47 protein-coding genes (1 of these 47 running past the window's edge) are annotated in these 57,671 nt (G+C 52.2%); 27 read left to right on the top strand and 20 right to left on the bottom strand.

Annotation, left to right across the window (positions count from 1 at the left end):
* Positions 1-245 carry the start of a WS/DGAT/MGAT family O-acyltransferase gene (locus ABNH18_RS15595; RefSeq protein WP_349383715.1) on the bottom strand. It extends 1,111 nt beyond the left edge of the window, so 245 of the gene's 1,356 nt are visible here — the first part of the coding sequence; it begins with the start codon at positions 243-245; its stop codon lies beyond the left edge, outside the window.
* A 490-nt stretch (positions 246-735) separates the two neighbouring features.
* Here ABNH18_RS15595 and ABNH18_RS15590 point away from each other — a divergent pair, with 490 nt between their 5' ends.
* Positions 736-1,935 (top strand): amidohydrolase family protein, encoded by a 1,200-nt coding sequence (locus tag ABNH18_RS15590; RefSeq protein ID WP_349383714.1) that lies wholly within the window; start codon positions 736-738, stop codon positions 1,933-1,935.
* A 204-nt stretch (positions 1,936-2,139) separates the two neighbouring features.
* Entirely contained in the window at positions 2,140-3,396 is a 1,257-nt protein-coding gene (locus ABNH18_RS15585; protein ID WP_349383713.1) for an amidohydrolase family protein, read from the top strand.
* A gap of 61 nt (positions 3,397-3,457) precedes the next feature.
* Here the strand turns inward: ABNH18_RS15585 and ABNH18_RS15580 are convergent, their stop codons facing one another.
* The 4 genes from ABNH18_RS15580 to ABNH18_RS15565 form a co-directional block, all read right to left on the bottom strand.
* Complete coding sequence (locus tag ABNH18_RS15580) at positions 3,458-4,072, bottom strand: TetR/AcrR family transcriptional regulator (protein WP_349383712.1); 615 nt, start codon at positions 4,070-4,072, stop codon at positions 3,458-3,460.
* Positions 4,073-4,284: 212 nt separating this feature from the next.
* The gene (locus ABNH18_RS15575; RefSeq protein ID WP_349383711.1) at positions 4,285-4,977 is read right to left on the bottom strand and encodes a TetR/AcrR family transcriptional regulator; all 693 of its coding nucleotides are present in this window, start codon (positions 4,975-4,977) and stop codon (positions 4,285-4,287) included.
* Positions 4,974-5,816: an SDR family oxidoreductase gene (locus ABNH18_RS15570; protein WP_349383710.1), complete on the bottom strand. Its 843-nt coding sequence runs from the start codon at positions 5,814-5,816 to the stop codon at positions 4,974-4,976. Before ABNH18_RS15570 ends, ABNH18_RS15575 begins: the two co-directional genes overlap by 4 nt.
* Complete coding sequence (locus ABNH18_RS15565; RefSeq protein ID WP_349383709.1) at positions 5,813-6,691, bottom strand: lysophospholipid acyltransferase family protein; 879 nt, start codon at positions 6,689-6,691, stop codon at positions 5,813-5,815. The genes ABNH18_RS15570 and ABNH18_RS15565 overlap by 4 nt, the downstream gene beginning before the upstream one ends.
* 93 nt (positions 6,692-6,784) lie before the next feature.
* Between ABNH18_RS15565 and ABNH18_RS15560 the strand changes: the two genes are divergently transcribed.
* From ABNH18_RS15560 to ABNH18_RS15530, 7 genes are read left to right on the top strand one after another with little or no spacing between them, the layout of a single operon-like run.
* Positions 6,785-7,654 (top strand): alpha/beta fold hydrolase, encoded by an 870-nt coding sequence (locus ABNH18_RS15560; RefSeq protein ID WP_349383708.1) that lies wholly within the window; start codon positions 6,785-6,787, stop codon positions 7,652-7,654.
* A 40-nt stretch (positions 7,655-7,694) separates the two neighbouring features.
* Positions 7,695-8,687: a VOC family protein gene (locus ABNH18_RS15555; RefSeq protein ID WP_349383707.1), complete on the top strand. Its 993-nt coding sequence runs from the start codon at positions 7,695-7,697 to the stop codon at positions 8,685-8,687.
* Between the two features lie 18 nt (positions 8,688-8,705).
* Positions 8,706-10,457 (top strand): bifunctional 3-(3-hydroxy-phenyl)propionate/3-hydroxycinnamic acid hydroxylase MhpA, encoded by a 1,752-nt coding sequence (gene mhpA, locus ABNH18_RS15550; protein ID WP_349383706.1) that lies wholly within the window; start codon positions 8,706-8,708, stop codon positions 10,455-10,457.
* Between the two features lie 27 nt (positions 10,458-10,484).
* Positions 10,485-11,264, top strand: coding sequence for a 2-keto-4-pentenoate hydratase (locus tag ABNH18_RS15545; protein ID WP_349383705.1), 780 nt, complete (start codon positions 10,485-10,487; stop codon positions 11,262-11,264).
* A gap of 11 nt (positions 11,265-11,275) precedes the next feature.
* Entirely contained in the window at positions 11,276-12,229 is a 954-nt protein-coding gene (locus ABNH18_RS15540; protein ID WP_349383704.1) for an acetaldehyde dehydrogenase (acetylating), read from the top strand.
* A 10-nt stretch (positions 12,230-12,239) separates the two neighbouring features.
* On the top strand, positions 12,240-13,259 hold the full coding sequence (gene dmpG / locus ABNH18_RS15535) for a 4-hydroxy-2-oxovalerate aldolase (protein ID WP_349383703.1): 1,020 nt from the start codon (positions 12,240-12,242) through the stop codon (positions 13,257-13,259).
* Positions 13,260-13,305: 46 nt separating this feature from the next.
* Complete coding sequence (locus tag ABNH18_RS15530; RefSeq protein WP_349383702.1) at positions 13,306-14,316, top strand: MBL fold metallo-hydrolase; 1,011 nt, start codon at positions 13,306-13,308, stop codon at positions 14,314-14,316.
* An 830-nt stretch (positions 14,317-15,146) separates the two neighbouring features.
* Here the strand turns inward: ABNH18_RS15530 and ABNH18_RS15525 are convergent.
* The gene (locus ABNH18_RS15525) at positions 15,147-15,809 is read right to left on the bottom strand and encodes a TetR/AcrR family transcriptional regulator (RefSeq protein WP_349383701.1); all 663 of its coding nucleotides are present in this window, start codon (positions 15,807-15,809) and stop codon (positions 15,147-15,149) included.
* Between the two features lie 57 nt (positions 15,810-15,866).
* Positions 15,867-17,459, bottom strand: a complete 1,593-nt coding sequence (locus ABNH18_RS15520) for a bifunctional 3-(3-hydroxy-phenyl)propionate/3-hydroxycinnamic acid hydroxylase (protein ID WP_349383700.1) — start codon at positions 17,457-17,459, stop codon at positions 15,867-15,869.
* Between the two features lie 246 nt (positions 17,460-17,705).
* Between ABNH18_RS15520 and ABNH18_RS15515 the strand changes: the two genes are divergently transcribed.
* Genes ABNH18_RS15515 through ABNH18_RS15495 form a run of 5 tightly spaced genes read left to right on the top strand, consistent with a single transcriptional unit; the run spans position 17,706 to position 22,750 of the window.
* Complete coding sequence (locus ABNH18_RS15515) at positions 17,706-18,782, top strand: VOC family protein (RefSeq protein ID WP_349383699.1); 1,077 nt, start codon at positions 17,706-17,708, stop codon at positions 18,780-18,782.
* A 12-nt stretch (positions 18,783-18,794) separates the two neighbouring features.
* Positions 18,795-19,754 carry a fumarylacetoacetate hydrolase family protein gene (locus tag ABNH18_RS15510; protein WP_349383698.1) on the top strand — a complete coding sequence of 320 codons (960 nt, stop codon included), beginning with the start codon at positions 18,795-18,797 and terminating at the stop codon, positions 19,752-19,754.
* Positions 19,751-20,239 (top strand): AMP-binding protein, encoded by a 489-nt coding sequence (locus ABNH18_RS15505; protein WP_349383697.1) that lies wholly within the window; start codon positions 19,751-19,753, stop codon positions 20,237-20,239. Before ABNH18_RS15510 ends, ABNH18_RS15505 begins: the two co-directional genes overlap by 4 nt.
* Complete coding sequence (locus tag ABNH18_RS15500) at positions 20,188-21,696, top strand: acyl-CoA synthetase (protein WP_349383696.1); 1,509 nt, start codon at positions 20,188-20,190, stop codon at positions 21,694-21,696. The genes ABNH18_RS15505 and ABNH18_RS15500 overlap by 52 nt, the downstream gene beginning before the upstream one ends.
* Positions 21,697-21,712: 16 nt before the next feature.
* Positions 21,713-22,750, top strand: a complete 1,038-nt coding sequence (locus ABNH18_RS15495) for an alcohol dehydrogenase catalytic domain-containing protein (protein ID WP_349383695.1) — start codon at positions 21,713-21,715, stop codon at positions 22,748-22,750.
* Between the two features lie 557 nt (positions 22,751-23,307).
* On the opposite strand, the gene ABNH18_RS15490 is transcribed toward ABNH18_RS15495, so the two are convergent.
* The 4 genes from ABNH18_RS15490 to ABNH18_RS15475 all read right to left on the bottom strand — a co-directional run bounded on the left by ABNH18_RS15490 (position 23,308) and on the right by ABNH18_RS15475 (position 28,045).
* Positions 23,308-24,540, bottom strand: coding sequence for an NAD(P)/FAD-dependent oxidoreductase (locus tag ABNH18_RS15490; RefSeq protein WP_007149013.1), 1,233 nt, complete (start codon positions 24,538-24,540; stop codon positions 23,308-23,310).
* 102 nt (positions 24,541-24,642) lie between these two features.
* Positions 24,643-26,298: a GMC family oxidoreductase gene (locus ABNH18_RS15485; RefSeq protein ID WP_007149730.1), complete on the bottom strand. Its 1,656-nt coding sequence runs from the start codon at positions 26,296-26,298 to the stop codon at positions 24,643-24,645.
* Positions 26,298-27,710, bottom strand: a complete 1,413-nt coding sequence (locus ABNH18_RS15480) for a cytochrome P450 (RefSeq protein WP_290492293.1) — start codon at positions 27,708-27,710, stop codon at positions 26,298-26,300. Before ABNH18_RS15480 ends, ABNH18_RS15485 begins: the two co-directional genes overlap by 1 nt.
* A 14-nt stretch (positions 27,711-27,724) precedes the next feature.
* On the bottom strand, positions 27,725-28,045 hold the full coding sequence (locus ABNH18_RS15475) for a 2Fe-2S iron-sulfur cluster-binding protein (RefSeq protein ID WP_007151505.1): 321 nt from the start codon (positions 28,043-28,045) through the stop codon (positions 27,725-27,727).
* A 122-nt stretch (positions 28,046-28,167) separates the two neighbouring features.
* Between ABNH18_RS15475 and cypR the strand changes: the two genes are divergently transcribed.
* On the top strand, positions 28,168-29,211 hold the full coding sequence (gene cypR, locus ABNH18_RS15470; RefSeq protein ID WP_007150482.1) for a transcriptional regulator CypR: 1,044 nt from the start codon (positions 28,168-28,170) through the stop codon (positions 29,209-29,211).
* Between the two features lie 69 nt (positions 29,212-29,280).
* On the opposite strand, the gene ABNH18_RS15465 is transcribed toward cypR, so the two are convergent.
* Complete coding sequence (locus tag ABNH18_RS15465; RefSeq protein ID WP_007151233.1) at positions 29,281-29,886, bottom strand: TetR/AcrR family transcriptional regulator; 606 nt, start codon at positions 29,884-29,886, stop codon at positions 29,281-29,283.
* 181 nt (positions 29,887-30,067) lie between these two features.
* On the opposite strand from ABNH18_RS15465, the gene ABNH18_RS15460 reads away from it, so the two are divergent.
* From ABNH18_RS15460 to ABNH18_RS15415, 10 genes are all read left to right on the top strand, one after another.
* Positions 30,068-31,012 (top strand): metal-dependent hydrolase, encoded by a 945-nt coding sequence (locus ABNH18_RS15460; RefSeq protein ID WP_323775311.1) that lies wholly within the window; start codon positions 30,068-30,070, stop codon positions 31,010-31,012.
* Positions 31,009-31,836: an SDR family NAD(P)-dependent oxidoreductase gene (locus ABNH18_RS15455; RefSeq protein ID WP_299127763.1), complete on the top strand. Its 828-nt coding sequence runs from the start codon at positions 31,009-31,011 to the stop codon at positions 31,834-31,836. The genes ABNH18_RS15460 and ABNH18_RS15455 overlap by 4 nt, the downstream gene beginning before the upstream one ends.
* Positions 31,837-31,874: 38 nt before the next feature.
* Positions 31,875-32,834 carry an alpha/beta hydrolase gene (locus tag ABNH18_RS15450; RefSeq protein ID WP_299127762.1) on the top strand — a complete coding sequence of 320 codons (960 nt, stop codon included), beginning with the start codon at positions 31,875-31,877 and terminating at the stop codon, positions 32,832-32,834.
* Positions 32,831-34,426 carry a flavin-containing monooxygenase gene (locus ABNH18_RS15445; RefSeq protein ID WP_349383694.1) on the top strand — a complete coding sequence of 532 codons (1,596 nt, stop codon included), beginning with the start codon at positions 32,831-32,833 and terminating at the stop codon, positions 34,424-34,426. The genes ABNH18_RS15450 and ABNH18_RS15445 overlap by 4 nt, the downstream gene beginning before the upstream one ends.
* A gap of 255 nt (positions 34,427-34,681) precedes the next feature.
* A complete protein-coding gene (locus tag ABNH18_RS15440) occupies positions 34,682-36,040 on the top strand; it encodes an OmpP1/FadL family transporter (RefSeq protein ID WP_299126958.1) in 1,359 nt (452 codons plus the stop codon).
* A gap of 34 nt (positions 36,041-36,074) precedes the next feature.
* Positions 36,075-39,155 carry an Ig-like domain-containing domain gene (locus ABNH18_RS15435; protein ID WP_052042939.1) on the top strand — a complete coding sequence of 1,027 codons (3,081 nt, stop codon included), beginning with the start codon at positions 36,075-36,077 and terminating at the stop codon, positions 39,153-39,155.
* 161 nt (positions 39,156-39,316) lie between these two features.
* The gene (locus ABNH18_RS15430; RefSeq protein ID WP_349383693.1) at positions 39,317-40,285 is read left to right on the top strand and encodes an alpha/beta fold hydrolase; all 969 of its coding nucleotides are present in this window, start codon (positions 39,317-39,319) and stop codon (positions 40,283-40,285) included.
* On the top strand, positions 40,282-41,805 hold the full coding sequence (locus tag ABNH18_RS15425; RefSeq protein ID WP_349383692.1) for a flavin-containing monooxygenase: 1,524 nt from the start codon (positions 40,282-40,284) through the stop codon (positions 41,803-41,805). Before ABNH18_RS15430 ends, ABNH18_RS15425 begins: the two co-directional genes overlap by 4 nt.
* Positions 41,802-42,668: an SDR family NAD(P)-dependent oxidoreductase gene (locus ABNH18_RS15420; RefSeq protein ID WP_299126510.1), complete on the top strand. Its 867-nt coding sequence runs from the start codon at positions 41,802-41,804 to the stop codon at positions 42,666-42,668. Before ABNH18_RS15425 ends, ABNH18_RS15420 begins: the two co-directional genes overlap by 4 nt.
* Before the next feature lie 41 nt (positions 42,669-42,709).
* Complete coding sequence (locus ABNH18_RS15415; RefSeq protein ID WP_323775316.1) at positions 42,710-43,594, top strand: metal-dependent hydrolase; 885 nt, start codon at positions 42,710-42,712, stop codon at positions 43,592-43,594.
* Positions 43,595-43,773: 179 nt separating this feature from the next.
* Here ABNH18_RS15415 and ABNH18_RS15410 read toward each other — a convergent pair whose 3' ends face one another.
* Genes ABNH18_RS15410 through ABNH18_RS15380 form a run of 7 tightly spaced genes read right to left on the bottom strand, consistent with a single transcriptional unit; the run spans position 43,774 to position 52,130 of the window.
* Positions 43,774-45,387 carry a GMC family oxidoreductase gene (locus ABNH18_RS15410; protein ID WP_323775317.1) on the bottom strand — a complete coding sequence of 538 codons (1,614 nt, stop codon included), beginning with the start codon at positions 45,385-45,387 and terminating at the stop codon, positions 43,774-43,776.
* Positions 45,374-46,489 (bottom strand): acyl-CoA dehydrogenase family protein, encoded by a 1,116-nt coding sequence (locus ABNH18_RS15405; RefSeq protein ID WP_299126729.1) that lies wholly within the window; start codon positions 46,487-46,489, stop codon positions 45,374-45,376. The genes ABNH18_RS15410 and ABNH18_RS15405 overlap by 14 nt, the downstream gene beginning before the upstream one ends.
* Positions 46,490-46,497: 8 nt before the next feature.
* A complete protein-coding gene (locus ABNH18_RS15400) occupies positions 46,498-47,658 on the bottom strand; it encodes an acyl-CoA dehydrogenase family protein (protein WP_323775318.1) in 1,161 nt (386 codons plus the stop codon).
* Positions 47,659-47,705: 47 nt separating this feature from the next.
* The gene (locus tag ABNH18_RS15395) at positions 47,706-49,256 is read right to left on the bottom strand and encodes a long-chain-fatty-acid--CoA ligase (RefSeq protein WP_349383691.1); all 1,551 of its coding nucleotides are present in this window, start codon (positions 49,254-49,256) and stop codon (positions 47,706-47,708) included.
* A gap of 47 nt (positions 49,257-49,303) precedes the next feature.
* Positions 49,304-50,260: a PaaI family thioesterase gene (locus ABNH18_RS15390; protein ID WP_349383690.1), complete on the bottom strand. Its 957-nt coding sequence runs from the start codon at positions 50,258-50,260 to the stop codon at positions 49,304-49,306.
* Entirely contained in the window at positions 50,260-51,261 is a 1,002-nt protein-coding gene (locus tag ABNH18_RS15385) for a BtrH N-terminal domain-containing protein (protein ID WP_299127230.1), read from the bottom strand. Before ABNH18_RS15385 ends, ABNH18_RS15390 begins: the two co-directional genes overlap by 1 nt.
* Positions 51,261-52,130: a metal-dependent hydrolase gene (locus tag ABNH18_RS15380; protein WP_323775322.1), complete on the bottom strand. Its 870-nt coding sequence runs from the start codon at positions 52,128-52,130 to the stop codon at positions 51,261-51,263. Before ABNH18_RS15380 ends, ABNH18_RS15385 begins: the two co-directional genes overlap by 1 nt.
* Positions 52,131-52,427: 297 nt before the next feature.
* On the opposite strand from ABNH18_RS15380, the gene ABNH18_RS15375 reads away from it, so the two are divergent.
* Entirely contained in the window at positions 52,428-54,755 is a 2,328-nt protein-coding gene (locus ABNH18_RS15375; RefSeq protein ID WP_349383689.1) for a TRAP transporter large permease subunit, read from the top strand.
* 661 nt (positions 54,756-55,416) lie between these two features.
* On the opposite strand, the gene ABNH18_RS15370 is transcribed toward ABNH18_RS15375, so the two are convergent.
* Positions 55,417-56,925 carry a GmrSD restriction endonuclease domain-containing protein gene (locus ABNH18_RS15370; RefSeq protein WP_349383688.1) on the bottom strand — a complete coding sequence of 503 codons (1,509 nt, stop codon included), beginning with the start codon at positions 56,923-56,925 and terminating at the stop codon, positions 55,417-55,419.
* A gap of 205 nt (positions 56,926-57,130) precedes the next feature.
* Between ABNH18_RS15370 and ABNH18_RS15365 the strand changes: the two genes are divergently transcribed.
* Positions 57,131-57,463 carry a hypothetical protein gene (locus ABNH18_RS15365; protein ID WP_349383687.1) on the top strand — a complete coding sequence of 111 codons (333 nt, stop codon included), beginning with the start codon at positions 57,131-57,133 and terminating at the stop codon, positions 57,461-57,463.
* Positions 57,464-57,671: the final 208 nt, after the last annotated feature.

The following is a 57,671-nucleotide window of genomic DNA, read 5'->3' as shown; positions in this document are numbered from 1 at the left end:
ATGTCGAACGTCTTGTCTTCCACCCAGGCAGCATCCATGCGCATAGGCAGATGCGACTGGATTTTCTGGTTAAAGGGACGGCAGATCCCATTCACCTCTACCAGATAGCGGTAGATCCCTTCTATGTAATCCGCAGGCGCGTCATCAGGAATGGCAAACAACGCCAGCCCACCCACATGCATAGGGGTCTCGCGGGTCTCCATCATCAACCAACCGGAATCCATAATGGACAATTTACGGGCCATTTCACTGCTCCTTATTATTATCGGTGTCGCTTTGACCTGACTATAACGATGCAGGCACGAGAGTCCTATCATCCGGTTTTTTTGTTCAGGAGCATTACCTTATTCGTTGTCTTTGGTTATCAACGGTCAATCGGGAGGAATCGATGCTTCATGTAGGCTTTTGTCGAGGTTATGGAAGATCCTGGCTACGAATTACGATCGAGGGATACGAATAAGCTCACCACACTCAAACGTATATAGTTAAGAAATTGCTTATCCGCAGCTATTTTTGTTTCACCTGACACCATCAGTCGTTGGCGATAGTGACTGGTAGTCCTTTCTCGATAGGCATGTCTTTTGCCGAGATACCCCAGAATTTACCACCCTCGACAACGATAGCTCACCGGCAATCGGGGACCTTAGCCCCCACAATTGAACATTTATGTTCAATTTGATACAAATGGGATCAATAAATTACAAGAAACGACCATTTGGTCCGGGAGCTATGCGCATGAAAGAGAAACACGACAACAACAAAGTCAACCTCCAAAGACGGGCTTTACTTGGTTCAGCCCTTAAACTGGGTGCAGTCACAGCCGGAGGCATGGCGTTAGCCGGGTGTGGGGGGGAAAGCAGCAGCTCGTCCCGTAACTCATCCAGCAATGAGTCCATGACGGAGGCGGCCCTTCCCTCAGAAAACTATAGAATCGACGTCCATTGTCATCACATTCCTGACTTCTACAGGGCATCAATGGAATCGAATGGTGTTACCACCGCGGGAGGCATCCCCCTCCCCGACTGGAACCCCCAGATTGCCGTAAACTTCATGAATTTGTTTGGCATCCAGTCTCAGGTCGTGTCCATCTCGGAGCCAGGGGTGACCTACTTGTCCACAGCCCAGGAAAGGCTGGACATGGCTATGCAGATCAATGACTACACAACAAACACGCTTATTAACTCGATAGAACACCCAGGGCGATTTGGAGGATTTGCAGTACTCCCCATTGGGGACGCGGATAACAGTGTCGACATTTCAAATGCCAGCACAGAAGCAAGCCGAGCCATGAATGTTCTGGGCATGGATGGCATAGGAATCTACTCGAACTATGACGGTGTCTACCTGGGAGATCCTGTTTTCGAGCCCCTAATGGCAACCCTCAACGACTTGGGCGCTATGGTGTTCGTACACCCTGCAACCCCACAAGAAGTCCCATCCAGGCTTGCTCTGCCCTCTTTTCTCTATGAATTTCCATTCGACACAACCCGCGCGGCAGTGAACCTGCTCTACAACGGCGTATTCAAAAATTATCCAAACATTCGCTGGATGCTAGGCCATGCTGGAGGGGCCATCCCCTTCTTATCCTATCGCACCAGCCTGTTAACTTATTCGCCACCGTTAACATCTGCGCTCGGACTTGAGCAATTAGCGCCAGAAGAGGTAGCGGAAAGCTACGCCAACCTTTTCTACGACACAGCGCTATCCCCTTCCAGCGCGGCAATGAAATGTCTTCAAGAAGTCACGAAGCCAGACCATATTTTATTTGCATCTGACTTCCCCTTCGCAGGACCAATCTATAACCCATCGATAACAACGGATCCTCAACCACTGCTCAGTGAAACCTTCACGAATACTCAGCGCATTCAGGTAGAGCGCGACAATGCGTTGGCGCAACTACCAAACCTCGCACTGAGAATCCACCAATCCGGCTAAGAGCCCGCTGCGGACAATGCCTGGGCAAAGCAGACAGTGTTTGCCCAGGCTCTCCCCGTCCCACGCTCGAGGAACAGTTGGTAACTACGCGTAACAGATATCAGACGATCAGAAAGATAGTCACCATAGATCACAATTGAACACTTGTGTTCAATTGCTCCAAGACAGCTAGGTTTTAATGACAAATGCTCTTGGAGATAAACTGTGCAAAATAATGACAACGACAAAATCGATACTGCTCGCCGTACCGTTCTTAAGGGGGCTCTTCAGTTTGGCGCCTTAACCGCTGGCGGGCTAGCCGTCGCCGGATGTGGCGGTTCCAACGGAGCGCGCACCGAATCAAACACGCCGAGCACAACGACAGGCCAAGACAATGCTGTTGGTGGCGGGAACCACAATAACGATGACATTCCTGACCCGACTACACCCGATGCCCCCACCCTCCCAACAGGAAATTTCCGGATTGATGTGCATTGCCATCATATCCCTGATTTCTATCGAGCATCCCTTGCCAAGCATGGAATCGTAACGGCCGGAGGCATCCCTATCCCGGCCTGGTCACCTAGTATGGCTGTGGATTTCATGGATAAATACGGCATTCAGACTCAAATCGTGTCTATTTCCGAGCCAGGCGTTGCCTATCTTTCCACCCCACAGGAAAGGCTCGATATGGCCATGGAGGTAAACAACTACACAACCAATGAGTTAATTTACTCAAACCACTACCCTGGTCGCTTTGGCGGGTTTGCGGTATTGCCGATCGGCGATCCTAACAACCCACTGGATATCATTAATGCCTGTAGTGAGGCCACCCGAGCCATCAAGATTCTTGGCATGGACGGCATTGGGTTACTTTCAAACTATAACGGTATTTACCTCGGTGACCCGAGATTCACTCCCCTCATGCTGACACTCAACACCTTGGGCTGCATGGTTTTTGTTCACCCGGTAACCCCCGTTAAGCCCGACAGCATCATCCTCCCCACCTTTCTTTTTGAGTTCACTTTCGACACCACCCGGGCTGCGGTAAATATGCTCTATAACGGCATTTATCGCATTTACCCCAGGATTAGATGGTTGCTTGCCCATGCGGGAGGAACCATACCGTACCTGTCTTACCGAACCAGCCTTCTCACGGTAACGCCAGCACTGGCAGACTCCCTGGGGCTGGAGGTGCTTGACGAAGTGAAGATCCTTGCCAGCTACGGCGATTTGTTTTACGACACCGCACTATCCCCAGCACCCGCAGCCATGAAATCGGTGAGAGAGGTCACCTCTTTGGATCACATCCTGTTTGCGACAGACTGGCCGTTTGCCGGTCCGGCATTCGCCGTCACTACATCCGGCGACCCACAACCCAGACTGAGCGAAACCTTCACTGATCAGGAGCGTTTATCTGTAGAAAGGGAGAATGCGCTGAAGCAGTTTCCCAGCTTGTCCAGGCGCCTGGAGGACGCGTAATCCGGGAATGGAAAGGGGAGCAAAAGCTCCCCTGGTCCAGCTACGCCGCAAAGCCTGCAGGCTAGTCACCGCTACGCCAAAGCGGTATTTCAAGGCGGGCGACTCTGTTGGCTTCGGCCATATCAACTCCCAAGGATCTCAGCGCCAGCATTGCCGTTTGCGTCCCTGCGTCTCTCCAAGTGGCCTGCCCTTCCAGTACCAGCATCACCGCAGACAACGTTGCTCCACCAATTAACCCCAGGGCACAGGGGAGTTGCTCCTGGCCAATATCATATCGTGAACTTGCAATACCGCTTTGCAAATCCTGCATTGGTGGCCCCGTCCACAGACTCCGCAAGGCACTATTGGTATAGGCAAACTGGATCATGAAGCGCCCCCAATGAGGCTCCTCATGCGCTCTCTGTACATACATCCGGATACCCGCTGAAAGGCGCTGGGCCGGATCATCAATTTCCCCCAGCACCTCGACAACATAGGCATTCATTTCTTCCGCAAACTGGCCGGCCACTTTTTCAAATAACCCATCAGGCTGCTCAAGGTTGTTATAGATGGTGCCTCGAGCCACCCCCGCCATCTGGGCCAGCTCACTCACCGAGACCTCGGAGGTGCCTTTCTCGGCGTAGAGACGAAGTGCGGCATCATGTATTCGACGAAGGGCAACAGGGCGGGCTTTCAATGTCTATTCCTTTTCCTCATTTGCCAGGCTATGGCAGGCCTTTTTCGGCATTATGCCATAGATTCAGCGCTAACAAGGATGGCATCCATGTGTGGAAGCATGCAGGGGGCGGTGTTGCGGCGGCGGGGCTCAGCGATCCCCGGGCTATGGCAAAACGAAGACAAAGGAGCAAACGCCACCACAGCGGTTGCCCCGAAGAGATTGGGAGGCTTCTAATCCTGGCCAGCCGTTTTCACCAAAAGGGAATCGCGCGGCAGGCTGATCTCCGGAAGGGGCAAGGCTATTAATGTGGAAATGCGTGCCTCTGCCACCCCAAACGCCATTAACGCATGGCGCACAGCCTCCTCGGGCATATCGTTAGCAACCGATAACGTCGACATGGCATGCATGGCGGCCAACATCATGCCCAACAACAACTCCAGGGTTATTACCGGATCCTTCACCTTGAAGTCACCGCGTTGCACGCAGCCGAGAATGTGTTTGGGCAAATAGGTGTACACCAGATGACCAGCAGAGTTCGCATTCAAACCGGCACGCCACATGAAGCGGGCGTATTTGGGGTACATCCTCGCGGTACGAAGAAACAATCGGAGCCCGGTGGCCAAAATCTCTACCGGATCTTCAATCTCCCCAACCGTCTCTTCAATCAGCGATATCAACTCGTTAGACAGCGTTTCCCCGACAGCAGAAAGCAACTCTTCATTGGTGCGAAAGTAGTTATAGAAGGTACCTCGAGCCACCCCGGCCTGAGCAATGACATCATCGATTTGCGACAAATCCACGCTTTTTTCAGAGAATACCACAAAGGCACTCTCTATAAGGCGCAGTCGCATCTTGCGACGTCGCTCTAATCCCACACGTGTACGGTGATCAACACTCTCTGCTGGATCCAGCTTTGCAGTCATGACTCGTTAACCCAATTCTCACTGGCATGCCATAACCGGCCAGCCAGATTGATATCATTTGCCAAAGGCGACGCAGCCACTTGCTGGCTGCGTTCATAATAACCCCCGGTGTGCAGCGCAAGGCTTTCGTCGGTTGCACAGTATAAACTGGTTTGGGCCCCTTCCTCTGGACTCACCATAAACCGGCGGATCAGCATGCGCATTGGCTGCGGAACGCGCCGCCAGATGTCGGAGGCCACAATACCCGGATGTACGGCGTAGACGGTCACCCCGGTACCCTCCAAACGGCGCCCCAACTCCTTGGCAAAAAGCAGATTTGCCAGCTTGGCAGCACCGTATTCCTTTAGGCCACCGGGGCTGCGAGTGGGCTGCCGGACGGCATCAAGATCCAGCGCCTTGAGATGCCGGTGCGCCTTGCTCGATACCACTACGACACGGGCCGGGGCAGACGACAGCAGGCAGGGCTTCAGCAATTTCACCAGCTGAAAGTGCCCCACATGACAAACACCGAAACTGAGCTCAAACCCCGACGCCGTCATGCCCTTTTTGCCTGCCAGACCAGCGTTGGCCACCAGAATATGCAAAGGGAGCTGACGCGCAAGAAAGTCTTCTGCACACTCTCTCACGGAAACCAGATCGCCTAAATCCAGGTGCAGGAATTCACCCCGACCCACACCACACTGGCGAATCTCATCGACCACCGGCTGTGCTTTTTGTTTCGACCTGCAGGCCAGAAACACATGGGCACCCCGTTTTGCCAGTTGCAAGGCGGTCACCCGACCAATCCCCGTATTCGCCCCGGTCACCAGAGCAACCTTGCCTGTCAAATCCTGTTTCATGATGCCTTCCCCTTCCCGGATTTCCCCAGCACGTTCACAGACACCGGCGCCAACCTGCGCCGCAACCGACTCCAGCCAGACGGCCGGTGATCTGCCCGGTAGGCCTTTAGGCTCTCCAGTTGCGAACCCACACTCTCCGCAACCCGCTCCCGTAAAGCCCAAACCACGTCTTCATCGTCTACCTTGCCGGCAAGCCCGATTGTTTCAATCCGCTCACCGAACGCGAAATACTGCCTCTGTGGGCGCGGTACCAATGTGGGTCCAAGCCCTTTTACTAGCGGAGGAATGCCCTCTCCCCCACGGGTCATGTCCTCCAAGGGCAGTGATTTATTCAGCCATTTCCAGGCCCGGGACGCCTGCACATCATTGGCATCTGCAAGAATATCAAAAGCCTCATCTGGCCCGAGAGAGGCAAAAGGAATGATGTCGTAACCGTGTTCCATCGCCATACGGACGAATCCGGTGCGTTTTTTCCATATCAGCTGGTATGCCTCGCCCTTGCGCCGCCACACCTCCCTCGCCCCACCTGGAAACACCAGAATGTGTTCACCGGCCTGCATCAGTGCAGCGCAGTTTTCGCGGCTTCCCAGCACCATTCCGCCCCGCTGCAACAGCCCCCCCCACACCGGCACCCGGAAATGGCCACGGTCACCCAGAGATCGCAACATCACCCCGCGTTCCCGCAAGGCATGGCTCAGCAACGGAATATCCAGCATGGCAAACAAGGTGTGGTTTCCCACCCAAAGGGCGGGACGAGAAAGATCCATGCTCTCAAGCCCCAGAAACACCGGATTGAAGTACAGACGATGACAGAGGGACAGTAATCGCGAAGTACGCAGCGATGGCACGGCAAATTCCTTATTAGAGTCAGGCATGGGACCTCCTTGTAATGACATATATGTCATGTTGACACTTTCGTCATCTTATAGCTAAGATGCCTTCATGTCATCGAGAACCGAGAGCGCGATATGACCAATAAGAAAACACAACCTCAAATGGAGACCCACCAGATCAACGTGGGCAAATGGAATATCCACTACAGCGAAGCTGGCAGCGGCTTCCCGGTAATCATGCTTCATGGTGGCGGCCCCGGCGCCAACGGTATGTCCAACTACTCCCGCAACGTGGATGCCCTGGCCAAACACTATCGAGTACTGGTTCCAGACATGCCGGGCTACGGCCAATCCACCAAGGGGATTAAGCGCAGCGATCCCTTTGGCGACTTGGCAAAAGGCATTCTTGGCCTGATGGATACGCTCAACATTAAACAGGCCCATGTGGTTGGTAATTCTCTGGGAGGCGCATGCGCACTGCGCATGGCACTGGATCACCCGGAACGGGTTCGATCACTGGTACTGATGGGCCCAGGCGGAATCGGCACAACCCGTGGCTTGCCCACCAAAGGGCTGAACAAACTGCTCAACTACTACACCGGTAGTGGCCCCTCATTGGAAAAACTCACCGATTTCATTCGCTCTGATCTGGTCTACGACGGCAGCCAGGTACCCGACGCTCTTATTCGCGATCGTTACGAGGCCAGCATTGATCCCGATGTCGTTGCACAACCCCCTCTGCGTCGCCCCAACAGCCTTCCGGCGGCGATACGTATGGACTTTACCCGTGACCGTCGCCTGAAAAAGTGCCAGATCCCCACCCTGGTTCTGTGGGGCAAAGCGGACAAGGTTAACCGTCCAAGCGGCGGTCGCCGCCTACAAAGCACCATGCTCAATTGTGACCTCTATGAATTCAGCAAGACCGGTCACTGGGTGCAGTGGGAGCGTGCAGAAGAATTCAACGCTGTCACCAACGCCTTTATGCAAGAAAACACCCCAAGCTGATATGCACGCCTTGTGAGGGTCGCAAAGAGGAGATCGCGAAATGGATAACAACAAGACAGAACTATTCAATCAGGTTCAATTGGGCTACGTGGTAGTCGAATCTAAAAAGTTGGCAGACTGGCGCACATTTGCTGAGCAAGGCTTGGGAATGCATGTGGCTGTCGATAGCGATAAAGAAGTGTCCTTTCGGATCGACGATCAGGCAAAACGTTTGATTATCCAGCATGGGCCGGCAGAAGATGTGGTCGCTGTTGGTATGGCAATGGCTAACCGCCAGGTACTGGATGCCGTACTGAAACGCCTTGAGAAACTCGACGTTACCGTGCAGCAAGGCAATGACGCTGATGCACAGTCGCGTGGCGTCAAGGCCCTGTGGTATTTCAAAGGCCCCAAGGGATTACAGGTAGAAGTGTACTGCGGGGCGGTCAGGGATGATGCACCACTGGACATGCTGACCAGTGGGTTTGTCACTGGCAACGGCGGCATGGGGCATGTTGCTATTACCACCCGAAACCCGGATCGCATGATGGCGTTTTGGCAATCCCTTTTCGATGCGCGTCTCAGTGACTCTATTCGCGAAACCATTGCTGGTATCACGCTCGACATCACCTTCCTGCGTTTCAACGAGCGTCATCACTCCATCGCCGTGGCGGCTACACAAGAGCCCAACCTCGATCCGATCCGCACGCGAGTCCAACACATCAGCTTCCTGTCTAATTCCCTTGACGATGTCGGCAGTGCCTTTCGTCGCCTGAAAAGCCTTGGCTATGAAATGGCCCATGAAGTGGGACAACACCCCAACGACAAGGAAATTTCCTTCTACGCGCTTTCGCCATCCGGTTTTGAAATCGAGCTTGGCTGTGACGCACTTACCGTTAACGAAGAGTCCTGGCAGGTCAATCACTACCAGGGCATCAGCCTCTGGGGCCACAAGCCCCAGAAGACTGGCCTGATCAGTTTTCTCAGCCTTAACGGCGCTAACCTGATTCAAGGCCTTCGTTCCCTTCGTCACAAGGAATTTTTTCCGTTCTGAACGCTTTCGAGACCGATTATGAAAAACAACAGTAAAGCAGAATTTGACGTCGCCATTGCAGGCATGGGCCCTACCGGTCTGGTACTGGCACACATGCTCGGCATGCGGGGCCATGATGTTATTGTTCTGGAACGGGAACCCGTTTTCTATGGCAACGCCCGCGCGGTATATACCGATGACGAGTGCATGCGAATTTTCCAGCATATTGGTGCTGCAGACGAAATCGCAAAAGACATGTTGCAAGAAACACCGGTGCAGTTTGTCCGCCCTGATGGTTCAGTGTTGGGACAATATTGTCCTCGCCAACGTCCTTTCGGCTGGCCCGTCGTCAACTTCTTTTACCAGCCCTATCTCGAAACGACCCTGACCAAGTTGCTGGAGCGTTACCCCAATGTGGTTATCCAGCGTGGCAGAGAGGTTTGTGGTTTTGAACAAGACAGCAACGGTGTCAATGTCACCCACCAGGCGACCCGCGAATTCCGTTATTCCGAAAACACCGATGGATTGACAGAAAGCACAACGGATTCTGATCTGAAGACCTTACGAGCCCGATATCTTGTCGGCGCCGATGGTGGCCGTAGTTTTGTCAGGGAAACTCTTGGCATAAAAATGACCGGCCGTAACTTTCCAGAGCCCTGGCTGGTGGTCGATCTTAAGCAGAAGGATCGAAATGAAGGGCTTCGCCACCTGCCCTATTTCAACTTTGTGGTAGATCCAAAACTCCCTGTCGTCAGTTGCATTCAGCCCGACGGTTTCCATCGCTTCGAGTTTATGCTGAAACCTGACCAGACCAAGGAGTACATGGAAAAGCCGGAGACTGTCAGGGAGTACCTGTCGAAGTTTATCGATCCGGACAAGTTCGACGTCATGCGCAAGCTGGTGTACACCTTTAACGCCTTGATCGTAGAGAAATGGCATGAAGGCCGCGTTATCCTGGCAGGAGATGCCGCCCACATGACCCCCCAGTTCATGGGGCAGGGAGCCAGTTCCGGCGTGCGGGATGCGTTCAATCTGGGCTGGAAACTGAGTGCTGTTCTTCAGGGTTGTGCCAGCGAAAAGCTGTTGGATACCTACGGTAATGAACGGCATGACCACGCCCAGGCCATGATTAACATCTCGGTCTTCCTCAAGGACCTGGTCTCCACGACTCACCCCGTTGGCTCCCGAGTGCGCGATACTGTCATGCTCACAGTACAAAAGGTGCCAGGCCTTAAAAAATGGGTTGAAGAAGGCGGAGTTAAGCCAAAACCCATTTATACCAAAGGGCAATATCTGGGATTACCACGCGGCTTCAGGGGGCAGGAAGGTACGATGGCACCCCAACCCGAAGTTCGCCTGCTTGATGGCCGTCATATGCCGCTGGATGAACTGACCAGCGATGGCTTTACCGTGATTGGGCTCAATGTTGATCCACGCAAGACGCTCAGTAATGCGGACATGGATTTTCTGTCCAAACTCAATACCCGTTACATCGCCCTCTATCCGTACGCCCATCGTCCGCAGGGAATGGACGGCGTAGAAAGCGATGCTGCTGACGGCCTTCAGGAAGCGGAAGACATGACCGGCAGCATGGTCAAATGGTTCCGCAAAGCCGGTTTCCGCAAGCACGGCGTCGCAATACTCCGCCCTGACAAATTCACTTTCGCCATGGTCAAACCTGAAGAACAGACGTTGGCTCTGGAAGCGCTGCAGGAACAGATGGGTTGGGAATACGCCAGTCCAGAACTCAAAGACCCCGCGGCGGCTTCACAACCACAACAGCGAATCTGAACAGCGACCGATTTCAAGGAAAACATCATGACTGCCAACATCAAGGAAGCCGCGAGCGCCTTATACTCGGCCCGCGCCAGCCGCAAGCCAATCAGCCAGATAAGCGAAACATATGGCGTCACCTCCCTGGAGGACGCCTATACCGTATCAGCCATCAATAACCAGGCCCGGGTGAATAACGGAGGCCGTATTATTGGCAAGAAAGTCGGCCTGACCTCCCTCTCCGTGCAGAAACAACTGGGCGTAGACCAACCCGACTTCGGCCTGCTATTTCAGGACATGCAATACCTTGATGGCGACAGCATTCCCATGGCTCGCCTGATGCAACCGAAGATCGAAGCAGAAGTCGCCTTTGTTGTCGGCAAAGACCTGCATGGCCCGACCCCAAGCTATAGCGAATTCCTGGCCTGCTTGAGCTATGCCCTGCCGGCACTGGAAATCGTCGATAGCGCCATTGCTGACTGGAAAATCACTCTGGCGGACACCGTCGCCGACAATGCCTCCTGCGGTCTGTTCGTGCTCGGTAACCAGCCCACCCCTATTGGCCAGGTATCCCTGGCAGACATCGGACTGCAACTGGACAGAAACGGCCAGACTGAGTCCGTGGGTAGCGGCTCAGCTTGCCTGGGCCATCCACTGCGTGCCGCCTATTGGCTGGCCTGCACCATGGCCGAACGCGGTGAGGGCCTGAACGCCGGGGAAATCATTCTCTCTGGCGCACTGGGCCCCATGGTCGGCGTACAGGCTGGTGACAGCATCAACGCACGCATTGGCTCCCTGGGCAGCGTCAGCTGCCAAATGGATTGAGAGGTAATCCCATGACCGTCAAGAAAGAGACAGGAAAGATCAAGGCCGCCATTATTGGCAGCGGCAACATCGGTACCGATCTGATGATCAAGTTGCTACGCCATGGTGAAAACGTGGAAGTCACGGTGATGGTTGGTATAGACCCGGAATCCGACGGCCTGGCCCGCGCTGAGCGCATGGGCGTTGCCACCACACACAAAGGCGTTGATGGGCTTGTTGCCATGCCTGAGTTCATGGATATCGGTATCATTTTTGATGCCACCTCAGCAGGGGCACATGTCAAAAATGATGCGCTTCTGCGTGAACACAAGCCGGACATTCGCTGCATCGATCTGACCCCTGCGGCGATTGGTCCCTACTGTGTGCCTGTCGTGAACCTGGATGCCTACCTGGATCATAACAACGTGAACATGGTGACCTGCGGTGGGCAGGCAACCATTCCCGTGGTGGCGGCCGTATCGCAGGTGGCAAAAGTCCATTACGCCGAAATCGTTGCCTCCATCAGTAGCAAGTCTGCAGGTCCCGGTACCCGCGCCAATATTGATGAATTTACCGAAACCACATCACGCGCTCTGGAAGATGTGGGTGGTGCCGGTAAAGGCAAGGCGATCATTGTCATGAACCCGGCAGAGCCCCCGCTGATAATGCGTGACACAGTCTATGCTCTGTGTGAAGCCGCTGATCAGGATGCCATCCGACAGTCTGTCGAAGCCATGGTGAAACAGGTTAACACCTACGTACCGGGCTATCGCCTGAAGCAGGATGTCCAGTTCGATGAAATCCCCGCTGACAAGCCAGTCAACATTCCTGGTGTGGGCCGCTATAGCGGCCTGAAAGTCAGCGTCTATCTGGAAGTAGAAGGGGCCGCCCACTACCTCCCCGCCTATGCCGGCAACCTGGACATCATGACATCCGCCGCTATGGCAACCGCCGAGCGCATGGCCGCACACCTGGCCAGCCACTGAGGAGAGAGAGATGAGCTACGATCCTGGAAAGAAACTGTATATCTCTGACGTGACGCTTCGTGACGGCAGCCATGCTATTCGCCACCAATATTCCATCAAGAATGTACAAGACATCGCCAGAGAGCTGGACGCAGCCAAGGTGGACAGCATCGAAGTTGCCCACGGCGATGGACTGCAAGGTTCCAGCTTTAACTACGGTTTTGCCGCCCACACCGATCTTGAATGGATTGAAGCGGTGGCAGATGTTGTCAGCCACTCACGTATCGCCACCTTGCTGCTCCCCGGCATCGGTTCAGTTCACGACCTGAAAGCGGCCTACCAGGCAGGCGCGCGGGTGGTACGTGTGGCCACCCACTGCACCGAAGCCGATATCTCAGCACAACACATCGACTATGCTCGCAACCTGGGCATGGACACCGTCGGCTTTCTGATGATGAGCCACATGACGACGCCGGAAGCGCTGGCCCGCCAGGGCAAGCTGATGGAAGAGTACGGTGCGACCTGTATTTACATCGTCGACTCCGGTGGCGCCATGAGCATGCAGGATATCCGCGACCGTTTCCGCGCTATGAAGGCGGTACTCAAGCCTGAGACAGAAACTGGCATCCATGCCCATCACAACCTGTCGCTCGGTGTTGCGAACTCCATTGCCGCCGTGGAAGAAGGCTGTGACAGGATCGATGCCAGCCTTGCAGGAATGGGCGCAGGCGCCGGCAACGCGCCACTTGAAGTCTTCATCGCTGCTGCCGCACGTCTTGGCTGGGAGCATGGCACTGATCTGTACACCTTAATGGACGCGGCAGATGACATTGTACGCCCTCTCCAGGAACGCCCCGTCCGTGTGGACCGGGAGACCCTTGCCCTGGGCTATGCCGGCGTTTACTCCAGCTTCCTGCGTCACTCAGAAGTCGCAGCACAAAAGTATGGCCTCAAGACCGTCGATATTCTGGTTGAGCTTGGCAAACGAGGGATGGTCGGTGGTCAGGAAGACATGATTGTGGATGTGGCGCTTGACTTGCTAAATCGATAACAGTCATTCGCTGATTAGCCAGCATTTAAAGAGAAAAGAGATAACAATGAAAAAAACAATTGCTTTTTTATTTATGGTTTTCGCATTATCAATAGTCGCGTTTCGTGAAGAAATCTGGGATGGCTACGTGAAGCACAACCTAGCCGATTCCTATGATAAACAATGGCTTAACCACGATGGCAAAATACGCGTTCTTTTCTGTGGCACAGGCTCGCCCCAGCGAAAGTCACTACGAACACAGTCTTGCATTGTTATCTCTGCTGGTGGAAAACTTTTTCTTTTTGATGCCGGTTCAAATGCGTTCCGGTCCATCGAGAAATATGGAGTTCCCCTCGACAAAGTAAATAAGGCATTTATCACCCACTACCATTCAGATCACTACAATGGTCTTGGCGCATTAATTAACTACACATGGATCTATGGAAGAAAATCCCCTTTTGACGTTTATGGTCCAGAAGGGATTACTGACATTATTAATGGTCTTCGCCAAGCCTATGAACTGGACGCTAATTACAGGTCAAAACACTTTGTTCCTGATCGCGAATTAGCCTTTGGATCACCCAAGACAATAAATTTTGAAAACAACAGTAACTCAAGCCTTGTTTATGATGATGGTGAAGTGAAAGTTATGGCATGGAAGGTAAATCATGATCCGGTTAAACCGGCTGTGGGCTTCCAGCTAACTTATAACAACAAATCTGTGTTTTTTAGCGGGGACACGATGATTGATGATATCTATCTTCCTGCAATGCAAACATCGGATCTGGTTATTCATGAAGCCATGACAAAACATCTCGTCCATGAGGCCGCGCGCGTCGCCAGAGAAGCAGGATGGGAAGACAAAGCCACCCTTCTTGAACGTGTTCCTGATTACCATACCGGAACCCTGGAGATTGCAAAGTTTGCAGAGAAAGCTGGGGTACAAAACCTTGCTTTAACACATGTAATCCCAGAACCAAACGGCCTACTGAGTACATTAGTCACCAAGTACGGTATAGGTGAGCACTACTCAGGGAAGCTCTACATCGTGAAAGATGGGCAGCAAATCGACCTTTAATCTTTGCGTAGCCAGGCCTTGTGGATGTGCCATTTTATCTTTCAGGGCCAAACAGTCATAGCAGTTTCACTTTTGCGCATGCCGCTCTCCCGAGTCGTTTTCATGCGCTTTTTTTTATTTCTTGCTGATGAAAACGTGGGATGTCTTCAACAGCGATCTTTTCAGTTCCTCTTACGATAGGAGGAACTGAAAAGGCATCATGCCTTTATCTCTCTTTTATAAACGCCAGAAAACTGGCTGAATAATAATGCAAGAGAAAATCGTTATGCAGAAAATAAAGCTCTGTACGGCGCAGCCGGAAAGGCATTAATCACCAACGGTAAAAGCCCAGCCACTGACATACCTGATATTTAATGTGTACCTGCGTGGCGCAGGTACCGCACCATTCTGCTACCAGGTCGTTCTCGGAAACCGTAATCGGTTCATCGGATTTGGCTTCAGCGGCAGTGAATGGAAAGATATTAGGCTGACGCTGTCAGCCGCGCAGCAAACCGAGCACGAGGCCGCTGCCCACGGGAAGCCATTGTGAACCTCAGCATTCCTGCCACAGCAGCACCGCCTGTACACCGAGGAATTAACGACGAGAGGTTTTCATTATCTCACCTTGCCGTTAGCCGGTTTACCAGACCTTGCTCAACGACAAAGCGTAGGTATCAACAATGGTGACGTTTCGGCAGAAAAGTTGTGACTCCACTTTAGGATGAGGGTAGTTTTCTGGCTCGGTATCTTGAAAAGAAGTTTTGACTACCTGCGTAAGGCAGCACTGGAACAGTACCGAACAATCGGCAGTGCGAGCACCATTTCAGCAGTATGATCTGCTGAATAATCTGTCAGCGCCCAGCAGGCTCCGGCATGGCTCCAAAGGCGAATGCCCGTGCTTTCGCTCTGTCCAGGCCCAATGCCAGCAGCACCATTTCGGCAACCATGCAATCGCAGTCTGGCGAAACCTTGCCCCCGGCAAGGGTCTGCATCGCGCCGGTAGTCATCGCCACTACCATCATCATCGCCAGCCCTTTGTTTTCGTAGTGCAAATCTCCCTGACTGGTTCCCAGCTGCAAGTCAGAGCAAACATTGACTGCCAACAGCGAGCGCATGCCCTCTGCATAGTGCGCAACACTGACCAGGGCGCTGGCCCACTGAGGGTCATCAATGGCGTGCAACACAAAGGATCGTACCCCCACCGCGATTCTCTCGGCTCCTGACGTAAGATCACGACTCAAGGCCGTAACCTCAACGGAAAGGGCTTCTGCCAACGCAATGCCCACCGCGTCCAGAACGTCTTCCTTGCTACGGAAATAGTTATACACCGTACCATTGGAAACGCCGGCCTCTTCTGCCAGCTGGTTCAGGGCAAGTTCAGCGGCCCCTTGCCGGGCGTAGATTCGCATTGCCGCCTCAATTAGCTGCTTGCGAGTGCGCGCCTTTTTTTTGTGGCCTCTTGTCAATCCAGCTTCTCGCGCTGCCGACGCTGGCGCTACCGCTTTATTTGCCATGCCTTGAATCCCGACCTTTCCAGAAGTGCGGTGAATATATCTCAATATTGGAAGATACTATACTTTCATCAATTTCAAACAGTCATCCAGCATCGCCTGCGCCTCGGTGGCGGGCCCGTTGTGCATGACTACCATATCAGGCCGAACAATCGCCGCATGGCCGCTCGGAATACCCGGCACCAGCACATCATCAAACGATTCAATAAAATCTGCCGCAGATCCTGGCTGCGCCTTCTGGCCACGAACACCAATCTGAAGAAATGCGCCGCCCACCGCCGCCCACGCCTCCTTCGCTTCGCGGCTCAAATGGCTTGCAGGATCCACGCCGAAACCAACCAGCGTCAATCGGCCACTCAAGCTGTCATCGCTCAAGATAATGCCATCTGGAATCTTCACAAGCGCTTGTGGGAGCTGGCCTCCACGAGCCAACGGCTTCTTTTTACCCGCGATAAAGCAACCGGCTTTGAAGCTGTTATCCGGCTTGATTTCGAGCTCTTCGAGATATTTGCGCACCGGAGGGATCAAGCCAATCAGACGCATTGCACCGTGAATAGCAATGGCACTCAATGCATTCCTGGGGATCACCAGTCGCCCCATGAACTTGGCCAGATCAATCATCTCTTGTGCATGGGGGCGACGCTCCTGATCATAGCTATCCAGCAGTGCAGGCGTCGCCTTGCCATCAACCACCCAAGCCAGCTTCCAGCCCAGGTTGGCAGCATCCCGGAGTCCTGCCACTAACCCTTGGCCAGCAAACGGCGGAGTAATATGGGCAGCATCCCCAACCAGGAAGACTCGTCCTTTCTGGAAGCTGTCACAGCATCGAGCATGAAAGCGGTACACCGCCTTACGCTCAATATTCAACTCCTCCGGGGGGATCCAGGGAGACAACAGCCTAGCAACCGTTTCTGGTTTCTCCATCTCCTCACGAGTCTCTCCGGGAAGGAGCATAAACTCCCAGCGCTCCCGCCCCCCCGGGGCAGGCATATGTGGAGTCGGGCGTTTGGGGTCACAAATAAACTCAATATGATCAATGGCTTTTCTCTCTCGGCCACCAGCATCCACAATCAGCCAATCTTCCGCGTAGCTCTGCCCCTTGAAATCCTGGCCAATCAAGGTGCGAGCCTTTGAGCCTGATCCATCAGCCCCGACCAGGTAACACGCCTTAATCAGGCCCTGCGTGCCGTCTTCCGTTTCGACCGTTGCCACGACGCCATCGCTGACTTCCTCCAGGTCTAGCAGCTGCAAACCCGAACGGAAGGAAACTGACGTATGCTTGCCAGCCTCTTTGCGCAGAGCAGCTTCAAGATCTGGTTGATAAAACGTCACCAGTTTGGGGTGGCCATCAATGCTGCCTCCGGAATTCACCTTGCCGAAATCCCCGGTATAAGGGCAACGCATCTTGACCTCAGGGATGGCGATACGATCAAACGCATCCTCTCCAAGCCCAAACATCTGCAAGATACGCAAAGCCTCATTGTCCAGAGCAATTGCCCTGGGCATTAGCAACACCTCTTCCACCTTGTCAATTGCCAGGGCATTCACCCCGAAGCGGCCAAGCGCGGCTGTCAGCGCTGCCCCCACAGGACCATAGCCGACGACAAGAACATCTGTGGTAGCAAGCAACTCTATAGATTCATTGTTGTTCATAGTGTGCCCATACATTCAGGTATATACCGAGCCAACACGCCCTGGAGCGGGCCGAGAGTGATGACGTGTATTATTAATACATATTGACACAATACTCAATATTGGATTACCTTTCAATTTGACGGCAGCACTCACCGCCCCAAGCCGCACCTGAATGACAGGCGCCGGGCACCCGATGCCTTACTACGCGCATGGCTTTCCAGGGCCAATAAGGTCAAAGGCTTAACAAACCCTGAGGCAACACTGATGAATGGGATCGCGCTTTCCACGCCACAACCAGCAAGACATGAATCGCCGACCGTAAAGGCCCAGTCGCTGGCCTATCTGATTTTCGAACGGACGGATCTGGACAAGGCACGGGAGTTTCTGACCGATTTCGGATTGCAGGTCGTCAAACAAACCGAATCCGAGCTGTATCTCAGAGGCAAAGACAGCGCCCCCTTCTGCTACCGCGTCCTTCGAGGCGAGCAAAACCGCTTTGCCGGACTGGCATTCCGCGTTGCTGTTAGGGATGACCTGATCGCCCTGTCGAAACTGCCGGGCGCCACCGCCCCGTGCGCCGTCGACTACCCGGGCGGCGGAGAAATGATTACTCTCACAGACCCTTCAGGCTTTCATGTGGAAGTCATCTTTGGGCAGGAACAGGTGGAACCGCTCGCCTACCGCCCGGCGCTGCCACTGAACTACGATGAACGCCCCCGCATTAATGAAACGCAGCGCCCCGCCATCGCGCCAGCAGAAATTCTTCGTCTTGGTCACGTGGTGCTTGAAGTCGCTGATTTCCAGGCCACCTGTGGCTGGTACACACGCCATTTGGGTTTGATTCCCAGTGATGTTCAGGTGCTGAACGATGGCTCCCCCGCCGTCACATTTTTGCGTCTGGATCTGGGCGACCAGCCTGCGGACCACCACACCCTGGCAATGGCGCAGGGGGTCATGCCTGTCTATAGCCATAGCGCCTATGAAGTCGTTGATGCTGATGCCGTCGGCATGGGACAACGCGTGCTGCGTGAAAAAGGATGGAAACACGCCTGGGGTATTGGGCGGCATATTCTTGGCAGCCAGATTTTTGATTACTGGCAAGACCCCTGGGGTGATAAACACGAACATTACTGTGATGGCGATTTGTTTACTGCCGACAAACCCACCGGCATCCATCCCGTCAGCCGTGAAGCCATGTCCCAATGGGGGCAGGTCATGCCGGCCAGCTTTACTAAACCCAAGATAACAGGGGAAGCAATAAAAGCCATCGTGCATAGCCTTCGCCACAGCCCGGATCTTACGCTTAAAAAACTAATAACACTTGCCAAGATTTTTGGCTAACAGGAGAAAACCATGTCACTGAACATCGTCCGCTTCACTACTGATGGCCACCCCCAATGGGGACTTCTTCAGGACAGCAAGGTCATGACCCTGAACACCAGCGCACAAACCACCGGGGAACTTGTTTCTCTTGGGCATAGCGGTATTCACGGCTGTCTTGAATCCCACGGAGCAGTCTACGAGTGCAAGGATGTGACCTTGCTTTCGCCGATCACCACCCCGACCAACGTGCTCTGTCAGGGCGCCAATTACCGACAGCACATGATTGATTCTGGCATGGATCCGGATGCGAAGAAGTTCAACATGTTCTTCACCAAATCGTCCACGTCTGTGACCGGCCCCAGAGGCAGCATCATCAAGCCAAGCCACGTAGAGCTTCTGGACTATGAAGTTGAGCTGACGCTGGTAATAGGCAAAAAGACGACTGGGCCGGTGGAAGTGAACAATAGCAATTTGCACGAATTCGTTGCCGGCATCTGTATCGGTAACGACATATCTGCCCGCGACATACAGATCCCGCAGATGCAGTTCCACAAGGGCAAGAGCTATCGCACCTTCTGCCCGCTGGGCCCGGTGTTGTGCATTCTGGACAAGGATGAGATGCATTATCTCGAAGAGCTGCGCGTACTGCTGACGGTGAATGACGAGGTACGCCAAAAAGACACCACCAATAACCTCATGTTCAAGCCCGCCGAGACCATTCAGGAATATTCCCAGATTCACGACTTTGAGCCTGGCGATATCCTAATGACAGGCACCCCTTCTGGATGCGCTCTTGGTCTTCCCAGCCCGGCCCTGGTCAAAATTTCAGGGTTGCTTCCGGAAGCGAAAAAGTGGCAGCTGTTTATCAAGAGTCAAAAGAAGCGCTCTCAATATCTGCAAGTCGGCGATACTGTCGAATCCACCATTGTCAGCACCGATGGAAAAATCGATCTCGGCAAGCAAACCCACGCTATTGCGAGCGAATCATGACTGTTCAAAGTGGCATTGGATCCTATCAGGATGTAGAAGCTATCGAAGCAGGCATGGCTGGACTCACTCTGCCTGACAGTACCTACGAAATGATCCAGGAGTCGTGCAAGAAAACACCAAGAGCTCCTGCTATTTCATTTTTCCTGCAAACCTCCCAGCATAAAAAATCGAAGGTGTGGAGCTATAAGGATCTGTCAGACCACATCAACCAGTCCGCCAATTTCTTCAACAGTATAGGCGCGGGAAAAGAGACCGTCATTGCCTATATCCTGCCAAATCTCCCGGAAACCCATTGTGTAATCTGGGGAGGCCAGGCAACAGGGATCGTCTGTGCGATCAACCCGCTCCTTGAACCCGATGCCATGGCAGAGCTGATTAATGCTGCCAACGCTTCGGTTCTAGTGACCCTCGCGCCATTCCCGGGAACCGACCTGTGGCCCATGAGGCGCTCAAAAAGACACCCTGTATTCGTCATCTGGCACTGATCAGCCTCACCAATCATCTTGGCGGCATAAAGAAGACCATTGCCCGCGCGCTTCAGAAGAAAGAGGAAATCAGCCTGCATGGCATAACAGGTATTCGCGGCAGCCTTGCCCAATGCACCGTTTATGATTTCAATCGCGAAATCGAACGACAGCCAGCAGACCACTTGGTCAGCCGTCGCACATTTTCAGCCGACGAAACCTCATCCTATTTTTGTACAGGGGGCACGACCGGCACTCCCAAACTTGCCATGCGCACGCACCGCAATGAGGTCGCCAATGCATGGAGTGCCTCCCAGTTTCTGGGGGAAGGCGTAGGCGAAGGCAAGAATATTTTTTGTGGCCTGCCGCTTTTTCACGTCAATGCGGTGCTAGTAACCGGGCTAGTTCCCTTTTCTAAAGGTGCACATGTGATCCTCGGCACCCCTCAGGGGTATCGTGGCGATGGCGTAGTCAGCGATTTCTGGGAAATTGTTGAACATCATCGCATCAACTTCTTTAGTGGCGTTCCGACACTGTTCTCAGCACTTCTGCAAAACCCGATCGGGCAGCATGATATCAGCAGCCTTGAATACGGCCTGTGTGGCGCCGCTCCCTTGCCTCGCGAAGTATTTCGGAAATTTCAGGACAATACGGGTCTGAAGATGCTTGAAGGCTACGGACTCACCGAAGGCACCTGTGTCAGCAGCGTCAACCCTCCACTAGGCGATCGCCGACTCGGCTCCATCGGACTGAGAATACCGGGCCAGCAAATGAAGGCCGTTATCCTGAACGACGATGGTATCTACCAGCGTGATGCCAATGCCGAAGAAGTCGGTGTTCTTGTCATTTGCGGGCCAAACGTTTTCTCTGGCTACAAGGTCCCGGAGCAGAACAAGGGCCTGTGGGTCGATTGCGGGGACCAGCAGCGCTGGATGAACACCGGAGATCTTGGCCGGCAGGATGCGGACGGCTACTTCTACCTTACTGGCAGAAAGAAAGAGCTGATCATTCGTGGTGGTCACAATATTGATCCCAGCACCATTGAAGAGCCTCTGCATCGCCACCCTGCCGTCCAGGCCGCCGCCGCCATTGGGCGTCCGGATCCTTATGCCGGTGAACTCCCTGTCGTCTATGTGCAATTAAACCCCGGTGAGGCCGTGACCAAAGAAGCTCTACTGAAGTTTGTCCAAGACAACATTCCCGAACGTGCAGCCTGGCCCAAAAGCATTGAGATCATCGACGAAATTCCCCTAACGGCTGTCGGCAAGGTCTTCAAGCCAGCCCTCAAGCATCAGGAGATTCATAATGTGATGACTGATACGCTAAAGCAGGCAGGTCTGAGCTTCCAGGCACTCGCCGTAAGAGAAGAGAAATCACAGGGAATCATTCTTGACGTCACGCTCAGCCCATCGGACGACAAGGAACCCGTTTGCGCAGAGCTGGAAAAATTCCCCTTTATTGTCAACGCGATCCAATGAGAAAGGAGAGCCATTAGTGAAAGCCCTCGCCATTGGAGACTACCAACACGGTAAGCTGCACGCGATTGATGTCCCGGACCTTCTACCGCCCGCCTCTGGCGAGGTTCAACTTTCCCTGATCGGCACCTCCATCAACCCTTTCGATCAAAAATTGGTAAAGGGCTATGGCGCCCCGCTGTTTAACCCCGGACAGCGCTTTCCGGTAATTCCTGGCAGGGATGCCGTAGCCAGAATCGAGGCCATTGGCAACAAGGTGAAAGGGCTGGAAGCAGGCCAACGTGTTCTGGTGGCCAGTACCGCCCGTTCCGGTGGCACCTACTCAAGGCGTTTCAATCTCCCCCTTAAATGCCTCACCCCACTTAATGACAACCGCCTGACCGATTCACAGGCCGCAGGACTGGGTTATGCAGGCCTGACCGCAATCCAGGCCCTGCATGCGGCTGGTATCAACCCCAGTACGGCGCAGGGGAAATCACTGTTGATCAATGGTGCTAGCGGCGGCGTCGGCAGTATTGCGCTGGTGCTCGCCTCCGCTTGGGGGGCCAGTATCACCGCAACCGCTAGCCGACATAACCTCGACTGGATTCGCGCTCTCGGTGATTGCCAGGCGGTGGATTATCGGGATCGCGCCCAGATGGCTCAGGTTCAAGCGGACAGCATCGTGAACCTAGCTCCGGACACGTCACCGGACGTCGAGCAAAAGTTGATCAGTATTCTGGCGCGCAGCAACGCGTCCTCACGCGCCTATGCTACCTCAGTACATCCGCTGCTCGGGAAGGTTACAGAAAAAGGGAAAATACCTGGCCTGCTATCAGCCGGCGCCCAGATAGCCAGAAAATACCTTCACTATCGTCGGCAAGGGATACGTTACAGCTGGGTGGTGGTAAGCGAAAACCCCCAGCATCTCTGCGAACTGGCAAGTACATTCGCGCAGCGTCCAGACATCAACATCGCAGGCAGTACCGCTGACATTGCCACGCTGCCGGCCGCGTTTAACGACGGTCCAAAGCGTTCCGTTCCGGGAAAATCTATCTTTATGGGCAGGCTCGACTAAAAACTTCATTTCATAAAAAGCGCTAACAAGAATGACATGCGTAAAAGAGTGCAGAAATGAAGAAGAGCCCCCGCCAACCCCCGAAGACAGCACTATCTCATCCCGATACGAAGAGACATCTAGGCCACCTCCCCGTTCCCCCGTGTTGCTGATGAGTATATCCCCCCTGAAGGGTGATGCTCTTTGCCCAAGTCAAAGGCCCGCCCGGCCCACATATCGACCCGACAATGAGCCCCCAGAGATAGCCACTCGCCCAAACTGTCCAGATCCCCCATGAATCCTCTCCCATATCGCTATATCATGACCGCCCACTGATTTATTGCCCCCATGGAGGACCTGTGAGCGCGGACCTGAGCCAACATACGCCTATGATGCACAGGTGTGTTTGCGGCTGTTTTTACTGCTTTGGATAAGGGATATAAGGCTAGCTACACCATAAGCTATACAAAAACCGTGGTTTCAGCTGGATGGACATGGACACTCTTGGACGAAAGTACGACCTTCATTGACACACCTCGTCATTAAGACCGGTTACAGATAACAATTAGTTCCGTACTTCAGATTAAAGACTTCAGTTCAAAATTCAGATCACGCAATGCTTTAGCGCTGATGCTTTTGCGTTGCTGCACCAGCTTCTTACCCACCATGAAAGCAATAGGCAGATTGACTGCATCAACAGCAATGACACACCCCTCGCATAGATAGAAAACTGCAAATTCCTTGTCAGTGATGTTGCCACGTAGTACGCGCTGGTCATGATTTTGCGACAACCCTACCATCTGCAGGCGAACGTCATACTGGTTCGACCAGAACCAGGGGGCGCTATCGTAGGGCTTCTCCTCGCCCATAAGAGTCGCCGCCGCCGTACGCGCTTGATCCACAGCGTTAGCCACAGATTCAAGGCGCTGCCTCTTGTCGAAGAATAGATTCCGGTGGCGGGTACAATCGCCGATTGCCAAGATGTCAGGATCATCGGTGCGAGTAAATTCATCGACGACAATGCCGTCATCACAGAGCAGGCCAGCATGCTCAGCCAAGACCGTTTCCGGTATTACACCAATTGAGACAAGCACGATATCCGCTGGCACCTTGCCCCCACCGGACAAGGTCACGCCAGAGACGTGCCCCTGACCATCTGATTCAAAACCGGTTACAGCCGTCTCCAAGCGTACATCAACGCCGGCCCTCGCATGTTTGGCGTAGAAAAATTCGGACATCTCTGGCCCCGTAACACGCTGCATCAGACGCTCAGCAGCTTCCAGGACGGTAACATTAACACCTTGCTTGGTCGCACTGGCTGCCACTTCAAGTCCGATATAACCGCCCCCCACGATGACTAGGCGTTTGCCGGGTGCTAGCTCACTACGCAGGGCATCCGTGTCCGCGATATCATGCAAATAATGAATGCCTTTCAAATCTGAGCCCGGCGCGTTAAGGCGGCGGACATGTGAGCCAGTGGCCAAGACCAGTCGGTCGTACTGTAAGGTGCTTTGATCTGACAAAATGAGGTTTTTGTCGTCTCTGTTAATCTGTTCTACGCGCACGCCGAGCCGTAATTGCTGTCCCGCATTCTCGTAAACCGAAGGCGGTTTAAGGTATAACGATGCCTGATCAACCTCCCCCGCAAGGTAATTCTTTGACAAGGGCGGCCGCTGGTAGGGAGGGTGTGGCTCTTCGCTAACCAAAATCACTTCATTTGGGTATTTTTTTTGCAGCAAGGCGGTCAGAAGTGTTCCCGCTGCGTGTCCACCACCAATGATGACGGTGGTCTCTTTCTTTTTTTTGGTCATAACTTGTCTCTTTCTATGCGCCTTGGAACCGAGTTATCCATAAGCCAAAAACTTAGTGAAGAACAAGAAACTGTAATATCCAGCGAGCTAGGCACATGATGCCTAACCGCCTGCCATCGCGGCGTCCTCAAGAATCATCGCAGCCCCTTTCTCACCGATCATGGTCACCGGCTGATTAGTATTCCCACCAACCAGAGTTGGCATGATGGAAGCATCAACCACCCGCAACGATTGCAAACCGTGCACGCGAAGTCGGGAATCCACCACAGCCATCGGATCTCTCCCCATCTTGCAGGTGCCGACCGGGTGATATGCCGATTCGCCGCTGCGACGCACCCACTCGGCGAGATCTACGTCCTCCTGTATGGACTGGCTTGGTGAAATCTCTACGTCCTGGTGCACATAAAATGCACGCTGCGACAAGATCTTACGAACAAGCTTTACCCCACGAACGAGCTGCTCGACATCGGCAGGCTCAGCCATATAGTTGGGATCAATCAACGGGGCCGCCAGCGGATCGGCACTGTTTAAACCAATACGGCCACGGGACAAAGGCCTGAGCCCATAGAGCATCACTATGTAGCCATAACCGCTCATTGCGGTTTTCATGTCTCGCCCGTGATCGGCGTACAGCATTGGCCCGAAGTGTAGTTGCAGATCAGGTATCGCCAGCTCTGGCCGGGAGCAGATGAACCCACCAGCTTCAGCCCCGTTGCTCGACAGCACACCTCGACGACCGCTCAGGTATTGCAGTAAGGCCCACGCGCCCTTCAGCCAGTAGCTCGGATGCATCGAGATACTCTGACGGCTGCGAGCCCTGACCCGGACAAAAACATCGATATGGTCCTGAAGATTGCGACCCACACCCGCCAGTGCATGACGTAGCTCAATGCCATGTCGAGCAAGTTCCTCGCGGGGACCGATGCCTGACAACATAAGCAGTTGCGGCGAGTTAAACGCACCACCGCAGAGGATAACCTCACGCCCTGCACGAGCTCGCACCAGACCCTTTGCGCTGCGATACTCGACACCAATAGCGCGAGTGCCATCAAACAACACCCGAGTAACATGTGCATCACTACGAACGTTCAGGTTCGAACGCCCCGTCGCTGGATCAAGATAAGCACGCGCATTACTAAAACGCGAGCCGTCCTTCTGGTAAGTATAGTAATAGCCCACCCCCTCCTGTTCGGGGCCGTTGAAATCCCGATTGCGTCGATGCCCCGCCTGTACTCCCGCCTCGACAAACGCCGCACTCAACGGGTTGGTATAACGTCGCTCCGCCACATTGAGAGGGCCATCCTTACCATGGAATACTGCCGTACCCGGCACCGTCTCAGGCTCGTAATGTTCTGACTTACGAAAATACGGCAGCACCTCGGCGTATGACCAACCGTGACACCCCTGCCGTGCCCACTCGTCGTAATCCCTGGCGTGACCACGGATATAGACCTGGGCGTTAATCCCGCTCGAACCGCCAAGCATCTTGCCCCGCGGCTGGAACAACGAACGACCGTACATGTGACGCTGTGGCTCGGTATAGAACTGCCAGTTGAAACGGCGACTGAACATCAACTGCAAAAATCCCAGCGGCGTGTTGACGAAAGGGTTGCGGCGACTCTCCGGCCCGGCTTCGAGTAGCAACACCGAATAGAGGCCACTCTCGGACAAACGATTGGCTACCGCGCACCCTGCCGAGCCAGCGCCCACAACGATATAGTCGAATTCTTCAGTCGCCAGCCCGGTCAAACTTTTCATTAATTTTTTGCCGTCAGTTTGACCATCAACTTCGAATAACCGCGCACGAAGTTGGACTGTACACGCTCCGGCTCGCCAACCACTTCGATATTTTCGAAGCGCTTGAGCAGTTCTTCCCACAAAATGCGCAATTGCAGTTCGGCCAGGCGGTTACCCATACAACGATGAATACCGTAGCCAAAAGAAATATGGTTCCGTGCGTCCTTGCGATCAATAATGAGTTGATCGGGGTTGTCAAACTTGCGTTCGTCTCGATTACCTGAGGCATACCACATTAACACCCGGTCCCCTTTCTTGATGGTCTGGCCACGAAGTTCTACGTCCTGTGTCGCGACCCTGCGCATGTTGGCCAGTGGAGTTTGCCAACGAATGATTTCCGAAACCATGTTCGGAATCAGGTCCGGATTAGCCTTCAGCTTGGTGAACTCCTCGGGGAATTGATTCAAGGCCAAGACACCACCGCTCATGGAATTCCTTGTGGTGTCATTGCCGCCAACGATGAGCAGAGTCAGATTCCCGATAAACTCCATCGGCCGATTGATCAGGTCTTTTGTGTCGTCGTTGCTCTGCAACATATTGATCAAGTCAAAACCGGGTTCTTCGCCGGCTGCACGACGTGCCTCCTTGTCTCGCCACAGCCTTGAGAACGCCCTCGCCATGTCTGCCGCATCGTCAAACATGACATCTTGGTCGGTAAATTCGCCACCCGTGGCAGATGCCGCACCGGACAAGCGATCAGACCATTCAACGAGTTTATGGCGGTCTTCATAAGGGAAATCCAGCAGTGTAGCCAGCATGCGGCCAGTCAGCTCTTTGGATACTGCAGGCACCCAGTTGAAGGGTTTATCCAGCGGCAGGCTGTCTAGCACTTCGGCTGCTCGGGACCGGATTAAACCTTCCATTTCCTTAAGGTTTTTTGGCGCTACCACACCCTGCACCGCCCGACGTTGCACATCATGCTTGGGCGGATCCATGGCGATAAACATTTCCACCGATAGTCCGTCCGGTGGATCACCCAGAATAATTTGCGGTTCAGAGGAGAACAGTTCGTGACTCTTGTCCACGAACAAAATATCTTCATAGCGAGTTATCGACCAGAAAGGCCCGAATGGACTCTTCTTCTGGTAGTGTACCGGAGCTTCATCTCGCAGCCGCTTAAAATAGGCCCGCCACTGATCTTGTCGATACAAAAAAGGGTTGCTGGTGTCGATATCTTCGAGTGCCAAGGTGTTGACATCAGGCAAGGAGGTTTCGACGAATTCCATTTGTGTGGATCGAGAACCCACTGTCTTTCTCTTCGCCTTCATCAGCATTTTCATCGTTTTAATCTGAAAATGCATCGGCACCACTTTGGACGAGGCGTTGAATACTTTTGTCTGAAACGCATTGCTTGATCTTGTTTTTGTTGACATAGCATTCTCCCTGTTTACATCTGGAATTCAGGCAAATGCACGGTCATACCGTCCATCGCCTCAGTAATTTCTACCTGACACCCCAGGCGCGAGGTTCTCGCCCGCTCCGGGGTCATGGACAACATCTGTTCTTCTGCGTCACCAACCCTTCCGGTCTTGCCGAACCACTCATCGGGAACAATCATGTGACAGGTACCACAGGCGCATTCGCCGCCGCAGTCACCGTCAATACCTGGAACGGCGTTATCAACGGCGATTTGCATTAGCGTAGAACCCACCCCGAACTCCGTAACATGCTCGGTGTCGTCATGTTCAATAAAGATAATTTTTCCCACAGCGTGTCTCCTAGCATTTATATCTACCTTGAAGATTGGCTATGTGTCGGAACACCGACGAGGACATTTCTTGACAGACCGGGGACATTTAAAGACAGTTACCGCATTCCGAGGAATCGCTGATGGCAATAACGACGCTCAAACAGGGTTTGAAAAACGTGGATGCGGATATCCCGTCGAACTACTCACGCCTTATCGCCCGAGAACTTGGCTTGAGTGTACGAGAACTCCCTAGCCTCTTGCGCAACACGGGTGTAGATGTCGAACAATTACTCAAAGATGAAAGCTTGCTCACTGCAACCCAGCAGATTCAGATCTTGCGTAATGCTTTAGATTTATCCGGCAAACCAGAGTTCGGGTTACGGCTGGGCAGGCGTCTCACCCCCGCAACCCATGGGGTGATGGGATTTGTTGCTAACAGCAGCCCCGACCTTTATACCGCGCTGCAAGCCGTTCACACTTTCCTGCCTACCCGGGCGAGCTTTATTCAAGTGGACTTGCAGCGGGCTGAGGACTACCTGGAATGCGTTGTAAACTTCCAAGTACCGATGGAAAATGATGTGGAGCGCTGCCTGGAAGATACTGTGATCAAGGCTTTTTTCGAAATCGGCGAGTTCATCGTAGGCCGCCCTCTATATGAATCTGAAGTCCACTTCCCTCATCCAGCTCCCGTCTACCAGGGCATGTACCGTGAGTATTTACCAGGCAAGGTTTACTTTAACTCCGATCACTTCAAGCTAAAATTGGCAATGGGGTTGTGTCGAAAACCGAACGCATCGGCCAATCATGAAAGCTATCATCTAGCCTTTCAGCAGTGCGAATCCATGCTTGCGCGTCTTCAGAGTCCTGAACCGGACTATCGGACTCGGTTACAGAAAATGATGCTGTCCCGGCCACCCGGAACACTTAGTGAAGAAGAGGCGGCTGCCTCTCTCTTTATAAGCAAGCGCACCCTGGCACGGAAACTCAAAAATGAGAACAGCAGTTTCAGGAAGATTCGCGAGGAGGTACTATCGAAGCAAGCAGTAAGCTATTTGTGCAATAGCCAGCTGTCCGTCGAAGCCACCGCCACACTGTTGAATTATCACGACACGGCGAGCTTCAGACGGGCATTTAAACGCTGGTTTGGTCAGACACCCGATCAATACAGGCAGCATGCAGGTTAGTGTTTATAAACAGACTGCACTCACAATCAGCAGCGAGTACGGCCATCAGTTCTCACTGAATAGCAACGTCTACCGCTTGAGCACACCATCCTTAATTACCGTCCACACAAAATCTCCGACATCCTTCACCGTATATCGCCCCCCCTCATTGAACCACGTTGCTACCCAGTTCAACGCGCCCAGCCCGATAAGACGCAAAAGATCACGATCCACATCAGCACGAATCAGGCCCTGAGAGGACAAAGATTGCAACATGGCAGACCAAAGAAGCTCGTATTTGTCTCGTAGATCAATCATTTCCTGGCGGGACTCTCCATGCAAGGAGCGCCATTCAAAAAGGAGGACATAGACCATATCCGACCCACCAACCAGCAACTCAAGGTGAGCATTAATCCCCTGACGCAACTGCTCAAGCGGCTCACTTTCCCCCCGAATGGCCTCAGACAAGGCCGTAGACGCTTGCTCAAGCGCAAGGCGCATCAAGTCGACCAGAATGCTTTCCTTGGAGGGGTAACGGTAATGCAAGCTGCCAGGCAGCATGCCACAAGCCTCGGCGATTTCTTTAACGGTGGTTTTATCGAACCCCTTTTGACGAAATAGACGAGCTGCAGCACCGAGCACAAACACTCGATCCGCCTCCGCCACCGGCGTTACCTGATTTTTCTTTCTTCCCACAAGGCACTCCCATGCTGTAAGCCTTTGATTCTAGCATTCCTTTTAAAGTCGGCCCAGCTTTGAAGGCCGATAGCAATATCGGAAATATACAGATTAAAGTTTGCTGTTTACCCTAAAATCTTGAATTTGGTTGGTCGTACAAATAAAGTCCAGTGAATGCACTTTACTTGGGAGCGACCCAATGGCTCTGGCAAACCGCAAGATTGGTTACGACGAGGTTGTAACCCGTGACATTCACTTTCCCATGAACATCGAAAACGTGGCCCGCCACTGGTTTCGCAACGACCCTTGGTCCACTCACTGGATGAACGCCATTCTCGCCGCCGTCCCCGACGGTGAACGCTGGGTCATGAATTCCGCAAGACGGCAGCTTGGCAAACTTGACGATCCAGAAGTGCTGAACGCAGCTAAAGAGTTCATTCGTCAGGAGCGCATTCATGCTCGTGAGCACGATGAAATGAACGCCATCGGCGTGCAACACGGGGTTCCCATCGACAAGGTTGAAGGCGTGTTCAAGCTGATCCGTAAACAACTCCAACACCGCCTCAGTGACGATATGCAGAGCTCCATCGCAGCGGCGTTTGAGCACTTCACGGCCATCATTTCCGCAGTGCTGCTTGAGCACCCGGAACTGTTTGACGAAACCCACCCTGATTTGCGTGCCATGCTCTACTGGCATTTTGTCGAAGAAACCGAGCACAAGAGCGTCAGTTATGACGTGTTCGTCGATGCCAGTGGTGGCGGCTATCGCAGTTACCGACTGCGTCTCAGTGGCATGCTACTGGCTATTGCCCTGGGCTTCCCCATTATGATCGGCAACCAGACCTATCTGCTCTACAAAGATCGTCAAATTCTGAATTTGCGCTCAGCCGCCAAAATGACCAAGGTGCTGTTCTGGCGTCCCGGCATTCTCTCCAAGGTTCTGACTGGCGTGCCCCCCTATTTCTCTCCCACTTTCCACCCCTGGGATGACGATAACCGTGACGTGATCCGGATCTGGAAACGCGCCTACGAAAGAACTGGCGACCCTCATAAGGCCTATCAAGCGCTCAGAGACCATCGCGCCAACAATGTACACGGTACATCCGAAACGCCACAACCTGAACCCGCATGGGGGCAGGCATGAAAAAGACACCCTTGCCCCCGTCAACTCAGGCGGCAGCTGTCATCACCGGGGCGGGTAGTGGCATCGGTCGTAGCTTTGCTTACGAAGTTGCCCGTCGAGGCGGTTCGGTACTGTGTGTCGATATCAATGAAGAGCGCGCCGAACAGGTGGCGATCAGCCTGCGAGCACTCGGTACTCACGCGGTAGCCCTGGGGTGTGATGTAGGCGATGAAAAACAGATGGCCTCCCTAGCGGATAATGCTGAGCGCTTGCTCGGCAGGCCGGTAACCCTGGTGATCAACAACGCCGGCGTCGGCCTCGGCGGCCCAATCGGCGAGGTGTCACTTGAAGATTGGCACTGGTGCATGAACGTCAATCTATGGGGGGTTATTCACGGCTGCCATTATTTTGCCCCTCAGCTTCGCGATCTGGGCTATGGAGGCATCATCAATGTGGCCTCTGCTGCCGCATTCGGGTCCGCCCCGGAAATGGCCGCCTACAACGTCACCAAGGCGGGGGTGCTGGCCCTGTCCGAAACGCTGTCTTCTGAACTGACCGGTACCGGCGTAAAAATCACGGCCCTGTGCCCAACCGTGGTCCCGACCAATATCGTCGAGAATGGGCGCCTGCCTGAGCGTCGCCGTGACTTTGCCCGTTCAGCGATGACCCGCTATGCCCTCACCAACGCCGACCAGGTGGCCCGACAGACCCTCAATGCACTGGATCGTGGTGAGCTTTACATGCTGCCACAAATTGACGGCCGGCTTGCCTGGCGGTTGAAACGCCTGACGCCACGACTATACGCCCGCGCGATTGGCGAAGCTTACAGAATGCTGGCTGATTAAACCGCATTAGTGGAAACGAAACACGCAAGGAACCCAAGATGGCCTCCATTCCTACAACAATCATGAAGCTGCTTTTTCGCACCGGTCTGAAGCACGATATACGCGATCCAGACAAACTGGTAAAACACTTGCGAAGAGTCATGAACGCGCCTTTGGCCCCCTCTCTGCTGCCACGTGGAGTGCAGCTCAAGCGAGGCAAGGTTGCTGGAATACCTGGCCACTGGCTAGGCACTACAGACCCACACTTCACCATACTCTACCTGCATGGTGGTGCCTTCATCGGCGGGCGGCTTGATACATATCACCACTTTTGTGGTCGTTTGGCTCACGCGCTGAACGCGCGGGTATTTCTCCCGGATTACCGGCTTGCCCCCGAGGACCCTTTCCCGGCAGCAACGGATGACGCCTTTCACGTGTATCGCGAACTGATAGCTGACCCTCGGCCCATGGTGATTGCAGGAGACTCGGCAGGTGGAAACCTGACGTTAGTCACACTTCTACGCGCCCGTGATCATCAGCTAAGAATGCCAGCCTGCGCCCTTGCCATTTCACCAGCATCGGATGCTCGAGGGACCCTGATGTCTAGACAGGCAAATAGCGACAGTGATGCCATGTTATCCCATGACATGATTAAGATGGCTACGGATATCTATCTGGCCGGGGCTGATCCCGATCACCCGTATGCCTCACCAATCACCGCAGATTTCACCGGCTTACCTCCTCTGCTTTTCACTGTCAGCAGCGAAGAGTGCTTACGCGACGACACCCATGCAGCCGCACAGTGCGCCCGGGACGCGGGTGTACCTGTGCAGATTCTGGAGCGCGATGATATGCCGCACGTTTGGCCCGTATTCACCTTTCTGCTGCCTGAGGCAAAACAGGACCTCCCCTCCATCATCCGCTTTCTGGAAAAAAACCTGACCAGCACTCAAGTCAGCAAGGCACCAACCCAAACGGCCAACGCTGGCACTGGAGCAATTGCGGAAATTTCGTCATGAACATAGCTGCTGTCGCAATCCATTCCCCTCGCCCCAGCGTGACCCCCGATCATGAAGTCATCATCATCGGCGCGGGCATTTCTGGAATTGGTGCGGCAATCCAACTACGTGCCGATGGTATCAAAGACATCCTAATCCTTGAGCGAAGCGAGGACGTGGGAGGCACATGGCGCGATAATCGTTATCCCGGGATTGCTGTCGACATTACCTCGTTTACCTATTCATTTTCCTTCGAACAAAACGCAAATTGGTCTCGCGTTTTTGCACCGGGAAACGAGCTTTACCAGTATACAAGGCAGGTAACGAGCAAGTATGGAATCTACCCACTGATTCGCTTTGGTGTCGAAGTCAGTCGCGCCCGTTTTGATCTCGACAACCATGTCTGGTTTATCGATCTTACGGATGGCAGGCGACTTAGTGCACGCCATATTGTCTCCGCCTGTGGCGGTTTGATATCACCCAAGATGCCAGATATTGAGGGGCTTGATACGTTCCAGGGCAATGTCATTCACACTGCACGCTGGCCAGATGACCTTGATCTTAGTGACAAGCGAGTAGCGGTAATAGGCACTGGCGCCACCGCAGTGCAACTGATTCCGAAAATTGCCCGCCAGGCTCGTCAACTGGACGTCTACCAGCGCACCCCCATCTGGGTGCTGAAGAAGCCGGATCAGACTCTGCCTGGCTGGCTCAAGGTATTGTTTCGAACAGTACCGGGCCTGCAACGCAGCCTTCGCGCTGCCACCGACACCGTCAGCGAAACCCTGATGGTGCTTTCCGCCATTTATTACCGCCAGGCCCCCTGGCTGGTCCGCATGTGTGAAAAGGCGGGCATTAGCAACCTGCGTGAACAGCTCCCCAACCGCAAAGACCTGTGGGAAAAGCTGACGCCCAAATACGGTTTCGGCTGCAAAAGACCGACGTTCTCCAACGACTATTTCCGAACCTTTGCCCGAAACAACGTTGAGCTTGTCACGGCCCCGATCAAGCGTATTACGTCCCACGGCATCACCACCCAGAACGGCCGCTCACGGCGTATCGATACCTTGATCCTCGCCACCGGTTACAAAACCTTTGAGAAAGGAAATATCCCCTCGTTCGACGTTATCGGCAGCAACAACATTAGCCTGGGTGACTTCTGGCATGACCATCGCTACCAGGCCTATGAAGGGCTGACGATTCCTGGCTACCCGAACTTCTACATCATGCTCGGCCCCTATGCCCTTATCGGAACCTCTTACTTCAAGATGGTTGAAGGAAATTCCATTCACCTTTCACGCTGCATTCGCGAAGCCAATCAGCGTGGCGCCACCCAGGTTGAAATTCGGCAGTCAGCCCACGACAGTTATTTCCTAAATATTCAGAAACGTCAGCAGAACACCGTATTCCTTAATCACAACTGCGCGCTGTCGAACAGTTACTACTTCGATCACCATGGTGACGCGCCAATGCTGCGCCCCTCTACCTCTCTGGAAATGCTGTGGCGGGCCAAACATTTACCGATGGAGCACTACCGGTTCAGTGAACTGGGCAACCATGCTGGCTTCGGGACACAAACCAGTGAGGACCATTTCGGAAAAACATACAGATGACGTCTATCTATGGGTGTGCCTGGAATTCATCCACAGCAGGCATTACTTCAGATGGTGGCCTCACCCCTAATCGGCAATAGGGCACTGCATCTCGTCATAGGCGACGGCGGTGTAATACGCATTAATGCGGGAAATATCGGAGCGACAAGGCAAGAAGTCAGCACAGTCATAGATACACCAATCAAAGCTTTCGATAATTTTGGTTGATCAACCAACCATATTAAGAACTAGAACAACATATCTCAGGAGCTCATAATGTCTTCAACAAAAACAAAACAATTGCCTTTTCTTTTTTTCGCTTGCGGAGCCGCACTACTCCCCGGTTTAAGCATTGCGGGAGCTGGCGACGGAGCAACTAATTATGGGCTAGGCCCTATGAATGCCGGCACCGCCTTGGCGTTCAGCCCTTTTGCATCCAACAGCTGGTCGGTTTATTACAACCCAGCAGCCATGGCCGGCTCACCGGAAGGCGAGCTGAGCGTCATCGTGCAATATGGTGACCAGGAATTACGTGCTAAATCCCTGGGGGGAGCCGCGCCTTTAGCACGCGAGAATGATGTGCTCTCCGATACCAGTTCCGAACTATTATTAATCGGTTTCAAAAGTCGCATAGCCGGCATCTCAAGTATCGACAAGCCCATATATTTCGGGCTTAACGTTGGCGTTGACGAATACTCATCCAACCTGCTGCCATACCAAGCGAACACTAACCAGGAAGGGCAGTTTCTACGCTATGAATCGCAGCCACTTTATCTCGCGTTTGGTGGTGCCATTAGTAATATCCTGAGAGGCGTCGACGTCGGCGCATCTGCGCGCCTGACCCTGGAAGCCAAAGCAAACCTGGAAACAGTCTCCGACCTTGGCGGCAACACTGATTCAGAAAAGCTTTCTCTCGAAGCATCTCCGTCACTATCGCCGGCCCTGGGAATCAACATCCGCTCTGGCGAAATGTTTTGCGGTACCAGTCAGTGCATGCCTTTCGGCATGGACAAGTTGGAATTCGCACTATTTTGGCGCGGTGAAAGTAGTTACGAAGTTTCAGTCGATGCCAATGTGGTTGTGCCAGGGGTTATACCCGAACCAGGTCTGAGTCTGGCACTGAGTACAATCGACACTTATCAGCCCGAGGTTCTCGGTGCAGCCTTTTTGCTTCCAGTAGGACAATTCGAACTGACGGCAGGCATCGAGCAGCACAAATGGTCTGCGCTCGGACGCGAGTTTGCGAGTGACACTGTTCGAGACCAGGCCAATCTCGCGTTTGACGACATCACTATTCCCCGTATTGGCATCAGTTATCAGTGGTCGGAATCCATGAAGCTCTTTGCTGGCGCAGCCTTGGAGGAGTCACCCTTAAAGTCCACCCGCTCCCAAGACGTCAATTATTTGGACACAGATAAAAAAGTTTTCGGGCTAGGCGCAAGCTATCGGATAGCCAGTGCCCCGGTAATTAATATGCCGCTGGAGGTTGCCTTCGCTTACCAGTATCAAATGCTGGATGAGGCTGATTTCGAATTAACCTCCATTAACTCTCCCACCGATCCGTCACCTTACGAGACTGTACGGGCCGATGGTGAAATAAACGTATTTTCTTCCTCCCTATCGCTGAAATTTTAACAGCATGCATGCGATTAATACCTGGAGAAGAGCAATGAATAAAAAATCACACATCATTAGCACACTGTTTATTAGCGTGGCCATAGTCATAGCAAGTCAGTTGACAGGTTGCGGTGGCGACAAGGGCAATGTGACCAATCAATGGAGCACACCGGATACACTGATTTTTTCCTACCCATATCCCGGCCAGACAGAAGTGCCACCTACCGCGCCTGTGGTCCTGCGCTTCTCTAGCGTGCTAGATCAAGCGGTAATTGATGACATTGATGCCCGACTACAACTGATCAGCGATATAGATGGCAGCAGTGTCATGGTTGACTATCAAGTAATAGACAACGGCAGAGGATTGGCTCTGCACCCTCAATCCCGCCTGCTCCCGGCTGAAAGGTACCATCTAGTTGTCAACGGTGATGGTTTGGGATCCATTGATAACGACTCCGTAGCCCAGGTTCAGTTTCGTACTGCAGGCAATCAAGCGGGCGCATCGAAAAGCATGGGAACCGGTCCCTTTATGCTGCTTTCAGCCACCCCTTTGGACCAGCCTTCATTGCTTGAATCGATTGATGATGCCAGTCATCCCAATGACATGAGCACCTTCAGGATGTCGTTCAATCAAACGATTGATCCAACAAGCACAGAATATGATGAAGATGGATCTATTCAACTTCGTGATAATCTAGGCAAGCTGGTGCCCGCATCCCTATTCCTGCAGGGCCGCCACCTAACCCTTGACCCTCATCAAGACCTGAAACCCGTTGAGCACACACTAACCATCACGGGTTTGCTCGCTCAAACAACCGGCGCTGAGCTACCGGAATACAATCGTACTTTTATTCCTGATTCGACACTTCCCCGCGCGACATCCGTTCTCAAAGTTGGCAGTCTTGGAGCTGAGCAACCTGAACTAGTGTCAACTTTAACCGGCAACCCGATCAATCAGGTTCCAGTACAATCCTTTGTGCTGGGAGATGAATCATTTACCGGGTTGAACGGGGACCTGGCTGCAGATCTGGCTTTTGCTCCCAACTTTCCTAATGCCGTTCCACTGCGAGTACCCGCTGGTTCCGTACTCCGAGGCACCCCCGTGGACGTTAATATACTGGGCGAAATACCGTCCGGGCTGGAAACCGGTGAAGTCACCATCACGATACTCAGCGACGCTAACGGGTATCTGATCCCGAATCCATTCAGTGATTCCCCATCGGTTCCCCGCTATGCCCTGCTTAATATGGACGCAGCAATGACTGCAGCAGGTCAAGAGTCCAATGCGGCTCTCAGCCAGAACCTGCTTAATGTTCAGGTAGCGGGTTTAGCCGTTGTAAAGGATGGTGTACTGGTACTGGATGCGGTCAGTGTGGTTGAACCTGAAGTACTGGGCTTGGAGAAGGCATCCGGTCTGCTCTCATTCCGCATGGAGGCCTATCAGAACCAGCGCCAAGCGCCTACCCCAAGCCAAGACACTCGGCCCTTGCAGCTCCAGTCTTGGGCACCGGGGGAAATATTCCAACCCAATGCAAGGCCTGGTGACCCCGTTATCCTGAACTTCAACAAACCATTGGACCCGGCTTCAGTTTTTCTTGACGGCGCTTTGCAGATTTCAGTTGATGGCATAGAACAAAACTTTCCCATGAGGCACGATGGCGCCACAATTATCATCGGTGGAGACATCCTTCAACACGATAAAGACATTCAGATCACTCTTACCAGCCTGCTTCGAGATACTCAGGGCGCCCCACTTAACGATGACAAGACCCTAGACATTCGTTTGCCGGACTTAGTTCTTCCCAATGGCAACGCCAACGAATTACGAGCACCACTTGTCTCCGCTGTTTTCCCTGGTTACCCATGCGCACTAACCGGGGCTGTTCTTACCGGCGAACGCGAAAACTGGCGGAACGGTCGATGCGTGGGCGGCAAAAATACCGACCCGCTTTATCCAGTACCAAACCTCTTTAAGGATTTTAGTATCCGGGTTATCTTCAGCCGTACTATCGACGGAGACACAGTCAACGACCAGACTTTTGTTGTTGAGCACTTTGATAGCGAAAACACCGTATGGGAGCCCATCAATGGTCGTCTCAAGGTGCTTGCCCAGCGAATCGAGTTTTTTCCGGACAACCCCTGGCAGATTGGCGAGCTTTATCGCTACACCCTGCACTCCGAGCAAAACTCTCCTGCTTGTGGCATCGATGCAATATGCTCAGCTGATGGCGCACCGTTACAAACACGCCAGATCTCTCAGTCCAGCTCCTCTGCTCCGGGGCTTCGAGAGGGAGGTCCTGAGCTAACAAATCACTTCGTGATCACTGGGGAAGAGGATCAGATCACTCGCGTATCTTTACGCTCTCTCCCAGTAGCAGATGTTAACGCTAACCTCACCATCGATGACAAAGAGCAAGGCGCGCTACCCGATGGTAACGGCGGAGCCATTGCCGATGCCAACTATCTGCAGCTTAGGCTCAAAAGTAAATCAGGTGTAATAACCAATGCCAACATTGGCTGTGGTATAGGCGACGATTGCCCGGAAAAGAAATTTGCCTTTATCGGGTCAGGCGCCTTGCAAGCCGGGGTAAGCCAGTATGAGCCGGATGTCACCATCAACCGACGCCTCATCGACAGCGACCCAATGACCTCAAATGAAGTCACCGGCGCCGTCATTGCCAAAGTCTTCCCTACCGTTCTCCCAACGACCAGTGTCTTTCTGGAAGCTCGAGCACTCGGGTTAATCACAATTCCGCTAGACACTGGCCCTTTGGTCCTTCGGTTGGGATACGAAAACAATCACCCCATTACGGGCTATATCACCGAAACCCCGGATGGTCCCTGGTTCAGTACTACGTTTGATCTCATGGTGGATGCACCAGAGTTAGAGCCACGGCTAATTATTGAGCTTGGACATGACATCCGCAGCAAGGTAATAACCGGAGTCACCTTGGAAGGCCCTCTTCGCTTTGTTGACGATGGCCGTCTAATTCTGAAAGTCCGCAACCCGGAGCCTCTCATCATACCGGCCAAGATTGACCTCCTTGGCATCGGCTTGGCGGGTATCGAGCTGGAAGTCCCCCCCCTTGGCGTAGACCTGACCTTCACCTTTTTGCCGGTAAAAGATTTTTAAGCCGTTCCCCTAGTGCCTATGCACTTTCATGCCCCCTTTATGGGGGCTTTTTTCTGTCCTCTCCGTATACAACACCGCTGAATGATCATCTATATCTTCAAATAGGACTTTTCTTTGTGTAGATGAAACGCTATTATTTGGTTGTTTAGCCAAATAAATAAATGTCTATAATGATGCATCCTCACGACAGCCCCGCAAGCCTTAACTGGCGCGGTTCAAAGCACTCACCGGAATCTGGCAGGGACATACAGTTCCTGGGAAACGGCGGATTGGTTCTAAGTGCAACCCAGTTCGGAGATCCGAAGTCACCGCAGGTGCTCCTGCTTCATGGCGGCGGACAGACCCGTCATGCTTGGGCGCACACGGCAACAGCTCTGGCCAGATCCGGGTACTGCGCTACCAGCATTGATGCCCGCGGTCATGGTCAAAGCCAGTGGTCCCCTGAAGGTGATTACAGCGGTACCGCGCTGGTATCAGACCTCCGCGTCATCATTCAGTCACTTCCCTCATCGCCTTATATCGTGGGCGCGTCAATGGGCGGACTTACGGCCATGCTTACCCTTGGGGAGGAGCCCCCCTTGCCCTGTCGAGGTCTGGTACTGGTGGATGTGGCCCCACGGCTGGAGACCAAAGGTGTTCGCCGGGTGATTGAGTTCATGCGCCGCCACCCTGACGGTTTCGACTCTCTGGATCAGGTCCAGGATGCCGTGGCTGCCTATAATCCAACACGAAAAGCACCATCAAACTCACAGGGCTTGCGAAAAAACCTCCGCCAGGACGCTAATGGCCGTCTCCATTGGCACTGGGATCCTGCATTTCTTGATCATGCGGTAATCCCTGAAGCAGATGAAGGCATGTTCGGCCGAGCGCGACTCAATCGTGCAGCGAATAGACTCAAACTACCGATATTACTCATCCGCGGCCATCACAGTGATGTACTCAGCGAAGCAGGAGCCCAGGAATTATTAGCCCTGGTGCCACATGCCAAGTACCGAGTGATCGGTCAAGCAGGCCATATGGTAGCGGGTGACCGCAACAATATTTTTACCGGAGCAGTGCTGGACTTTCTTCAGCACCTTGACCCGCAATGTATTCACATACGCTCCACCGATCGGAGACTTACACCATGAAACATAAACATCTCGACGTGCTGATCATTGGCGCGGGCCTTTCCGGCGTCGGTGCGGGTTGTCATCTGAGCCGCAAGTGCCCAGATCTACGCTATGGTATCCTTGAGCGACGCAAGCGCGTTGGTGGGACCTGGGATTTATTTCGCTATCCCGGCATCCGTTCAGACTCAGATATGTTCACACTCGGCTATAACTTTCGGCCCTGGACAGACACCAAGATGCTTGCCGATGGCCCCTCTATTCGCAATTACATCGAAGAAACCGCTGAGCATCATCAGGTCCACAGACATATTCATTTTGGCCTCAAAGTCACCGACGAGGACTGGAGCAGCGAATTCAATCGCTGGACGGTTACCGCGCTGAACGAGGAAACCGGTGAAGAGGAGATTTTCACCGCAGGGTTTGTCCTCAACTGTACCGGTTATTATAACTATGACGCCGGCTACACTCCGAAAATCCCTGGAATCAATCGTTTTGGCGGCGAGGTTATTCACCCGCAACACTGGCCAGATGAATACGACTATACGGGTAAGCGAGTTGTCGTGATCGGCAGCGGCGCCACCGCCGTAACACTGGTGCCCGCGATGACCGACAACGCCGCCCATGTCACCATGTTACAGCGCTCCCCTACTTATGTTGCTTCCGTCCCTGAGCAAGATCTCATCTCGAAAAATCTGCGCCGAGTACTGCCAGAAATGCTTGTTTACCGCATGGCGCGCACACGCAATATCCTGCTGCAAAGAACCGTATTTAACCTGTCGATTCGCAAGCCCAAAGCAATCCGCAGATTACTGCTGGCCGCTGCCCGCAAACAACTGGGCCCGGATATCGACATGAAACATTTCCAACCTCACTACAACCCCTGGGAGGAACGAATGTGCGCAGTTCCGAAGGGGGATCTTTTCAAGGTGCTTCGTGAAGGCAAGGCTTCCGTGGTGACGGATCATATAAAAAATGTCACCAAAACCGGTATAAAACTGGAATCTGGGGATTGGATACCAGCCGATATCATCGTCACTGCCACTGGCCTAGATTTGCAAATGTTTGGTGGCGCTAATCTTCGTGTTGACGGCAAGAGCGTCAACATATCTGACGCAATAATGTACAAGGGACTAATGCTGGAAAACGTACCCAACATGGCATTGATCTTTGGCTACACCAATGCGTCCTGGACACTCAAGGCAGACATTGCCTCGGAGTTTGTTTGTCGCCTACTGAAGCACATGAAAAAGACTGGTGCTGAAAAGGTTACCCCTATTGACAATGAAGACTGTGTCTCTGATGTCAATTTTCTCAACCTTCGATCCGGTTACATTCAGCGCGCGGACGACCGTTTGCCACGCCAAGGTCATAAAGACCCCTGGCAGAATCTCAACGATTACCTTCACGACCTTCCGGCGCTCCGCTATGGAAAGCTAGATGATGGCTATCTGAAATTCTCAGGAGCAAGCCTCCACAAAACAAAACGCGGTCTCGTCCAACAACTTCTTGGCAGCACACTCAGTGAGGTACAACGATGAAATCTTTTTCAGGAAAAGTCGCCGCTATTACTGGCGCTGGATCCGGTATCGGACAAGCTACAGCAATTGCCTTGGCTCAAGAAGGATGCCATCTGGCAATTTCGGATATCAGCAAGGAAAGCCTAGACAAAACCGTAGAGCTATTGGCGGGCTACCCTGTCGTGATCAGCACTCATGAGGTAGACGTAAGTGACAGGAAGGCTGTCTACCAGTACGCAGAGGATACTGTTGCAACGCATGGGAAAGTTAACCTCATCATGAATAACGCCGGTGTCGGCCTTGGTGAGACCGTTGATAACATGAGCTATGAAAACTTCGAATGGCTGATGAACATCAATTTCTGGGGTGTCGTATACGGTACAAAGGCATTTCTTCCCCATCTCCAGCAAGCAGGTGAAGGCCATATCGTCAACATCTCCAGTGTTTTCGGAATTATCGGCGTCCCAACCCAGTCAGCCTACAATGCCGCGAAATTTGCTGTTCGCGGATTTACAGAATCATTACGTGAAGAGCTCGATATCGCGGGCGGCCTTGTCAGCGCGACTTGCGTTCATCCAGGTGGAGTAAAGACCAACATCGCGCGTAATAGTCGCATGGGGGACATGGGCAGCATGAGCATGGGCGACAAAGAAGAGATTGCCAACATGTTCGAAAAAATTGCCATGACCACACCCGAAACTGCCGCTAGAACCATCCTTAAAGGCGTGCGGAAAAACCGGCGAAGAGTCTTGGTAGGCGGTGACGCAATCATGTTGGACACCACCCAGAGACTTATGCCGACAGGCTACCAACGCTTGCTTGAAGTTATGTTTAAAAAGCAAAAAAGCGGCAAAAACGAAAAAACGAATCAGGGCATGGCCTGACACTATTCACTTTAACTATCACATAATTGACTGGAGGCGATATGCGCTCGTCTAATACGGTAAAAAGCATTAAGAAACTGAGCGGCGCACTGGTGGGTATTCCGCCGCGTCATATCAATTTTCAATTCCCGGATTCCATGCCAAAGTACTTTTATGCTGGAAATGCCACAGCAACTACCTTCTTTGCCATGTTATCCGGGTTTTTCCCCCCTGGTGAACGTTATTTCATGGAATCCGTTAGACATTTCCGGGGGCAGGTCCAGGACGAATCTCTACGGGCGGCTATTTCCGGCTTCATGGGTCAGGAGGCCATTCACGGACGTGAGCATGACAGGCTGAACCAGATTCTTGCCGAATACGGCTATGACATGCAGTCACCAGATCGGTTTGTCAAAATTGGCCTGGCGATACTGGAGAAGTTACCACCGAGCACACGGCTGGCAGCCACCACGTTCATGGAACACTTTACTGCACTTCTTGCCGAGCAGCTTCTTGAAGACGAGAATTTTGTACGCCAGGCAGACCCAGAGATGATCAAGATATGGCAATGGCACGCACTTGAAGAGCTGGAACACAAATCCGTTGCCTACGACGTGTATGAGCTTATTGGCAACAGCCGTACAGAGCGCGTGGCTGCAGCCCTTGCCTCCATGGTCGTCTTGCTGCCGATGCTGGGCATCACCTGGAGCTGGATGCTTGTCAAAGACGGCCAGCTTGGCAAAATCAGCGATAATGTCAAAGGTCTGAATATATTGTTTGGTCGTAACGGGTTTGTATCGCAAATCATTTCGCGCCTTCCTGAGTTCATTCAGCCGAATTTCCACCCCGATCAACATGACACCAAAAGGCTGGAAAAACTGTGGCGCGAGAATTTGTTTGCTGAAGGTGGCCAGCTTCATGAACTGTATAGCAATCCGGCGGCATGATAACGCTCAAGGGGGTTTTAGGTTAAAACTAAGGTTTAACTAGCCAGATAGATCTGAGCCCCCTTCCATTTCCTGAAAAGTTGACGACGCCGTCACTACCGTTTGCTAATAGACACACAAAAAAATGCCGGAATTGTTTCCACGCAACTCCGGCATCACACCTTTTATAATATTTTTCTCTACCAGATATTGAATTGCGCATCCTCTAGAATGAATTGTGCCGCTCGCTCGCCAATCATCATACATGGCGCATTCGTATTACCACTGATCAACAATGGCATGATCGAGGCATCCGCGACACGTAAACCCAGCACGCCGTTAACCCGCAGACGAATATCCACCACCGCCTTTTCATCACTACCCATTCGGCAAGTGCCGACGGGGTGATAGATTGTTTCAGCGCGCTGTCGAATATCAGCATCAATCTGGTCATCACTCTCCACACTGGAAGCCGGTTCATCATCACCGCCAAAGGCAGAGCTGAAAGACTGACTGTGAAATACCTTTCTGGCTAGTTTCACCCCTTCACGGAGCACAAGAATATCGTCAGGGTGAGAAAGGTAGTTAGGATCAATCACTGGCGCGGCCAGAGGATCGCTGCTAGCCAGCCTGATCCGGCCGCGGCTCTTCGGCCGAAGTTGACAAACGTGAATGGTACAACCGAATCCTGGCGTTAACTTACGGCCATGATCTCGCAAAAAAGCCGGCAAAAAATGTAGTTGCGCATCAGGGCGATTTGTATCGTTGAGCAGATCAACAAAAGCACCAGCTTCCGCCGCGTTGCTGGCAAGAAAACCACGCCTATAACGAAAGTACTGGTAGCAGGCGCTAACTAGGCGAGGTATAAAAAACGGTGACATTCCAATGGACTGCCGGCTTCGGTCCTTTATCATAACTGTCATATCAAGGTGATCCTGAAGATTCCCCCCTACTTCTGGAGAATGGAGCAAGCAATCAACCCCAATTCTCGACAAATGCTCTTTATCTCCAACACCTGATAACATAAGCAACTGAGGGCTATTGATCGCGCCACCACATAGAATAATCTCTTTGTTGGCGCCAACGATTGAGAACCCATCCTCACCATGATGAGTTTCAACCCCAACCGCTCTGCCATCATCAATTAGCACCTTGGTCACTTGCACATCGGTCATGATTTGAAGGTTATCGCGGCCACGAGCAGGATCAAGGAAGGCTCGTGCGGCACTCCATCGGCGCCCATCTTTTTGTGTTACCTGAAATCGACCAAAGCCTTTCTGTTCTGGCCCGTTAAAATCATCGTTTCTGGTATAACCCAGCTCTTCACCGGACTTAATAAACAGCAGGGTTAACGGATTAACATCCCTGACTCGGGTGACATTCAGTGGTCCACCCACACCATGCCAATTGTCAGCGGAGTATTGTTCATTATTTTCATGTGCATTGAATATTGGCTGCACATCCTTCCAAGCCCATCCCGTTGCGCCTTGGGCAGCCCATTCATCATAGTCTTGTTGTTGGCCACGAATGTAGACCATGGCATTGATTGAGCTGCTACCACCCAATGTTTTACCCCGCGGCCAGTAGAGGCGTCTTTTATTAAGATAATTTTGTGGTGCAGTGTCGTAACCCCAGTTCCGTTTACCTTGCTTAATCAGACCAATGAGTCCGAACGGAACATTAATAAAACCGCTATTATCATGTGGCCCGGCCTCGATAAGACAAACGGAATACTTGCCGCACTCACTCAACCGATTAGCAAGAACACAGCCGGAAGAGCCCGCTCCCACGACGATGAAATCAAACGACTTCATTTTGACTCACCCCCGACTGAATAAACCGTGACAGGTGGTGCTCTCGGTCGCCATGACTCAATGACGCATGTGTCACCAGACGGAAGTAATGGCCAATGTTCAGCTCTTCCGTAACCCCAACGCCACCATGAATCTGGATACCTTGCTGAGTGATACCGACGGCCTGGTTTGCGTAGTAAGCCTTTGCCGCCGCTATCGCGCGCCTGCGCTCACAAACGTTTGCGCTCTCTCCTTTTACTGACACCATCAAGAGCATGGATTCCAGCTGTTGGAGATCAATAAACGCATCAACAAGGTAGTGCTGGATTACCTGAAAACTGCCAATCGTTGTACCAAACTGTTTACGCGTTCGAGCGTATTCCAGAGTGGCCTGATAAACCTCTCGGCAGGCACCGTACATACGTGCGCAGTCCAATGCGCACAGATAATCGAACCAGGCAGAAACCGCCTGCTTTGCTGCATCACTACGACACAAGACCATTTCGTCTGTGATGAGCACATCATCAAACGTCAAACTGGCAGCACGGCTTCCATCGAGCAGTCGATATCTTTCAACGCCACAGGCGTCGAAAGGTAGCGCGACAATGATCAACTCATCACCAGACATAGCAGAGACGAGCACGGTGTCTGCAACGCCACCATCAGACACAACGTGCTTCTGCCCGGATAGTCGTTCTCCGTTTAGCCTCAAGGAAGGATTCAGTACATGATAACCTGCATGCCTGTCATAAAGACCGCACGCTACACGTGTCTCACCTGCAATAATACGATCAAGTAACGCTAAGGATGCAGGGGTGTTGGCGTACTCCAGTAACTTGCCGGGAGAAACAATTAAATCGACAAAAGGGTCAAGACAAAGCGCGGCTCCCAACTCCTGTACAATGGCGCACACGTCAAGCAATGCCCCACCATACCCTCCAACGGATTCAGCAAAAGGAAGGCCAAACCAACCCAAATCATTCATGGCCTGCCAGCGATTCGCTTCAAGGTGATTACTCTCATTCAACTGTGCAATGTAGGTATCAAATGAATAGTTGTCTTTAAGATAGCGGCGCGCCGTGTCCGCAATCATGTTGGTATTTTCGGGTAACTTGAAATCCATTTTTCACCTCACAATCCCAGCAACATCTTCGCCAACACGTTTTTCTGGATCTCATTAGATCCACCATAGATGGTGCACGCGCGCAGGAAGTTATAGCGACGACTGGCCTGATTAAAAATTTTCTCCCCAATGGGCTCCTCGTTATCCCATGGAAGAGACATCAAACCTCCGATTTCTACCATCGCCTGGGAAACCCTTTGCTGTAGTTCCGTGCCTTTGATTTTCAGCCCTGACGATTCCGGGCCGAACGGTTTGCCTTCATCCGTGGCAGCAACGGTGCGAAAATTGGTGTATTCCAGCGCCATAAGATCGACTTCCAAGCCAGCCAAACGACGTGTCGCCAGCTGCTTATCTGTTTCCGTTGGTAGCGCATCGATTGCGCTTTTAAGACGATGGATCTCGTAGTGAAGATCCGCCACACCGGCAATGGTGGTGCGTTCGTGGGTAAGTAGAAACTTGGCGATGGTCCATCCCATCCCTTCTTGGCCTACCAAATTTTCCACTGGCACTTTCACGTCGGTGAAATAGACTTCGTTGAGGTGATGATGCCCATCAATTGAATAAATCGGCCGCACTTCAATCCCGGGGGTTTTCATGTCGATCAGCAGGAATGAAATGCCTTGCTGCTGTTTCACGGTGCTATCCGTTCGCACCAAGCAAAACATCATGTCTGCCCAATGGGCCTGTGTCGTCCAGATTTTCTGACCATTAACCAAATAATGGTCGCCATTAAGCGTGGCTCGCGTTTTTAACGAGGCCAGATCTGAGCCCGCATTGGGCTCAGAATAGCCTTGGCACCAGAATGTTTCGCCACGCTGAATGCCGGGCAACCATCGTTCCTTCTGCGCTTCAGAACCAAAGGTATATAGCACCGGCCCAACCATGGCCACACCAAAAGGGCTTGTTGGCGGAGCACCCGCCGAGGCGCGTTCCTGATCGAAAATATACCGCTGGGTTGCACTCCACCCTGGGCCACCAAATTGTTCTGGCCAAGTAGAAGTGAGCCAACCTTGACTGCCCAGCAAACGCTCCCATCGTTGCTGCATATTCTTGTCTGGCATCGCTCCTCGGGCAGTACAGCGCCGGATATCATCAGGCACATTTTCCTTCATCCACTGCCGGATAGTCTTGCGAAATTCTTTTTCGTCATTACTGAAATCCAGATTCATGGAAGCCTCCAAACCAATAAATTTCGTAATACAAGGTTATTTTTTACTCAATTAACCTGTTTACTGTTCTTTTCCCAAAAGGGGGCTCGCAGTTCGTTTTTCAGCACCTTTCCTGCCCCACTCACCGGCAACGACTCGACCCTAAAATCAACGCTACGAGGCACTTTGTAACCTGCAATTCTTTCACGGCAATGTTCGATAATCTCTGCCTCACTGGCGTGCTCTCCTTCACGCAGAACCACGATTGCATGCACAGCTTCACCCCAGCGATCATCCGGAATACCAAGTACCGCGCACTCCTGTACCGCAGGATGGCTATAAATGGCACCTTCGACTTCAACAGAGAAAACATTCTCTCCACCGCTGATTACCATGTCCTTGGCACGATCAACGATGAAGACAAAGCCATCCTCGTCCATGTAGCCAAGGTCACCGGTATGTAGCCAACCATTGCGCAAGGTGTCAGCGGTTGTTGATTCCATTCCCCAGTAGCCCAGCATGACGTTCGGTCCTCGCGCACATATTTCGCCAACCGCACCTTGAGATACCGCCTGATCATTTTCATCAAGCACCTGCACCTCCACACCCAATGCCGCACGGCCTGCGCTGCGTAATTTTTCTCCGCCAGGAATGTGATGTTCCGGTCCGAGCGAGGTAATAATCGGGGAGGCTTCGGTCTGACCATAGCCCTGAGCAAATGACACTGTCGGCATTTGTTCCATAGCGCTAATCAACACCGCCTCTGGCATTGGTGATGCGCCATACAGCATGCGTTTTATGCTGCTGACATCGTAATTGACGATGCGACCAGATGAGGCCAAAAGATTGACCATGGTCGGCACCAGCAGGGTGTTCGTGACTTTCTCCTGCTCAATGAAAGCCAGCACTTCATCAACATCAAAGCGAGGAACAATGCCATGAGTCCCCGCAGCCAGCGTCACGGCGAACGTGCTTGCCATATCAGCCAAGTGGAACATGGGCCCGGCATGCATATATATGGTGTCACTGTCATAGCCCATTTCGGCAACCACGTTCAGCGCGTTGAACACCAGGTTGTCATGACTCAGCATCACGCCTTTTGATCGCCCCGTGGTGCCACCGGTATAAAACAGCCCCGCCAAGTCGCCGCCGCCGGCATTGGCATCACTGATTCGATCGGAGTTGGCGACAAGGGGTTCGTAATCAATACACCCTTGTGGACACTCACCCTCGCCCATGAAGACAACATGCTTGATAGACTCAAGCTGTGACTGCAGGGATGGCAGCAACGCTGCAAACGTGTCATCAACGAAAAGCACCGTGGAACCTGAGTCATTCAAGGTATAGGCGACTTCCGGTGGCGCGAGCCGAATATTGACTGGATTCACTGCCGCACCGGCCCACGGCACTGCATAGAAATACTCCAGATATCGATCGCTGTTTAACGCCAGTATGGCAACCCTGTCCCCCGCATTGACGCCCAGACCCAGCAACCCGTTAGCAAGGCATGCGATACGATCTTCAAACTCTCGCCAGGTTTGCCGCCGGCTAGCAAAAACAGTCGCCGTTCCTTGGCCGTTTAATTGAACGGCACGGCGCAAAGTCTGTGAAATATACATAACAGAGCTCCTCTATTGAGGCAGAAGGTGGATGTTTATAGGTTGGATTAGCTAGAGGCGAAGGCTCTCTTATAAATGAAGCGGCCTCGGGATACCTGGTCGCCATCAAGAAATACATCCACAACAACTACAATGAAGCGCTTCCCTTCACGAATAATGTTCGGTTTGGCCACCAACGTACCCGCAAAGGCAGGGCGCAAATAATCCAAAGTCATACTTGAGCATACGGGCTTACTTTGTTCATCCTGATTCTTTGTTAAGTGAATGCCGGCAACGAGCTCCGCGAAGCTTGCGATAATACCGCCATGGAAAGTCTTGATCAGTGGATTACCAATGTGCTGCTCACGAAACGGCATTTTATAGGTTTTTTCACCGTTATCACCCGAAGCCGCAATACCAAGGAATTTTTCGTATGGTGATGCATCGCCGGCCACAGCAGAGGGAGCTGTCATCCTTTCTTTTTCGGAGCTTATGAGTCCTGCATCATCGGCTGTTTTTTTCTCCGAGGGATTATTATCATGACCAGCATTCATTGACTGATCAAAAGAAGGGCCTGCAGTTCCTATCGCAAAACTCCCTGATACCGACGCCAACAGATTTCCTCCATCACGTCCAAACGCCTCTCCACGGACATAGGCAATACTCTGTTCAACTGCAAAACAGGTGACATTACAAGTCACCCCTTCGCCAGGCTTAGGTTTAGCGATAAAATCAACGCGCAAATCAATTGTCGCAATCGGCCGCATGTTGCCGAGACGCACAAAAATCGCCAAACCACATGCCGTATCAAGTAAGGTAGCGATGGCTCCTCGATGAAGCATACCCTGCTGATCACAAACCTCTTCCACACAAGGCATGCTCATTACCGCGCCATCTTTGGTCATTTCATCCATTGCGATACCAAAAACCCTGAATAACGGATGCCCTGAACCAAAAAACGCCTTTGCAGCAAGCAGTTCTCTCGGAAGTGATTTTTCAGCTGTCATATTTAGCAACTTTTTCATCAGAGTTTTGAAGCGGCATCCGCATATCGGGTCTCTTCAACACGCACAGATTCAATGGCGGCCGTTATTGCCTCTTCAGGGAATATTTCACTTTCGGACCCCTTTCGCAGGCAATCGGCCAGAGCAGACCATGCCTCAGCACTAGTGCGCATCAGCTCGACCAAGCCTGCCCCATGTATTTCAGGAACAATTTCACTCGCTTCATCGAGAAACTCTGAATACATCGCTCTAAATCCGCCACCTCCAGTCCCTCGTTTTTCAATCACTTGATAGGCAAAACGGAGTAACCATTGCCATTTATCAACCGCTTTCCAGCGAGGAAGATCATTTATCCAGGTCGTCAAAGCCTCTATACCCTGGTTCCGGCTCCCCTTCTGGAGATTTTCAGCATTCTGGACAATTGCACTGCGCACTTTTTCGGCAGAAACCTGCACCGAAACCCTTTCGGGTGCGAACAATGAACCATGATGGATAAAGGGTGGCGACAGAGAAAATCTGGCTTTAGCCAGCTTGTCACGGGGCACCTCTAGAAGTCCTGGTCGCTCGGTGTCACTGACGAGCAGAGTCTCGCCCTTCTCAGCTCGCTGCCAGGCTACGATGGCGTGACCGGGAAAATGTGTACTGCTTTGAAAATAAGGAAGGTGAAAAATATCAGTTAAGAGAAGCGCAGGCCGCCCCGCATCAAGATAGGTATCCAACGCATCCGCTGCAACATCCCGATCCTGCCAGCTCTCCCAGCGAAACGGCACACCCAGTGTAGAGAACACTGTTTCCTCAAAGCCCATTGAGCGAACATGGACAATAAACGGGGTGTCCTTGCCTGGTATTTCTACATAGGTAATACCAAGCCCGGCACCCAGCCCGAAGCAGAAAGCTTCCGTCAAATTAAGCCCATGAAACTCCAGCAGGTCTCTGATAGCCGAACTGCCACAGTGACGCCCAGGCCGATGTGTATGAGGAACATCAAAGGTACTGGGGTTATCCTTCTTGTCCCCCTGCATCAGGCTGCCTCACTCACTGGAGCCGGACAATAAATAGTTTCCGATGCCCGCATCGGATCTCCATGAGCCTCATACTCCGCCAACCACGCGGCAACTTTCTCAGGCATACCGGTATCCCAAGGGTGAAACCCAGGGCGGAACCAAGCGAGAAAATCAGGCAGCATGCCTGTGAGAATACCTTTTCGCCCATAAAGCTTATTCAGGCCCCGCAGAATCACACTAGGCTGGCGCGTCACACCATCAAGCTTGAGCATATTCCAAAATACTGGAGCCACGACAAGGTGAACCATCAGAGTCGCGACCACCAACGCGGAGGCGCGTGTCAGGTAGCCCCCACCTGCAGCTCCCTGGTAAAGATCATAGGCCACGGCCTTGTGTTCTACTTCTTCAACCCCGTGCCAAAGAAACAACGCTCTCATGACGGGATCGGCCTCGCCAAACATGTCGCTCTTCTCGCTAACCATGGCTTCGCCCAGGGTTGCCGTAAAGTGCTCAAACGCCGCAGTCATGGCGAGCTGATACTTCTTCGGCAGGTACTTTTGTGTGGTGCGAATAAACGTCCTTAAATTCGTAGTGACCTTATCTACATCCACGCCCTGGCTGGCCATCACATCGTTGAAACGATCATGGACAATGCCGTGCTGACCTTCCTGGCGAATAAAGTGACGAATGTCCTCGATCAGCTGATCATCTGTCACCTGATCCTTGAAGTTACGCACTGACTGGATAAAGAAGCGCTCTCCCTCCGGGAAATGTACTGAGAGGGCGTCAAAAAAGCGGGTCAGCACGGGATCACCGCCATTCCAGTGCCGCGGCACTGATGAGACATCAAAAGCAACTTTACGTGGCTGGATTGGCAAAGAAGTCATAATTCCTCCAATGAAACAGGTTGTCTTTAGGTTGACATCCTTCGATGTTATTTGGTCAACTAACCAAATGTCAACCAGAACAAACCTACAAAGCGGCAAAACCACTTAAGTTTCATGCTTATAACTTTCGAAGTAGTGATTCGACCATGAAAGATGCGCTAAATATCAGCGCTATGGGCCGATCAAAAGCCAAGAAGTGAGAATCACCACATTTTACGAAATATTCAGAATTCCCTTAAACATTCGGTTCGACCCTGTCGTTTGTAACCGATAAATTTATAGAGCAAGGAAGTACCGATGAATATTGCCAGTTTGAGCATGGCACAGCGATCTGCGGGAGAATGGCTTTCCTCCTTGCCAACCATAATCCTGCTATTGCTCACTATTTTTCTAGCCTCTGGCGAAGTGATTCATTCCCAGTTACTCAAGATTGGTGAGAGCACATGGGAAGGTTACTTCAAGCTGCGAACAGCGGGACTTGTCGGCGCCCCCACCTGTAATTCAGATCCTAACATTGAACAGGAGATCCAGAAGGCCATCACCGAGAAGAAAGCACGAATGGCGGCCGATCCATTAGCCGGAATTTTGGGATCAGAGGTGAACGAAGGAGCGATACGTCAATCGCTGGAGTCATCCCGCTCCATTTGTCGCAATAAATGGAGCGACTACAGGATGGTTCAAGAGAACGCCACTCCTGGAGTGATTGCCTTCCGCAACCTGGAAACAGGGGTGGCCCATCTGGTCACCACCCTTGGGGGTTACAAGCGCCTTTTACTCTGCCTACTTATCATAATCTGTGCAGCAACAGCTACATTCTCCCGGCACCACATCGCACTTCGGCCTGCTCAAACGCGCAAGGATCATTTGGTCTCAACTGTTGGTCAGCTAAGTGCAAACCTGATGCTATTGGCGTCAGCATGGGTTTATCGCAGTGCAGAATTATCCGCAGTGGCAGATGGAGTCAACGTTGATCACTTCTATCTTCATCAGTTCTGGATTGCAGGATTTAGTATTCTCAGCCTGGCAGCGTTCTACCAGTTGCTCCGTCCGCCGAAAGATCTAAGCGATGGCGGCTCTTGGGGGAAATCGCTGCTGACCATTCCGCTGTACAGCATCATGTGTATTTCCGCAGGTATCCAGTTCGCCCAACAAGGTTACTATCACGGAATAAGTGTATACCTAGGTATGCTCATGGAGCTTTCCACACTGTTTTTGAGCCTCGCGCTGTATATCTGGATAGGCATGATGTTACGTCAAACCAAACTCGCCCACCTGGTATTTGATGTACTGCGACCCTGGAAAATGTCTCCAGAGCTCATGTGTTTTGTCGTGCTAGCAATTACCGCAATCCCGACAGCGTTCACCGGCGCTTCAGGTATTTTTGTAATCGCAGCTGGCGCCACCGTTTACCATGAGCTGATTCGCGCCGGAGCCCGCAAGCAGTTAGCTCTGGCAGCCACTGCTATGTCTGGCTCTCTCGGCGTCGTTCTTCGACCTTGTCTTCTGGTAGTGATTATTGCCGCATTGAATAACGCAGTGACGACAGATGAGATGTTTTCCTCAGGCTTGAAGGTTTTCTCTTTGTCTTTGCTCTTGTTCTTCGTTTACAGCCAGTTTGTACGCACATCACCCGCCCGTATTGCACCCTTATCTGAAGCAGTACCCGCCAGTCTTAAACGCCTGGTCCCACTGCTTCCCTATATAATCATCATGGGCACGGTGGTAGTATTTTTCCGAGATATTCTGGGTGCGGAGTTAAACGAAATCTACGCCCCCATCATTTTGCCTGTAATGATGCTGTCGATTCTGTGTTACGAGAAACTTAGCGTAAAATCTCTACACGTCTTCTCGTTGACGCTAGTCCCCCTCATTCTCTACTCCTCTTACAATATGGCTGGTATGCAGGAGGCCCTGAATAGCGGCAACATTCCTACTGGCACTTCAAAAAATGAACTTAACAGCCTGTTCTGGGAGCTTTTCTGGCGCAATATGTTACTTAGTGTCAGCCTGATTCTGCAGCATCTAGTAAAAAAAACCTCGGCAAAACCTCACCACCAGCCTGAACCAGGCACAGGAGAGAAGCTAGAGTCTTCACTGCGTTTTGCCACCAATGAAACCACCGGACATATCGGTGCCTTGTTGATTTTGATGGGCATGTCGGTAAGCCTTGGTGGCATCGTAGAACGTTCTGGGATGATGGAAAACTTACCTGAAACTTTTGCCAATATCTGGGTTGCAATGACTATATTGGTGATCACTATGGTAATCATTGGCATGACCATGGATCCGATGGGCGCGGTGTTACTGGTGAACGCCACGATAGCTCCTGTGGCGTTCGCCAATGGAATTGAGCCCCTGCACTTCTGGATGATCACTCTAGCGGCCTTCGAACTGGGCTACTTGTCACCACCGGTGGCACTTAACCACTTATTAACAAGACAAGTGGTCGGCGACGAGGAAGTGGAATCCGCCAAAGTTCACGGAGGCAGCTTTTACCGTCGCCACGAGAAGTATCTTCTGCCTATTGCCGTGATGCTGACCGCCCTATTGATGGTATCCTACCTGCCACTGATGTCAGATACGCTCCACGGCTATATGTTCCAGAAAATATCGCACGGTGGTTAATCGCGAGTCAATTTTAAAAGTTGGCTTTCAAGCACTGATTCCATCGCTCAGAGAAAATTAAAATGTAAACTGATTGCATTCACTATAATACGAAAAATTTTGGTCAGGAATAATCAAACTTTATCTGAACTCCTGACCACCCCCCCCCATCAACAGATGATGACCAGGGCAAACTCGACCGGCAACGTGCCGGGTTTGAGGCTCCAGCCACACCGCCGTGATGCGCCCCTACTCCTATTTTATATATCACACCCTGTCGTGACTGGATGCCTACGAAATCTGCCGCTTTTGCATTAGAAAAGACGATGGAGAGGGCGATGCCATTACCTATTTCTGAGGTGGCAGGCTCAATGACGCACATTCACTGATCGGCGCGGGCAAATGTGGTGTCGCTCTGTACCATGCATCACCCAGAGAGCAACGCCAGCATGACTGAAAACGATTCGCCGCCGCGCCGACTGATAGAACTCATGCTGGATAGTCGCGTGAAGCCCCCACCGGCCCCACTGATTTAGTACTGACGTGCGTTTTGGGGGATGTCCTCAATTGAGAAAGGAAAAAATCTCGCTCCCTAGAGCAATTTTCATATCATTGGTCTGGGACGTGGCAAAACATTTTTCACAAATCATAATCAACACTCCCTAGCACTCAGTCCACGATATCAAGCATCTTGCCCTTTAATCCATTCCTCTAGCCCCAACAAATCTTTCATCACTGCCGCCAATAAATTTGCCTGGACCACCACAAATGAACCATCTTCAATCATTTCAGGTGACGTATACCCAGAATACCTCTCAAATGACCCTCCTAGGTCCACCATTTTCTTCTTCACCCTACCCTGCCTGCCATGATCCACATCATGCTGCAGATTTGTGCGAAGCTTGTTGACATCTATAAAACTGCCAGGAACACAGCCGTCAAGCTTGCTACCTGGCCCCTCATGAAAAAGAAAATACATTTCTTCAATCAGATTCTTATAACTTCCATAGCCGCTAATAGGTCTGGAAAGAGACTGCAGGGCTCGGACAGTTTTGTTTGTTGGTTTAAAAAGATCCCCTCCACTTTTTGAAGAGTACATATCATTAACTTTCGATATTTGATCGCTAACTTTTTGTCCCAAAAATTTAACTTCTTGAGCAACACCCACCTCTTCCAATTCTTCAGAGTTAAAACATTTAGAAAATCTCGGATAACCAGAAAGAAGCTTTCGCATCAACACGCTATGACGAATTTTTGGACCTGCTTTAGTGTTGGCACTTATCGTCTTTTGAAAATCAATATAATCTTTATCGGTTGCCCTTTGCCCCATCTCAACCTGAAGTGACAAGTTTCCAATAAACTCACTAACAAATACTTTAAAATCACCATCCAAACCATGGTAGTTGTTCGACTTAACAATTGAGCACCCAAGAGTAATCAAGGACTGAACAAAAGAGCGGTTTCTTAGTATTGAGCTACAACCATCCAGAGAAGAGGAAAGAAAATAAATTGATCTTTTCAACCTCTTTGCGACTTCAGAATCAGAGGAAAAATTCGACTGACTTTCAAATACAGCTTGCATATCATCTATTCGAAGGCCAACCCCTATTCCATCAATTTCTATGCAGGCAGCCTTGGCCGAAATATCAAAATGACCATGCCTCTTGTCTGAAACACCTATTGTTTCTTTGAAAAAACTTTCTTTTGATATAGATGAACAGAAGTCACGTAAATTGCTATGCACTGAGTTCAATTTCTCAGCACTTGTTAAAGGCAAACCATCCTGAAGACGCTGAAAAAACTCTTTAACCTCTTCATCTGTAGAGTCTTCAATTAAGTCATATTCAATTTCAAAATCATCAAAACTATCAGAATCACCATCCTTTAATTCTCGGTAAAATTCAGCGCCAAATTTCTCAGCGGTAGCAGGAGACAACGGAAGTTCGTTATCGAAAAACTCAAATATCGCTGATAGGCGCTGCTGGCCGTCCACTACCTCGTATTCCTCAGGGCAATTATTCGTTTTTAAAAGGTAAAACTTTGGCAGCTTCCAACCTTTAAGGATGCTATCGATCAAACTTTGTTTCTTCGATTTACCCCATACTTCCTGCCTTTGCCAATCAGGGATCTCGTAGCGATCTCTGCGTTTATATATTTTGTCGATAGCGCGCTTGTCACTTTTCATTTTCATTAAATTGCCCTTCTTTTGGGATATCTAAAATCACCTCACCAATGATAACCAACACTCCCTATACGTCTTCATTAGTAATCCAGCCCTCTGCCTAGTAAACAGGTAACGTTCCAAAAGGTAGCCATGATCCCAAATCATTTCAAACACATATCACCTCCATGAAGCCAGGGAGGAATGGCCCCCTGGCCCATTTCATGGAGATCTCATGATCATTCACTGTCTGTCCTGCCGCTCCATCCGCGTTGTCGCCCTCCAAAATGGCCTCAAGGTAGGAGGATCTGTTGGTATGGTTGCCGGTGCCGCCAGCGGCGTCGCCATGGCTACTAGTGGTGCTCGCGTCGGTGCGACAGTCGGCATGGCGTTTGGTCCTGCCGGATCAGCTATCGGCGGTATCGCTGGCGCTGTGCTTGGTGCCCTCGCAGGTGGTGTGGCTGGCGGTGAAGCCGGTGCTGCACTGGGCTCCAAGCTCGACAATACCTATCTCGACAACTTGGAATGCCTGGATTGCGGTCACAGCTTCCGCCTCGATGACGAGTAACCCCTCTTTTTCCCCTCGATCTCGAAGCTCGCCATGTGCGGGCTTCTTTATGCCGCTTTGGAGGCCTGAATGGATATTCCTACTTTCGTAAAGAACGAGCAGGGCCTGTACCACGTGCAGGGCTGTGTTAAACCCGAGGAGATTGTCAGTACCGCTGCCACCATCCTGCTGGATGAGCTGACCGGTCGGGAGGCGCTCACTGCGCCCA

The sequence above is a fragment of the Alcanivorax sp. genome, from assembly GCF_040118815.1.
In the GTDB taxonomy this organism is placed as follows: domain Bacteria; phylum Pseudomonadota; class Gammaproteobacteria; order Pseudomonadales; family Alcanivoracaceae; genus Alcanivorax.
This window is presented reverse-complemented; position numbering and strand designations above follow the sequence as displayed.

Coding starts and splice junctions, on each gene's coding strand:
- ABNH18_RS15590 (WP_349383714.1), top strand. CDS start 736: ATGAAAGAGAAACACGACAACAACAAAGTCAACCTCCAAAGACGGGCT.
- ABNH18_RS15575 (WP_349383711.1), bottom strand. CDS start 4,977: ATGACTGCAAAGCTGGATCCAGCAGAGAGTGTTGATCACCGTACACGT.
- ABNH18_RS15570 (WP_349383710.1), bottom strand. CDS start 5,816: ATGAAACAGGATTTGACAGGCAAGGTTGCTCTGGTGACCGGGGCGAAT.
- ABNH18_RS15565 (WP_349383709.1), bottom strand. CDS start 6,691: ATGCCTGACTCTAATAAGGAATTTGCCGTGCCATCGCTGCGTACTTCG.
- ABNH18_RS15560 (WP_349383708.1), top strand. CDS start 6,785: ATGACCAATAAGAAAACACAACCTCAAATGGAGACCCACCAGATCAAC.
- ABNH18_RS15555 (WP_349383707.1), top strand. CDS start 7,695: ATGGATAACAACAAGACAGAACTATTCAATCAGGTTCAATTGGGCTAC.
- mhpA (WP_349383706.1), top strand. CDS start 8,706: ATGAAAAACAACAGTAAAGCAGAATTTGACGTCGCCATTGCAGGCATG.
- ABNH18_RS15545 (WP_349383705.1), top strand. CDS start 10,485: ATGACTGCCAACATCAAGGAAGCCGCGAGCGCCTTATACTCGGCCCGC.
- ABNH18_RS15540 (WP_349383704.1), top strand. CDS start 11,276: ATGACCGTCAAGAAAGAGACAGGAAAGATCAAGGCCGCCATTATTGGC.
- dmpG (WP_349383703.1), top strand. CDS start 12,240: ATGAGCTACGATCCTGGAAAGAAACTGTATATCTCTGACGTGACGCTT.
- ABNH18_RS15530 (WP_349383702.1), top strand. CDS start 13,306: ATGAAAAAAACAATTGCTTTTTTATTTATGGTTTTCGCATTATCAATA.
- ABNH18_RS15525 (WP_349383701.1), bottom strand. CDS start 15,809: ATGGCAAATAAAGCGGTAGCGCCAGCGTCGGCAGCGCGAGAAGCTGGA.
- ABNH18_RS15520 (WP_349383700.1), bottom strand. CDS start 17,459: ATGAACAACAATGAATCTATAGAGTTGCTTGCTACCACAGATGTTCTT.
- ABNH18_RS15515 (WP_349383699.1), top strand. CDS start 17,706: ATGAATGGGATCGCGCTTTCCACGCCACAACCAGCAAGACATGAATCG.
- ABNH18_RS15510 (WP_349383698.1), top strand. CDS start 18,795: ATGTCACTGAACATCGTCCGCTTCACTACTGATGGCCACCCCCAATGG.
- ABNH18_RS15505 (WP_349383697.1), top strand. CDS start 19,751: ATGACTGTTCAAAGTGGCATTGGATCCTATCAGGATGTAGAAGCTATC.
- ABNH18_RS15490 (WP_007149013.1), bottom strand. CDS start 24,540: ATGACCAAAAAAAAGAAAGAGACCACCGTCATCATTGGTGGTGGACAC.
- ABNH18_RS15485 (WP_007149730.1), bottom strand. CDS start 26,298: ATGAAAAGTTTGACCGGGCTGGCGACTGAAGAATTCGACTATATCGTT.
- ABNH18_RS15480 (WP_290492293.1), bottom strand. CDS start 27,710: ATGTCAACAAAAACAAGATCAAGCAATGCGTTTCAGACAAAAGTATTC.
- cypR (WP_007150482.1), top strand. CDS start 28,168: ATGGCAATAACGACGCTCAAACAGGGTTTGAAAAACGTGGATGCGGAT.
- ABNH18_RS15460 (WP_323775311.1), top strand. CDS start 30,068: ATGGCTCTGGCAAACCGCAAGATTGGTTACGACGAGGTTGTAACCCGT.
- ABNH18_RS15455 (WP_299127763.1), top strand. CDS start 31,009: ATGAAAAAGACACCCTTGCCCCCGTCAACTCAGGCGGCAGCTGTCATC.
- ABNH18_RS15450 (WP_299127762.1), top strand. CDS start 31,875: ATGGCCTCCATTCCTACAACAATCATGAAGCTGCTTTTTCGCACCGGT.
- ABNH18_RS15445 (WP_349383694.1), top strand. CDS start 32,831: ATGAACATAGCTGCTGTCGCAATCCATTCCCCTCGCCCCAGCGTGACC.
- ABNH18_RS15440 (WP_299126958.1), top strand. CDS start 34,682: ATGTCTTCAACAAAAACAAAACAATTGCCTTTTCTTTTTTTCGCTTGC.
- ABNH18_RS15435 (WP_052042939.1), top strand. CDS start 36,075: ATGAATAAAAAATCACACATCATTAGCACACTGTTTATTAGCGTGGCC.
- ABNH18_RS15430 (WP_349383693.1), top strand. CDS start 39,317: ATGTCTATAATGATGCATCCTCACGACAGCCCCGCAAGCCTTAACTGG.
- ABNH18_RS15425 (WP_349383692.1), top strand. CDS start 40,282: ATGAAACATAAACATCTCGACGTGCTGATCATTGGCGCGGGCCTTTCC.
- ABNH18_RS15420 (WP_299126510.1), top strand. CDS start 41,802: ATGAAATCTTTTTCAGGAAAAGTCGCCGCTATTACTGGCGCTGGATCC.
- ABNH18_RS15415 (WP_323775316.1), top strand. CDS start 42,710: ATGCGCTCGTCTAATACGGTAAAAAGCATTAAGAAACTGAGCGGCGCA.
- ABNH18_RS15410 (WP_323775317.1), bottom strand. CDS start 45,387: ATGAAGTCGTTTGATTTCATCGTCGTGGGAGCGGGCTCTTCCGGCTGT.
- ABNH18_RS15405 (WP_299126729.1), bottom strand. CDS start 46,489: ATGGATTTCAAGTTACCCGAAAATACCAACATGATTGCGGACACGGCG.
- ABNH18_RS15400 (WP_323775318.1), bottom strand. CDS start 47,658: ATGAATCTGGATTTCAGTAATGACGAAAAAGAATTTCGCAAGACTATC.
- ABNH18_RS15395 (WP_349383691.1), bottom strand. CDS start 49,256: ATGTATATTTCACAGACTTTGCGCCGTGCCGTTCAATTAAACGGCCAA.
- ABNH18_RS15390 (WP_349383690.1), bottom strand. CDS start 50,260: ATGAAAAAGTTGCTAAATATGACAGCTGAAAAATCACTTCCGAGAGAA.
- ABNH18_RS15385 (WP_299127230.1), bottom strand. CDS start 51,261: ATGCAGGGGGACAAGAAGGATAACCCCAGTACCTTTGATGTTCCTCAT.
- ABNH18_RS15380 (WP_323775322.1), bottom strand. CDS start 52,130: ATGACTTCTTTGCCAATCCAGCCACGTAAAGTTGCTTTTGATGTCTCA.
- ABNH18_RS15375 (WP_349383689.1), top strand. CDS start 52,428: ATGAATATTGCCAGTTTGAGCATGGCACAGCGATCTGCGGGAGAATGG.
- ABNH18_RS15370 (WP_349383688.1), bottom strand. CDS start 56,925: ATGAAAATGAAAAGTGACAAGCGCGCTATCGACAAAATATATAAACGC.
- ABNH18_RS15365 (WP_349383687.1), top strand. CDS start 57,131: ATGATCATTCACTGTCTGTCCTGCCGCTCCATCCGCGTTGTCGCCCTC.